Source organism: Streptomyces sp. NPDC059499, from assembly GCF_042749285.1.
Classification (GTDB): Bacteria; Actinomycetota; Actinomycetes; order Streptomycetales; family Streptomycetaceae; genus Streptomyces.
In genome coordinates, this window is sequence record NZ_JBHYTT010000015.1 from 57,672 (window position 1) to 114,698 (window position 57,027).

A 57,027-nucleotide genomic window follows, 5' to 3' on the forward strand; every position below is an offset into this window, starting at 1 on the left:
GCTGAGCATCCCCAAGGTGTGGATCAGTGTGGATCGAGGTCCCGAGAACGGCGGGCTCCAGAGTTCGAGGTTACGGCACCGGAGGAAGACCGGGCGCACCCCGTCCGGCAATACCGCCGAACGGTGAGTGGCCGGACACCACCTGTGTGCCCGGCCGCCACCTCCGGGACGTGGAAGGCGTCAGGTGATCTTGACGGGGTTCACGATGTCGGCGACCAGCACCAGCAGCGTGAAGCAGATGAAGACACCGGCGACGACATAGGCGACCGGCATCAGCTTCGCCACGTCGAAGGGGCCGGGGTCGGGCCGCTTGAAGACACGGGCCACGTTGCGGCGCAGGGATTCCCAGAGCGCGCCGGCGATGTGGCCGCCGTCGAGGGGCAGCAGGGGCAGCATGTTGAAGAGGAACAGGGAGAGGTTGAAGCCGGCCAGCAGGAACAGCATCATCGCGATCTGGTTCTGCGCCGGGACGTCGAGGTTCATCACCTCGCCGCCGATCCTGGCCGCACCGACCACGCCGACCGGCGAGTCGTCGGCGCGCTCTCCGTCGCTGAAGGCCGCGTTCCACAGATCGGGGACCTTGGAAGGCAGGGCGATGATCGAGTCGACGCCGTTCTCGATCATGTCGCCCATGCGGACGACCGAGTCACCGAAGGAGAGCGGCAGGATCTCCGTGTTGGCGGCGAAGCCGAGGTAGCCGGCCTCGACATAGGCCTTGGGGACGACCTGGCCGTCGGCGTCCTTCTTCGCGACGGTGTTCTTCTGCAGCACGGCGTGCAGGGTCTGCTCCCGGCCGTCGCGCTCCACGGTGATGGCGGCCGGCCCGATGGTCTTCCGGATCCGGTCCGAGAGCGTCGCCCAGTCGTCGATCTTCTCGCCATCGAAGGCGACGATCCTGTCGCCCTTCTGCAGCCCGGCGGCCTTGGCGGGCGAGACCGGGTCGGAGGCCTTGCAGGCGTCACGTTCCTCGCTCTGCTCGATCACGCACTGCTGGACGCCCGCGACCTCCGTGGTCTGGGTCTGGAAGCCGAAGGTCATGGCCACACCCATGAAGATCGCGACGGCCAGGACCAGGTTCATGAACGGCCCGGCGAACATCACGATCACGCGCTTCCAGGGCTTGCGCGTGTAGAAGAGCCGGGTCTCGTCGCCCGGCTCGAGCTCCTCGAACGCCGCGGATCTGGCGTCCTCGATCATGCCGCGCCAGGGCGAGGTGGATCGCGCCTCCAGCCGCCCGTCGGGTCCCGGCGGGAACATGCCGATCATCCGGATGTAGCCGCCGGCGGGAATGGCCTTAATGCCGTACTCGGTGTCGCCCTTCTTGCGCGACCAGATCGTCGGGCCGAAGCCGACCATGTACTGCGGCACCCGGATGCCGAAGAGCTTGGCGGTCGACAGGTGACCCAGCTCGTGCCAGGCGATCGAGAACAGCAGACCCACGGCGAAGATGGCGATCCCCAGGACCGTCATCAGGATCGTCGTCATACTCATGCGTGCGCCTCCGCTGTCGCTTTCGCCGAGAGCTCCCTGGCCCGGGAACGGGCCCAGGTCTCCGCCTCGAGGACGTCCGCGACGTCGAGTGAAGTTCCCGTGGCAGGGGTGCCGTGTTCGGCGACCACTGCGGTGACCGTATCCATGATGCCGTTGAAGGGCAGCCGTCCTGCCAGGAATGCGTCCACGCACTCCTCATTGGCTGCGTTGAACACCGCCGGGGCGGTGCCGCCCAGTGTGCCGACGTGGCGGGCGAGCCCGACGGACGGGAACGCGTCGGTGTCCAGCGGGAAGAACTCCCAGCTGGAGGCCCTCGTCCAGTCGAAGGCGGGGGCCGCGTCCGGGATCCGCTCGGGCCAGCCGAGCCCGATGGCGATCGGGCCCCGCATGTCGGGCGGGGTGGCCTGCGCGAGGGTGGAACCGTCGGTGAACTCCACCATCGAGTGAACGTACGACTGGGGGTGGACCACGACCTCGATCCGGTCGAACGGAATGTCGTAGAGGAGATGCGCCTCGATGACTTCCAGGCCCTTGTTGACCAGCGTCGCCGAGTTGACCGTGATGACCGGGCCCATGGCCCAGGTCGGGTGCGCGAGGGCCTGCTCGCGGGTGACACCGGCGAGCTCGCTCCTCGTGCGTCCGCGGAACGGTCCGCCGGAGGCGGTCACGACGAGCTTGCGCACGTCGGCGCGCTTTCCGGCGGCCAGGGCCTGGAACAGCGCGGCGTGCTCGGAGTCGACCGGGATGATCTGGCCGGGAGCCGCGAGGGCCTTCACGAGCGGGCCGCCGACGATCAGCGACTCCTTGTTGGCGAGGGCGAGCGTGCGGCCGGCCTTCAGCGCGGCAAGTGTGGGGGCCAGCCCGATGGAGCCGGTGATCCCGTTCAGCACGGTGTGGCAGTCGCTCGCGGCGAGCTCGGCCGCGGCCCCGGGCCCGGCCAGGATCTCGGGGAGCGGCTCACCCGCCCCGTACGCCGCGCGCAGCGCCTCGCGCAGCGCGGGCACCTTATCCTCGGCGGCGACCGCGACCGTACGCACCCGCAGCTCCCTCGCCTGTTCGGCGAGGAGCTCGACGCGGCCGCCCGCGGCGGACAGCGCCGTGACACGGAAGCGGTCGGGGTTGCGCAGCACCAGGTCGATGGCCTGCGTGCCGATGGACCCGGTCGAGCCGAGGATCACAAGATCCCGGCGGCCGTCCGCGGCGTCGAATACGAGATGCGGATCGGCGAGGGGTACGGGGCTGTCGCTCATGCCCCCCATTGTTGCCGCATCCTCTGTGCGCGCTGACAGGGCATCCCCGTCGGCGCGTGCCTCAGACCCGCCCGGCACGGAATTTCTTCCACTGGGCGGCCATGATGTCCTGCGGCACCCCGCCGATGTCCTTGGTGTCGAGGACCTCCCCCCGGAAGGCGAGGGTGGTGGAGCCGGCCCGTACGACGGTGAGGTACTCGTACAGCTTGGTCCTGTCCTTCACGTCGAGGATGGTGAAGCGGTACGCGCTCGCCTCGTCGGCCTCGTCCGCGAAGGCGGGCAGCCCGGTGGGCTCGACCTTCACGTACCTGGCCCGAGCGATGGCCCGCTCCTCCACCAGGCCCCCGGCACAGGCCCGGCCCGCCTTGCGGAGCGACTGCATGACCTTCGCGGCCTCGCCGTTCCCGTACGAGCGAAGGGTTACGTCGACCATGACGCCGAGCATCTGGTCGGGGACGTCGACCCTGCGCTGCACCTGGGCGGCCGGTTCGTGGTCGCCGACGTCACCGGCGAGGCTGACGAGCGGCTGGCAGACGGCCGGGGTGGCGGTGTACCCGTCGCTGAGGAGCCCGTCCAGGGCGTACTCGTTGGCGGTGTAGGCGCCCGCCTTCTCCCCGTCGGTGAAGGCGACCGCCTCGAGCTGCGCCTTGGTGAGCGCGGCCGGGGCGGAGGACGAGGGGGCGGGGCTCTTCCCGGCCTTGTCGTTGCCGCCGTCGCCGTCACCGCATCCGGTGACGCCGATGAGCGTCACCACCGCGCATCCCGTGGCTGCGGCACTCCGCCATCCGGCCCGCCGGTTCCCCGCCCCGAACATCCTTGCCCCACTCTCCCGTTGACGGTGACGATCAAGTCTCCGACCGCCGCCGAGGCTCGATTGTGCTGCATGCCGGTCGGATTCGCGTATCGATGCCGAACTTCCTCCGCAGCTGCTCCGCGGAGATGCGGCGCGCGGTGGTCGCGCCGATGGTGCCGGTGACGAAGCAGGATGCGGGGTGGCGAAGGAGACGGGCCGGATCGAGCGGGAGGTCGAGGTCCCGCAGGTGCGCGGGCCTTTTCGTCAGCCGGCGCCGCCTGCCGCGAACTCCGCGAACGCCTCGTGGAATTCGGGGAACGTCTTGCGTACGCACCCGGGGTCGTCGTAGCTCATCCCGGGCGCGCGCAGCCCCGCGACCGCGAACGACATCACGATCCGGTGGTCGCCGTGGGTGGCGATCTCCGTGGCTCGGGGGGTGCCGGGGTGGATCTCGATCCAGTCGTGTCCGGTGTGCACGGTGATCCCCATCCGCCGCAGGTTCGTGGCGCAGGCCTCCAGCCGGTCGCACTCCTTCACCCGGGTGTTGGCGACGTCCTCGATCCGCACGGGCGACGAGGCGAACGGCGCGATCGCGGCCAGGGTGGGCATCGTGTCGGAGATGTCGCGCATGTTGACGGTGAGACCGCGCAGGGCGCCGGTGGACCGGACCGTCGTCGCGTCGGCCGTGGTCCGCACCTCGGCGCCCATGCGGCGCAGGACGTCGGTGAAGCGCAGGTCGCCTTGGAGCGCGTCCGTGCCGAGGCCGGGAACGGTGACCTCACGGCCGGTGAGGGCCGCGGCGGCGAAGAAGTAGCTCGCGGTGGAGGCGTCGGGTTCGACGGCGTACGTGGTGGCGCGGTAGCCGCCCGGGGGAACGGTGAACGTGTTCCCCTCCCGGACGACCTCGACGCCGAAGCTGCGCATCATCGAGAGGGTGATCTCGATGTACGGCGCCGAGACGAGCTCCGTGACGTCGATCCGCAGCCCGTCGGCGGTGAGCGGTCCGAGCATGAGCAGGGCGGTGAGGTACTGGGACGACTCCCCCGCGTCCAGGGTCAGTTCACCGCCCTTGACGCCCGATGCCTCGATGCGGAGCGGGTGGTGGCCCTCCGCACCCTCGTGGCGCAGGTCGACGCCGAGGGCGCGCAGGGCCTCGGTGAGCGGGGCGAGGGGGCGCCGTCGCATCTGGGCGGAGGCGTCGAAGCGGTAGGTGCCTGTGGGCGCGGCGGAGACCAGCGTCGGCAGGAAGCGCGCGGTGGTGGCCCCGTCGCGGCAGTGGACCTCGGCCTCGGTGACGGCGGGACCGGAGGGGCGGCCCTCGATGTGCCAGCGGTCCGGCTCGCGCTTCACCCCGTATCCGAGGCGGGTCAGCCCCTCGGTGAAACCTTCGGTGTCGTCCGAGTGCAGGGGCCTCAGGAGCGTGGTGGTGCCGTTCGCGGCGGCGGCCAGGAACAGGGCGCGGGCGGTGACGGACTTGGAGCCGGGGATATTGGTTATGGTCACGGGCACCCATCTTGCCGTGCGGTGGGCGCACCCGCGGGGCGAATCCAGGCAGTGGACGCGCCCCGCGGGGATGATGCCGGTTCAGCGGATGGGGCGGTGGACGTTCTCCCCGGTGGCCGGGCCGGGGGTGGCGTCGGCGATCCAGGGACCGTCGCCGCTGGGATCGATGACGCCCTCCTCCAGCCACGTGTACGTACCGGACAGGACTCCGTCGACCACGCGCCGGTCGATGTCGTCGGTGTTGGACCAGAGCCGGGTGAAGAGTTCCTCCACCCGGATGCGGGACTGCCGGCAGAACACGTCGGCGAGCTGGTACGCCTCGCGGCCGTGGTCGCCGTTGACGCGCAGGTGTTCGGCACGGACGCAGGCGGCGCTCATGGCGAAGAGTTCGGCGCCGATGTCGACGATCCGGCCGAGGAAGCCCTGCTTGGTCTCCATGCGGCCCTGCCAGCGGGACATCGCGTAGAAGGTGGAGCGGGCCAGCTTGCGGGCGGAGCGCTCGACGTACCGGAGGTGGGCGGAGAGGTCCGGGTGCCCGGGAACCTTGAACTCGCTGTACGCGCTGGGGAGCTGCCCCGGCCCGCTGACCAGTTTCGGCAGCCACCGTGCGTAGAACCCCGCCGCGTTGGCGCCCGCCTTCGCCTTGGCCGAGAGGGGCTTGTCGGGGTCGATGATGTCGCCGGCGACCTTGAGGTGGGCGTCGACGGCCTCGCGGGCGATCAGCAGGTGCATGATCTCCGTGGAGCCCTCGAAGATCCGGTTGATCCTCATGTCGCGGAGCATCTGCTCGGCCGGTACGGCGCGTTCGCCGCGGGCCGCGAGCGAGTCGGCGGTCTCGAAGCCGCGCCCGCCGCGGATCTGGACGAGTTCGTCGGAGATCAGCCAGCCCATCTCGGAGCCGTACAGCTTGGCCAGGGCGGCTTCGATCCGGATGTCGTTGCGGTTCTCGTCGGCCATCTGCGAGGAGAGGTCGACGACGGCCTCCAGCGCGAACGTGGTGGCGGCGATGAAGGAGATCTTCGCGCCGACCGCTTCGTGCCGGGCGACCGGCCTGCCCCACTGCTCGCGCACGGCCGTCCATTCGCGGGCGATCTTCAGCGACCACTTCCCGACGCCCACGCACATGGCGGGCAGCGAGAGGCGTCCGGTGTTGAGCGTGGTCAGGGCGATCTTGAGCCCTGCGCCCTCGGGACCGATCCGGTTGGCCGCGGGCACGCGTACGCGGTGGAAGCGGGTCACCCCGTTCTCGATGCCGCGCAGGCCCATGAAGGCGTTGCGGTGCTCGACGGTGACGCCCTCGGAGTCCGCCTCGACGACGAAGGCCGTGATGCCGCCCTTGTGGCCCTCGGACTGCGGGACGCGGGCCATCACGACGAGCAGGTCGGCGACGACGCCGTTGGTCGTCCAGAGCTTCACGCCGTCCAGGACGTAGTCGTCCCCGTCGGGAACGGCCGTGGTCGCGAGCCTCGCCGGGTCGGATCCCACGTCGGGTTCGGTGAGGAGGAACGCCGAGATGTCCGTACTGGCGAGGCGGGGCAGGAAGGCGTCCTTCTGCTCCTGGGTGCCGAACATCTTCAGCGGCTGCGGTACGCCGATGGACTGGTGGGCGGAGAGCAGCGCGCCGAGCGAGGGGCTGGCGGAACCGACGAGGGCGAGCGCCTTGTTGTAGTAGACCTGGGTCAGTCCCAGGCCGCCGTACTTGGGCTCGATCTTCATACCGAGGGCGCCGAGTTCCTTGAGGCCGTTGACGACCTCGTCGGGGATCCTGGCCTCCCTCTCGATGAGTGCCCCGTCGATGCGGGTCTCGCAGAACTCGCGCAGCCGGGCGAGGAATGCCTCGCCGCGCCGTACGTCGTCTGCGGCGGGCATGGGGTGCGGATGGATCAGGTCCAGCCGGAAGCGTCCGAGGAAGAGTTCCTTCGCGAAGCTCGGCTTGCGCCAGTCCTGTTCGCGGGCGGCCTCGGCCACCTGCCGTGCTTCACGCTCGGTGACCTTGGGGGCCTGGGGGATGTCGGATGGGGCGGACATGAGGAGCTCACCTCGCCGCGAGTCGGGTCGATGGTCGGGACGTACACATACCGATCGGTACTACTCGTCCGTATGTACCCGATCCACGCCACCCCCACCACCCCTGGGACCGACTCCCGCAGGGGTACGGAACAGGCCGGAGCCCCCGCACAGCGGGCTCCGGCCTGTTCCTGATTCCCGCGCGGGCTACAGGGCCAGGCCAGTGAGGACCAGCACCCGCTCGTAGGTGTAGTCGTCCATCGCGTAGCGGACGCCCTCGCGGCCGACGCCGGACTGCTTGGCGCCTCCGTACGGCATCTGGTCGGCGCGGTAGGAGGGGACGTCGCCGATGACCACGCCGCCCACCTCCAGGGCGCGGTGGGCGCGGAACGCCGTCTGCAGGTCGTGCGTGAAGACACCTGCCTGCAGGCCGTACTTGGAGGCGTTCACGGCGGCGAAGGCCTCTGCCTCGCCGTCGGTCCGCTGCACGGACAGGACCGGGCCGAAGACCTCTTCGCAGGCAATCTTCGAGGTGCCGGGCAGTTCGGTGAGGACCGTCGGGGCGTAGGTGGCCCCGTCGCGCTTGCCGCCGGTGAGCAGCCGGGCGCCCGCCTCGACGGCCTCGTCGACCCAGGACTCGACGCGGCGGGCGGCGTTCTCGTCGACCAGCGGGCCGACGTCCGTGGCCGCGTCCGAGGGGTCGCCGGTCACGAGGGCCTCGACGGCCGCGACGATCTTCGGGACGAGGCGGTCGTACACCGAGGAGTCGGCGATGACGCGCTGCACCGAGATGCAGGACTGGCCGCCCTGGTAGTTGGAGAAGGTCGCGATACGGGTCGCGGCCCAGTCCAGGTCCTCCTCGGAGGCGTAGTCGGCGAGGACGACGGCCGCGCCGTTGCCGCCGAGTTCCAGGGTGCAGTGTTTGCGCGGCACCGACTCCATGATCGAGTAGCCGACGGGGCCGGAGCCGGTGAAGGAGATCACGGGCAGCCGCTCGTCCTTGACCAGGGCGGGCATCCTGTCGTTCGGCACGGTCAGGACGGACCAGGAACCGGCCGGGAGGTCGGTCTCCGCCAGCAGCTCGCCCAGGATCAGGGACGAGATGGGGGTGGCCGGGGCGGGCTTGAGGATGATCGGCGCGCCGACGGCGATGGCCGGGGCGACCTTGTGGGCGCTCAGGTTGAGCGGGAAGTTGAAGGGCGCGATGCCGAGGACGGGACCGCGCGGGAAGCGCCTGGTCAGTGCGAGGCGGCCGGTCCCGCCGGCGTCCGTGTCCAGCCGCTGGGCGTCGCCGCCGTTGAAGCGGCGGGCCTCCTCGGCGGCGAACCGGAAGACGGAGACGGCACGGCCGACCTCACCGCGGGCCCACTTGATGGGCTTGCCGTTCTCTCCGGAGATCAGCTGGGCGATCTCCTCGGTGCGCTCCGTCAGGCGCCGCACCACATGGTCGAGCGCCGCGGCCCGCACGTGCGCGGGGGTGGCGGCGAACTCGTCACGCACGGCGTGCGCGGCGGCGACGGCCTCCTCGACCTGCGCGTCGGTGGGCACGCTGACCGTGCCGACGAGACGGCCGTCCCAGGGGTTGGTGACGTCGAAGCTGTCCTCGCCGGTGGCCTGGCGGCCGGCCAGCCAGAAGGCGTGGGTGGAAGTCATGGCGGTTCCGGCCCTTCAGGGGTGTGAACGGGAGGTCGCGGGCACCGCGGAGGCACCCTCCTGACCCCACGGTAGGTCGGCCGGGCACGGATGACGTTTGTCCGGCGTGGAGCGGACCGGAGGGGCGATGCGCCGGTTTGTCGGAGCCGGGCGACCGTGGTCCTGCCCGCTACGGGGTCCCCGACGAGGCGGCCGTCGTCTTCAGGGCCAGCCACAGCTCCATCCGGACGTCCGGATCGTCCAGGGAGCGGCCCAGGATCTCCTCCACCCGGCGCATCCGGTACCGCAGCGTGTGGCGGTGGACGCCCAGGTCCGCGGCGGCGGCGTCCCACTGGCCGTGCCGGGAGAGCCATGCCTGCAGCGAGGCGACCAGGTCGCCGCGGCCCTTCGCGTCGTGTTCGTACAGGGGGCGCAGCATCCCGTCGGCGAAGGCCCGTACCGCGTCGTCGGCCAGGAGCGGCAGGACGGAGCCTGCGGCGAGCTCCTCGTGCTCGACCAGGGCCCTGCCTCTGCGACGGGCGACCGAGAGCGCCTGTTCGGCCTGCTTGTACGCGGCGGCGACGGCGATGGGGCCGCTGGGGGCGGACAGTCCGACGACGACGTCGCCCTCCTCCTTCCCCGGTTCGTGTGCCGGGCGCTCGTCCTGCGTGCCGGCGTGCGTGGCGCACGCGGCGACCGCGGCGCCGCCGTCCGCGGCCAGCACCACGATCCGTTCGCCCTCGGGGACCATCAGCAGTGCCTCGCCGGCCCGGGCGGCCGCGGCCTCCATCGTCTCGGCGAGCAGCTCGGTGGCGACGGGTGCGGAGGGGGCCGACGGAGTGAAGGCCTCCGCGATGAGCAGCCGGAAGGGGGCGTCGAGCAGGCCCCCGTACAGGTCGCCGGCGACCGCCCGGGCGTGGTCGGGCTGTCCGGCCAGCAGCATGCGCAGGACCGCAGCGCCGAGGCGCTGCTCCGCGCCCTGGAGCGAGCGGGAGCGGGCCGTGGTGAGCGTCAGCAGGGCGACCGCGGAGTGCACCGCGTAGCGCTCGGCCGTCCCGAGGGCCGCCCCGGTGCCGACGGCCAGCGCACCGCGGGTGCGGCGGCCGGTGCCCAGGGACTGGAGCTCGACCCGGTCGTCGGTGTCCCCGACGACGGCGCTGGCCGGGGCGGGACGGTCCCGGAGGCGCTCCACGTCGGGCGTGAGCCGTGCGGCGCGGCGGGCCGCCCACTCGGGAGCCGCGGCCACGACGGCGCCGGAGGTGTCGTACAGCGCGGCCCAGCCGTCGACGTACGCGGCGAGGCGGGTCAGGAGTTCTCCGGGGCCGTCCCCGGCGAGTGCGGCCCGGGTCAGCTCCCGCTGGGCCTCGAAGCCCGCGGTGACGGCCCTGTACTGGTCGGCGGCGATCGCCGCCGACACGGCCTTGCTGATGGCGATGAACGGGGTGCGGCGGGGTACTTCGAGGAGCGGCAGACCGCTTTCGTCGGCGGCGGCGACCAGGGCGTCGGGGATGTCCTCGTAGGTGACGCCGACGGCGAAGCCGATCCCGGCGACTCCGGCGCCGGCCAGGCGCTGGACGTACCTGCGCATCGCCTCGGGGTCCTCGGCGTCGAGGTTCGTGGCGGTGACGAGGAGGAGCTCGCCGCCGTCCATGTACGGCACGGGGTCGGCGAGCTCGCTGGCATGTGCCCAGCGCACCGGCGTGTCGAGCCGGTCCGCCCCTGCCCGGACCGTGAGCTTGAGCGCGGAGTGCTGGACGAGCGAGGCGAGAGTGGGGGGCATGGGATCGCCGGACCTCTGGGAGTCGATTGCGCCGTCCCGTACAGACGGCCGCAATCGATTCTGCCAGGGCGGCAGGTTCCCCGTAACCGCTTGCCCCGGCCCGCGCTCTCAGCGTCCGAGCTCGACCAGCAGCGGCGGCGCGTGTTCGCCGTCGACTGTCGTCAGGGACAGGACGGCGTGTCCGGCGGGCAGCGAGTAGGCCAGCTCGGACGCCGACCAGCGCTCCCGTTCGACGCGCCTCACCGTCACGGCGTCCCTGGTCACGGCCTTGCCGGTGACCAGTTTGCGCAAACCGTGCAGCGCGCGGGTGAACGGCTGGTCGGCGAAGACCGCGTGCTGGGCGACCTCGCGGGTCTCCACCCACTCCTTGCCCCAGACCTCCGCGAAGCGCTTGCCGTCCCATGTGGTGACCCCGGAGAAGACCATGCAGCAGCCGACCGCGCCGAGCAGCGCGGTGTGCAGTCCTTCGGGTACGTCGTCCACGGTGCGCAGGGTGAGGACGGCGCCCGCGTTGACCGACCGCAGCCGCCGGACGCCCCTGACCGTCTCGGTGGTGACGGTGTGCGTGGCGTCGTCCAGTACCAGGCAGACGAACAGCGAGTGGTCCGTGCGGGCGGCGGCGATCGCGTTGAACTGGGCGAGGACCAGCCGGGCGAGGAGCCGCGAGGCCTCGGCGTGCGCACGCTCCGGCAGATCGATCCTGACCCGCAGGGGGAGGTGCTCCAGGGAGCGCAGCGAGAAGGGGCGGGCGCCGTCGCCGGTGGCGAAGAACGGGGAGAACGCGGGCCGGTCGAGCAGCGCGATCCGGTCGGCGAGCACCGGCGCCGGGTCTCCGGCTCCGCCCTTCTGGCGCGCGCGGGTCTCGAGTTCGCGCAGCATCGAGTGATGGCCGCCGGCCGACAGGGCATCCCGCAGCGTGCCGAACGCCGACAGGTCTCCGTCGAGGAGTTCCCTGAGTGCGGGCACCCCGGGAAAGTGCCCGTGGACGGCCCGGTAGGGGCCGAGCAACTGGGCGAGCACCGTGGCGGCGCGCCTGCTGTCCAGGTTGGTGACATCGCCGACGAGCCCTTCCGCGAGCACTCCCGCGGCCTCGTCGGGGTCGGTCGTGCCGCCGTACAGGTCGAAGTCGTGGACCGAGGCGGGGTCACCGATCCGCACGACGACGTCGTACGCGTCGTCGGGGCCGAGCTGTCCCCCGGCCGGGCCGACCGCGAGTACGGCCGCCCGTCCGGCGAGTGCCTGGAGGGCGAGCGACTCCACGACCGGGCGCACCAGCCGGTCGGACTTCCCGGCCCCGGGCGGTCCGACCGCGAGGAGCGAGGTGCCGAGCAGCGCGGGTTCCAGGGCGACGCCCGAGCCGCGGCGCGCGTAGGGGTTGTGCGGGTCGTCGGCGTAGCTGCCGATACGGACCTGGCCGGTGAGCAGGTCGTGGCGGGCGGCGCGCCGCGGCAGGTCGCGGGCACCGGACGGATGGAGCGCCGCGGCTCCGCCGGTGCGCAGGACGGCTTCGGTCAGTGCGGCGGCCCGGTCGGCGTGTGCCCGGCCCACGGCCCAGGCGTGGCGCAGACGCGCGACGTCGACGTCGTTCATCCGGCCGGTGCGCACCTCGGCGGCGAGTGTCTCGGCTGCGTCGGTCTGCCCTGCCGCGCGCAGTTCCGGCCACTGGTCGGGGGTGGCGGCGTCCGGGGGTGCGGCGGGGGCCGCCGGGACGGGGTCCGGGGCGCCGGAGCGGCCCCTGAAGCACTCGGCGGCCGTCTCGCGCCAGTTCCCGAGGCGGGCGAACGGCCAGAGGACCCCGAGGGTGATCAGGGCGTAGATCACGTTCACCACAGCCTGGCTCTGGTAGATCTCGCCGCCCGCCACCGAGGCGACGAGGACGAGCACCGGCCTGACGACGGGTACGGCGTCCTTCCACACCAGAAGCTGCGCGACCGCCGCGGCGGCGGCCGTCACCAGGGCGAGGAAGGGCTGCCCGCGCCCGGCAACGTGACGGCGGAAGATCTCGGACCAGTTCCCCAGACGCCCGCACCCGTAGACGAGGAGTCCGAAGAGGACGGCCTCGTACACGGTGAGGGCGTCGGCGCCCTCGACCGTCCTGGGTCCGCCGAACGTTCCCGCGTACCACCAGTCGCCCGGGGTGAAGAGCTTCAGGGGGACCAGCCGGTAGGGGATGTAGCCGTTGCGCCACAGGGACCACAGGAGGAGCCCGCACAGCGCCGAGATCAGCACCCCGGCCACCAGCGAGCGGTCGGAGACGCCCTCCGGCTTCTCGGGCGGGCGCGGGGTGTGGCCGTAGCGCCAGACACCCGGTTCCCGTACGGGGCGGGGGGTGCGCAGCCATTCCTCCAGCGGAGGGCCTGCCGCGGGCGCGTGCGCGGGGGGCGGTGGAGCGGACGGCGGTGGTCCCGCCGGGCGGGGCACCCGGTCCGCGCTCGTGCCCCGTTTGCCGTACGTGCCTTCGGTGTCCATGAACCGCTGCCCCCTGACCAGCCACGTCCCGCCTCTGCACCGGTCAATCTAGTGCCAGGACACGGGGAGTTCAGCAACCCGGCCGGATGGCGCGGGCCGGGACGGCACAGCATGCCGGGTAGGCCATCTGTCCGCCGCGGACAAGGACACACCCCCAGTGCTCCCGATCGGAGCATGCCTGCCGCCCGTCCCCGCCCCTAGCCTGCAGAAAGAGAAGCGTCCGAAACACCCCCAGGAGCCCCGCATGTCCGACATCCCGCAGGAGCGCCGCGTCGTCACTGCCATTCCCGGCCCGAAGTCGGTCGAGCTGCAGGCTCGCCGCGTCGCGGCCGTCGCCGCGGGCGTGGGCTCCACGCTGCCGGTGTTCACCGCCAGGGCGGGCGGCGGGATCATCGAGGACGTGGACGGCAACCGGCTGATCGACTTCGGTTCCGGTATCGCCGTGACGTCCGTGGGCGCGTCGGCCGAGGCCGTCGTGCGCCGCGCCACCGCTCAGCTCGCCGACTTCACCCACACCTGTTTCATGGTCACGCCGTACGAGGGGTACGTCGAGGTCTGCGAGCAGCTCGCCGAGCTGACGCCGGGCGACCACGCGAAGAAGTCGGCGCTGTTCAACTCGGGCGCCGAGGCCGTCGAGAACGCCGTGAAGATCGCCCGCGCCTACACCAAGCGCACCGCGGTCGTCGTGTTCGACCACGGCTACCACGGCCGGACGAACCTCACGATGGCGCTGACGGCGAAGAACATGCCGTACAAGCAGGGCTTCGGTCCGTTCGCGCCCGAGGTCTACCGCGTCCCTGTGGCGTACGGCTACCGCTGGCCGACCGGCGCCGAGAACGCCGGTGCCGAGGCGTCCGCGCAGGCCATCGACGAGATCACCAAGCAGATCGGCGCGGACAACGTCGCGGCGATCATCATCGAGCCGGTCCTCGGCGAGGGCGGTTTCATCGAGCCGGCCAAGGGCTTCCTCCCGGCGATCGCGCAGTTCGCGAAGGACAACGGCATCGTCTTCGTCGCGGACGAGATCCAGTCCGGGTTCTGCCGCACCGGCCAGTGGTTCGCCTGTGAGGACGAGGGCATCGTCCCCGACCTGATCACCACGGCCAAGGGCATCGCGGGCGGCCTGCCGCTCTCGGCGGTGACCGGTCGCGCCGAGATCATGGACGCCGCGCACGCCGGCGGCCTCGGTGGCACGTACGGCGGCAACCCGGTGGCCTGCGCGGGTGCGCTCGGTGCCATCGAGACGATGCGCGAGCTGGACCTGAACGGGAAGGCCAAGCGCATCGAGGAGGTCATGAAGGGCCGTCTGGCCGAGCTGCAGTCCAAGCTCCCGAACGGCGACATCATCGGTGACATCCGCGGCCGTGGCGCGATGATCGCGATCGAGCTCGTGAAGTCCGGCACGAAGGACCCCGACGCGGCCGCCGCGGCGGCGCTGGCCAAGGCCTGCCACGCCGAGGGCCTGCTGGTGCTGACCTGTGGCACGTACGGCAACGTCCTGCGCTTCCTGCCGCCGCTCGTCATCGGTGAGGACCTGCTGAACGAGGGCCTGGACATCATCGAGCAGGCATTCGGCACGCTCTGATCCCGTGCGGGCCCGTCTGCCGCGGCGAGGCGATTTCGGCGGGGATGGCCTCGGCCCGCGTGTGGGCCTGTGAAGAAGGTGTGCGGGGGCGATGGCGGGATAACGTTGCCGCTATCGGTCCCCCCTTCCTCTGACGTACGGTTTCCGCAGATGAGAGAAACACCCCGCCCGCAGGGGACTGCGGGCGATGCCGGGCCGGGGCTCCCCCAGTGCCGACCCGGTCGTGCCCTGGCGCACACCACTGGAGCCTCTGGCTCCGGAACTCCTCACCGATCGGATGGCCGCTCGCCCCACACCCCCCGGGGCGCGCGGCAAACCGATCCGACCGGCCACCTCGGAACAATCCCCCCTGTTCCCCGGTGGCCGGTTCTTCTCGTTTCCCGGGTGTCGGCGCTGCTGGTGCTCTTCGCGCTGGTCACCTGGCAGGTCGTGGCCGACGGCCCCCTGCTGGGACCGGACGAACGGGCCGGTCTGGCTCTGGCCGGACGGGGTCCCGCCCGGCTCTCCGACTTCTTCGCCGATCTCGGCAACATGCAGGTGGCCGTGCCGGTACTGGCGTGCGCGGTCGTCTTCGCCTGGTTCCGCCGTGACCGTCGTGCCGCGCTGTGCGCCGTGGCTGTCATGGCGGCGGTGCCTGTGCTGGTCGTTCCCCTCAAGGTGTGGACCGACCGCCAGGGGCCGCTGACGGAGGCGACCGGCTACTACCCCTCGGGCCACACGGCCACGGCTGCGGTGGCGTACGGGGCCGCGGCCCTGCTGCTGGCGCCGTACGTGCGGCGTTCATGGATGATGCTCGTCGCCGCCGTCCTGATGACGGCGGCGACGAGCATCGGTCTGGTGCTGCGCGGCTACCACTGGCCGCTGGACGTGTTCGCCAGCTGGTGCCTGAGCGCGGTGCTGCTGCTGGTGCTGCGGGAGGTCAGCTGCCGAAGTAGGCGTCGAAGTTCTTCTGGAACTCCCAGTTGTTGAAGCGGTCCCAGTTGATGGACCACGTCATCAGTCCGCGCAGCCCGGACCAGGTCCCGTGGGTCTGGTACGAGCCGCAGTCCGTCTTCTTCGTCAGGCAGTTCAGCGCCTTGGTGACCTCGGCGGGCGAGGTGTGACCGTTGCCCGCCTGGGTGGACGCGGGGAGGCCGAAGGCGACCTGCTCGGGGCGCAGGGCCGGGAAGACCCTGGTCTGGTCGCCCGCGACCGGGAAGCCGGTGAGCAGCATGTCGGTCATGGCGATGTGGAAGTCGGCGCCGCCCATCGAGTGGTACTGGTTGTCCAGGCCCATGATGGAGCCCGAGTTGTAGTCCTGGACGTGCAGCAGGGTGAGGTCGTCGCGCAGGGCGTGGATGACCGGGAGGTAGGCGCCGGCGCGCGGGTCCTGGCCGCCCCACGGGCCTGAGCCGTAGTACTGGTAGCCGAGCTGCACGAAGAAGGTCTCGGGGGCCATGGTGAGGACGAAGTCCGCGCCGTACTTGGCCTTGAGGGACTTCACCGCGGAGATCAGGTTGACGATGACCGGGCTCGTCGGGCTGCGGAAGTCGGTGTCTCCGGTGTTCAGCGAGAGGGAGTGGCCCTCGAAGTCGATGTCCAGGCCGTCGAGCCCGTAGGTGTCGATGATCTTGGACACGGAGGAGACGAAGGTGTCACGGGCGGTGGTGGAGGCGAGCTGCACCTGGCCGTTCTGGCCTCCGATGGAGATCAGCACCTTCTTGCCGGCGGCCTGCTTGGCCTTGATCGCGGCCTTGAACTCCGCCTCGGACTCCACCCCGGGGCACTCGGCGGCCGGGCAGAGCGAGAAGCGGATGTCGCCGGAGGTGACGGACGTCGGCTCGCCGAAGGCGAGGTTGATGACGTCCCACGAGTCCGGCACATCGGCCATCCGCGTGTAGCCGGAGCCGTTGGCGAAGCTGGAGTGCAGATAGCCGACGAGGGCGTGGGCGGGGAGGTCCCCGTTCCCGCCTCCCCCGCCGCCGGCGGTGGTGGTGGCGCTCACGGCGGCGGACTTCGCGGACTCTCCCGCGGCGTTGACCGCGGTGACCTGGAAGCTGTACGCGGTCGACGCGGCCAGCCCCGTCACGGTCGCCGAGGTACCGGAGGCGCTGAGCACCTTCGTCCCGCCCCGGTAGACGTTGTAGCCGGTGGCTCCGGCGGAAGCGGTCCAGGACAGCGGAACGGCGGACGCGGTGGCCGTACCGGCCTTGAGTCCGGTGGGCGCGGCGGGCACGACGACGGGTTCGCCGCCGGGGCCGACGAGGGTGAGGTCGTCGGCGTAGTAGGCCGGGGTGCCGTACCAGCCGTGGGTGTAGACGCTGACCGAGGTGGTCGCGGCGCCGGTCCTGAACGTGGTGGTGAGCTTCGTGTACGCCCCGGCGGACGGGGTCCAGGTGGAGACGTCGGTGGTCCCGGTGCCGGAGGCGCCGAGGTACACGTAGCTGCCCTGCACCCACGCGCTCAGCGTGTACGTGGAGTCGGGCTTCACCGTGACGGTCTGGGAGCACTGGGCGTTGTCGCTGCCGGCCGGTGTCGCCTTCAGTGCGGAAGTGCCGCCGTGTACGGGCGTGCTGACGACAGCTCCGCTGCCGCCGGTACAGCTCCAGCCGTCCAGGCCCGCCTCGAAGCCGCCGTTGCGCGCCAGGTCCGCGTCGGCCGCACCGGCGGCCGGCGCCGTGGCGACGAGCCCTCCGGCGGCGAGCAGGGCGGCCGAGAAGGCAGCCAGAAGTCCGGAGAATCGGGCGGGTGGTCCGGTGCGTTCCACAACAGCCTCCGTGCAGGGGGGAATTGAGTGGGGCCGCGCACAACATGGTCCAGACCAATCAAGTTGTCAAGACCTCTGACGGTTCCTCGCCCCTCGTCGTCGACGCTGCCGGGCGCCGCGGCCGGCCCGTCCGGCCGAGCGGATGCCGCTGTTCAGGGGATCCGCGGGCCGCCCGCGCCCTCGTCCCGGGCGGAGCGGGTATCCCCTGACGAAACGAGAGAGGGACACGATGCCGCTCTACCTGTCGAGGTTCAGCTACACGCCGGAAACGTGGGCACGCCTGATCGGCAACCCCGAGGACCGCTCGAAGGCCGCCCGGTCGTACATCGAGTCCGTCGGAGGGAAACTCCACGGCTTCTGGTACGCCTTCGGCACGCACGACGGCCACTGCCTCTGGGAAGCCCCGGACAACGCGTCCATGGCCGCGGTCGCCCTGGCGATCACCGGAGGTGGTGCGCTCGATTCGTTCGAGACGACGGTCCTCCTGAGCGTCGAGGAGACGCTGGACGCCCTGCAGAAGGCCGGGCACGTCGGGTACCGGGCTCCCGGCGCGTAACCGTGCGGGCTCCGGCATGAGGAGCGGCCGCCCCCGCTCAGTCGCGGTCGCCTCCCCCGTAGGCGCTTCGGGCGGCTGCGGCCTCATGCATCGCGAGCTCCAGGACGGTCGCGTCGGTGAGGGTTCCGGACCCGTCCGGCTGGATGAGCCACCGCACCCCGCCGACCGTGCGGCCGGGGTAGGGGATGACGATCCAGGTGCCCTGCCCCGCCCCGCGGATACCGGTTCCGAGCCAGCGCGCGGCCGTTCCCGGCGGCACGAAGAACCCCATGCGGGCGTCGCCGAAATCGGCGAGGACCGGCCCCGGCCGGTCGATGAGCCGGGTGAGCACATCGAGGGTCGGATAGCCCAGCTCCCCCGGCAGAATCAGTACGTCCCAGCGCCTGCCGGCGGGAAGGAGCGCGATCCCCTGCGGATTGCGCTCCCATTCCCGCCGGCAGGCCGCCGGGTCCGGTGCCACCGATGCGAGCCATTCGACCGCTGCGCGTGCCCCCGTGCCGGTCATGAACTGCCTCCTCCGACGTGGGCACCGGCAGGTTTCCGCCGGTGCGTTCACGTAGGGGAGTGCCGTCCGCCCGGATCATGACGCGGGTTCGGCCACCCAACTGCAGTGAGCTGGGTCACTCACGGTCCTGTCGGCTGCCGGGGCCTCAGCTGTCGAAGCCGAGCCCCATCCGGTCCATGGCCCGCAGCCACAGATTCCGGTGCCCGCCGTTGCTGTCCGCGCGGGCGAGCGACCGTTTGGTGAGCTCGATCCCGGCCCAGGCGAACGGCTCCGGCGGGAACGGCAGCGGCTTGGAGCGGACCATTTCGAGAGCCGTGCGCTCCGTTTCCTCGCCGGACAGCAGATCCAGCATCACATCGGCCCCGAAACGCGTGGCCCCGACGCCCAGTCCGGTGTATCCGGCCGCATAGGCGACCCGGCCGCGATGGGCCGTTCCGAAGAATGCCGAGAAACGCGAACAGGTGTCGATCGCACCTCCCCAGGCGTGGCTGAAACGCACACCCGAGAGCTGCGGAAAACACTCGAAGAACTGGCCCGCGAGTTTGAGGAAAGTCTCCGGGCGCTGGTCGAGATCGGAATTCAGCCGACCCCCGTAGGGATAGATCGCGTCGTATCCGCCCCACAGGATTCGGTTGTCGGCCGAGAGCCGGAAATAGTGGAACTGATTCGCGCTGTCCCCCAGCCCCTGCCGGTTCTGCCAGCCGATCGAGGCGAGCTGGTCGGCGGTGAGCGGTTCGGTCATCAGCGCGTAGTCGTACACCGGGACGGTGAACGGGCGCATGCGCTTGACCAGCGACGGAAAGATGTTCGTGCCGAGCGCGACCTTGCGGGCGAAGACCCTGCCGTACGGGGTGCGCACCGCCATGCCGGCTCCCTGCGCGGCGAGGTCGAGGGCCCTGGTGTGCTCGTAGATCCGTACACCCAGGCTGAGGCAGGCCTGCCTCAGCCCCCAGACGAGCTTGGCCGGGTGCAGCATGGCGACCCCTCGCCGGTCCCACAGACCACCCAGGAATGTCGGTGAATCGACATGGGTCCGCACCTGCTCCCGGTCCAGGAACTCCACTCCGGTGAAGCCGAGCTCCTCGGTCCGGCCGTGCCATTGCCGCAGCTCTTCGAGCTGGTGGGGCTGGGTGGCGACATCGATCTCGCCGGTGCGCTCGAAGTCGCAGTCGATGGAGTAGCGGGCGACGGCGGCCTCGATGGCGTCGAGGTTCCGCCCGCCCAGCTCCTCCAGCTTCCCGATCTCGTCGGGCCAGCGCTCCAGTCCGTTGGCCAGGCCGTGCGTCAGCGAGGCCGCGCAGAATCCGCCGTTGCGGCCGGAGGCGGCCCAGCCCGACTCGTATCCCTCGATGAGGACGACATCGCGCCCGGGATCCCTCTCCTTGGCGAGCAGCGCGGTCCACAGTCCGCTGTAACCGCCGCCGACGACGAGGAGATCGCAGTGCTCGTCCGCGGTGAGCGCGGGGAGCGCTTCGGGCTTTCCCGGGTCGTCGAGCCAGTAGGAGAGGGGGGTCGCGTCGGAGAGCGAATGTGCAGCAGTACGCATGGCGTCCGGGGCCATGGTTTCCAACTCCTTCAGGTGTTACTTTCCCGCGTTGCTCTTCCGCCGGTTCGCAATGAGCTGTCCGACGAGTACCACCGCCACGGCGATCACGAACATGGCCGTACCGATGACGTTGATCTGCACAGGTGTACCGCGCTGAGCCGATCCCCAGACGAACATGGGGAAGGTCACCGTGGAGCCCGCGTTGAAATTGGTGATGATGAAATCGTCGAAGGAGAGCGCGAAGGCGAGCAGCGCGCCCGCCGCGATCCCGGGAGCGGCGATCGGGAGGGTCACCCGGACGAACGTCTGCACGGGGCCCGCGTAGAGATCGCGTGCGGCTTCCTCGAGCCTCGGGTCCATCGACATCACACGCGCCTTGACCGCCGTCACCACGAAGCTGAGACAGAACATGATGTGCGCGATCAGCACGGTCCAGAAGCCGAGCTCGGCTCCCATGTTGAGGAAGAGCGTGAGCAGCGAGGCGGCCATGACGACCTCGGGCATCGCCATCGGCAGGAAGATCAGCGAGTTGATCGCGCCGCGCGCCCGGAAGCGGTAGCGGACCAGCGCGAAGGCGATCATCGTGCCGAGCACGGTCGCGCCGACGGTCGCCCAGACGGCGATCCTGAGCGAGAGCCCGAGCGATCCGCACAGGTCGGCGACGCCGCAGGGGTCCTTCCAGGCGTCCAGCGAGAACCGCTGCCAGGCGTAGTTGAAGCGGCCGTTCGGCTTGTTGAAGGAGAACACCATCACGACGATGTTCGGCAGGATCATGTACGCGAGGGTCAGTAGACCCGCGATCACGATCAGGTTCCGGCGAATCCAGCGGAGTACGGGCATCAGACCAGGTCCTCCGTCCCGGACCGGCGGATGTAGAAGGTGACCATGAGCAGGACCACCGCCATGAGGATGAAGGAGAGGGCGGCAGCCGTCGGGTAGTCCAGGACTCTCAGGAACTGGGTCTGGATGACGCTGCCGACCATCTTGGTGTCCGTGGAGCCGAGCAGCTCCGCGTTGACGTAGTCGCCGCTGGCCGGGATGAAGGTCAGCAGGGTTCCGGAGACCACCCCCGGCATGGACAGCGGGAACGTCACCTTGCGGAAGGTGGTGGCGGGGGTGGCGTACAGGTCGCCGGCCGCCTCGTGCAGCCGGCCGTCGATCCGCTCCAGCGAGGTGTAGAGCGGAAGGATCATGAACGGCAGGAAGTTGTACGTCAGACCGCAGACGACGGCCATCGGCGTGGCCAGGACGCGGTTGTTCTCCGTCCAGCCGAGCCAGCTGGTGACGTCCAGGACGTGCAGGCTGTCCATGACGTCGACGACCGCGCCGCCGTCCGCGAGGATCGTCTTCCAGGCCAGCGTCCGGATCAGGAAGCTGGTGAAGAACGGCGCGATGACCAGCACGAGCACCAGGTTGCGCCAGCGTCCCGCCTTGAAGGCGATCAGGTAGGCGAGCGGGTAGCCCAGCAGCAGGCACAGGAACGTGGCGGTGCTGGCGTAGAGCAGGGACCGGATGAACTGCGGGTAGTAGTCGGCGAAGGCGTCCCAGTACGTCCGGAAGTGCCAGGTGACCTGGAAGCCCTTCTCCAGGGATCCGGTCTGTACGGAGGTCGACGCCTGGTAGACCATCGGCAGCGCGAAGAAGACGATCAGCCACAGGATGCCGGGGAGCAGCAGCCAGTACGGGATGAGCCTCTTGCGCGTGGAGGGCTTGCGGATCTTCGGTTCGGTGGGTGGCGCCGGCGGCGCGTCGGTGACGCTCACGCCGCGTCCTCCACGCTCTCCACGCCCGCGTCCATGTCCTGCGCGGCGTCCAGGCCGAAGGTGTGTGCGGGGTTCCAGTGCAGGACGACCTCGGCGCCCGGGACCAGGCCCGCGCGGTGGTCGACGTTCTGCTCGTACACGTGCAGTGCCTTGCCGGCCGGGCTCTCGACGACGTACTGCGTGGAGACACCGATGAAGCTCGAGTCGGCGATCCGTCCGGTGACCCGGTTGCGGCCGTCGGCTATCTCGTCCGCCTCGTCGGCGCGCACCAGGGAGATCTTTTCGGGGCGGATGCCGACGAGCAGCCTGCCGCCGCTCACGGCGGGGGCGGAACACCGTCCGCCGGGCAGCCGGAGCTTCCCGCCGCCGGCCGAGACGACGATGTCCGTGCCCGCGGAGACGATCTCGGCCTCGATGAGGTTGGAGGTCCCGAGGAAGTTCGCCACGAAGGTGGTCTGCGGGTTCTCGTACAGCTCGGCGGGGGTGCCGAGCTGCTCGACCCGGCCGCCGTTCATCACCGCGACGGTGTCGGCCATGGTCATGGCCTCCTCCTGGTCGTGGGTGACGTGGATGAACGTGATGCCGACCTCGGTCTGGATCCGTTTGAGTTCGAGCTGCATCTGGCGGCGCAGTTTGAGGTCGAGCGCGCCCAGCGGCTCGTCGAGCAGCAGCACCTGGGGGTGGTTGATGAGTGCGCGGGCCACGGCCACGCGCTGCTGCTGGCCGCCGGAGAGCTGGTGCGGTTTGCGCCGGGCGAAGTCTCCGAGCTGGACGAGATCCAGCATCTCCCCCACCTGCTTCTTCACGGACTTGATGCCGCGGCGGCGCAGTCCGAAGGCGACGTTCTCGGAGACGTCGAGGTGCGGGAACAGCGCGTAGCTCTGGAAGACGGTGTTGACGGGCCGTTTGTACGGGGGCAGGCCCGTGATGTCCTTGCCGCCGAGCGAGACCGTGCCGGTGGTGGCTTCCTCCAGGCCCGCGATCATCCGCAGGGTGGTGGTCTTGCCGCAGCCGGACGCGCCGAGCAGGGCGAAGAAGGAGCCCTGGGGGACGGTCAGATCGAGTGGCTGTACGGCGGTGAAGGAGCCGAACGTCTTGCTGATCCCGGTGAGACGGACGTCGCCGCCCGCTGTCTGCTGCTGTGTCATGGGTCGCAGTCCCAGTGGTGTCGAGGGAGGTCGGGAGGGGGAACGGGCCGGTCAGGCGCCGATGAGCTTGGCGAACTTCTCCTCGTACGCCGTCTCTTCCTCGGAGCTGAGCGAACGGAAGGAACGCGACTTCGCGGCCATCTCCCTGTCCGGGAGGATCAGCGTGTTCGAGGCCATCGCCGGGTCGATCTTCGCGAGCTCCGCGGCGACCCCGTCGACCGGGCAGACGTAGTTGATGTACGCGGCGAGCTGGGCGGCGACCGGGGGCTCGTAGTAGTAGTCGATGAGCTTCTCGGCGTTGGTCTTGTGCCGGGCCCTGGCCGGGACCAGCAGGTTGTCGCTGGAGGTGATGTATCCGGCGGCGGGTATCGCGAACTTGATGTCGGGGTTGTCGGCCTGCAGCTGGATGATGTCGCCGGCCCAGGCGACACAGGCCGCAAGGTCGCCCTTGCTGAGGTCCGCGGTGTAGTCGTTGCCGGTGAAGCGGCGTATCTGCTTCTTGTCGACGCCCTTCTGGAGCCGGCCTGTCGCGGCGTCGAAGTCGGCGTCGGTGAACGCCCCGGGGTCCTTGCCCATGTCGAGCAGGGTCATGCCGACGGAGTCGCGCATCTCGGAGAGGAAGGCGACCTTGCCCTTGAGCTTCGGGTCGTCGAGAAGCTGGGTGACGGAGTCGACCTTGCGGCCTCCGGTCGCCTTCACGTTGTACGCGATGACGGTGGGGATGCCGGTCCAGGGATAGGAGTAGGCGCGTCCCGGGTCCCAGTCGGGGCTGCGGAACTGGGCGGAGAGGTTGGCGAACGCGTGCGGCAGGTTCGCCGGGTCGAGCTTCTGGGCCCAGCCGAGCCGGATGATGCGCGCGGCCAGCCAGTCGGTGACGACGACGAGGTCGCGCCCGGTGTCCTGGCCCGCGGCCAGCTGCGGCTTGATCTTCCCGAAGAACTCGACGTTGTCGTTGATGTCCTCGGTGTACTTGACTTTGATCCCGGTGCGCTTCGTGAACGCCTGCAGCGTCGGGCGGCTCTTCTCGTCCTCGCTGACGTCCATGTACTCGGTCCAGTTGGAGAAGTTGATCTGCTTCTCACGGGCCGAGTGGTCGTCCGAGGCCGCCGCCGCGTCCCCTTCCCGCTTCGCGGGCGGTATTCCGCACGCGCCGAGCGTCGCCATGCCGCCGAGCGCGAGGGCGCCGGCGCCGGAGGCGCGCAGCAGTGAACGGCGGGTGAGGGCGCCCCTGCCTGTGGTCAGGCTGCGCCTCATTGCGGCCAACTGGGCCGCGGAGAGGCGCTCGGGCTCGTACTGCTCCATACGCGTTGCCCTTCCGGGTGGGTGGGCCGCCGGGCGGCGGCCGTTGCTATCGGTCCCCGAAGACGGTGCGGTGCCAGTCCTTCCTGGCCACCGCGGAGTTGTCGTACATGACGTGTTTGACCTGCGTGTACTCGTCGAAGGAGTACGACGACATGTCCTTGCCGAAGCCGCTGGCCTTGTAGCCGCCGTGCGGCATCTCGCTGATGATCGGGATGTGGTCGTTGATCCACACGCAGCCCGCCCCGATCTCACGGGTGGCGCGGTTCGCCCGGTACAGGTCGCGGGTCCATGCGGAGGCGGCGAGTCCGTACGGGGTGTCGTTGGCGAGGCGGATTCCCTCGTCGTCGGTGTCGAAGGGCAGCACGACCAGGACCGGACCGAAGATCTCCGAGTTCACGATCTCGCTGTCCTGGGCGGCGTCCTTGATCAGTGTCGGCCGGTAGTAGGCGCCGGCCGCGAGGTCTCCCCCGGGGGCCTCGCCGCCGGTGACGACGGTGGCGTACGCCCGGGCGCGCTCCACGAAGGCGGCGACGCGGTCACGCTGTGCGTGGCTGATCAGCGGGCCGAGGTCGGTCGACGGGTCGAAGGGGTCGCCGAGCCGCACGCTCTCCATCAGTTCGGCGACTCCCGCCACGAAGGCGTCGTACAGCGGGCGCTGGACGTACGCGCGGGTGGCGGCGGTGCAGTCCTGGCCGGTGTTGATGAGAGAGCCGGCGACCGCTCCGTTGACCGCGGCGTCGAGGTCGGCGTCGTCGAACACCAGGAAGGGCGCCTTGCCGCCGAGCTCCAGGTGGAGGCGTGTGACGGTGGAGGCCGCGATCTCGGCGACGCGCTTGCCGACGGCCGTGGAGCCGGTGAACGAGGTCATGACGACGTCGGGATGGCCGACGAGGTGCTCACCCGCGACCTTTCCGGCGCCGCAGACGATGTTGATCACTCCGTCCGGGATGCCTGCCTCGGTGGCCGCCTGGGCGAACATCAAGGAGGTCAGCGGGGTGATCTCGGCGGGCTTCAGCACGATGGTGTTGCCCGCCGCGACGGCCGGGAGGATCTTCCAGGCGGCCATCTGGAGCGGGTAGTTCCAGGGAGCGATGGAGCCGACGACCCCGATCGCCTCGCGTCGTACGTAGGAGGTGTGGTCCCCGCTGTACTCGCCGGCCGACTTTCCCTCCAGATTGCGGGCGGCGCCCGCGAAGAAGGAGGTGTTGTCGACAGTGCCGGGCACGTCGAACTCGGTGGAGAGCTTGACGGGCTTGCCGCACTGCAGGGATTCGGCGTACGCGAAGTCGGCGGCCTGCGCGTCGAGTACGGCGGCGAAGCGGTGCAGCAGTCCGGACCGCTCGGCCGGGGTGGTCCCGGACCACGCGGGGAACGCCGCGCGGGCGGCGGCGACGGCCGCGTCGACATCGTCGGTACCGGCGAGCTCGTAGCGGTAGACCGTCCTGCCCGTCGCGGGGTCGACCACCTCCTGGTGGTGGCCCGATGTGCCGGGCAGCAGCGTCCCGCCGATGTACTGCGCACCCTTCGCGAAGCGGTCCTGCACCTGGAAGCCGTTAGCCATGACGTTCTCCTCCGCTGTCCCCGTGATCCGGGGGCGGCGTAGCTTCTTCCCGAATTGAGTGCCGATCCTGACAGAGCAGACCTCTACCAACAAGGGATTCCGTTGTTTCCTTTTGGTTACGCGACGGAATCTGTCGACCATGTGTCGTGTGGGTACGGAAATCCCCATACGGACTGTCAGTGGCGGATGCCAGACTCGGCTGCCATGGGACAGGAACACATGGACGGCCTGCTGGCGCGCGCGGCACGCGGGGAGCGCATGAAGTACCTGCCGTTCTGGGGACACCGGCCCCGCGCGGACGGCCGTCTCGGCGAGAGCTGCCTCAGCCAGTGGTGGCCCGCGCCGTTCACGGTGGATTCGGTGACCTACGCGTCGGCGGAGCACTGGATGATGGCCGGCAAGGCACGGCTCTTCGGCGACGAGGAGGCGGAGCGCCGGGCCGTGGCGGCGAGCAGCCCGGCGGCGGCGAAGAAGGTGGGCCGGCTGGTACGGGGCTTCGACGACGGCGTCTGGGTGCGCGAGCGGTTCGCGCTGGTGGTGGAGGGAAGCGTCCACAAGTTCGGCCAGGACCCGGCACTGCGCGCGTTCCTGCTGGGGACGGGGGACCGTGTGCTGGTCGAGGCGAGCCCCATGGACCGGATCTGGGGCATCGGACTGGCCAAGGACGATGCGAGGACCGCGGACCCGGCGGCGTGGCGGGGGCTGAATCTCCTGGGCTTCGCCCTCATGGAGGCGCGTACGCGGCTGCGCACGACATGAAACGGCCCGTGGCGGGGCCGGGGAGGAGATCCCCGGTCCCGCCACGGGCGGTTCCTGCGGTCAGCGCGCGGCGCCGACGACCAGTGAGGTCGCGTACGGGTCGTCGTAGTCGTAGTCGCTGCTGCCGGACTCCTCGTTGGCGATGGCCCAGATCAGGAATCCGAGGAACACCGCGCTGATGAGAATGGAGATCGAGCCCAGGATGATCCCGGCGAGCGCCATGCCGCCGTTGGTCGCCTCGCCCCGCTTGGCGCGGCCCCGGCCGATGATGCCGAAGATCAGCGCGAGGATCCCGAGGATGATGCCGAGTCCCCACATGCAGAAGCCGACCACCGCGATGATGCCGAGCACCATCGCCGCGATGCCGAGCCCGTTCGCGGGTGCCGGGCCCCAGGCCGGCTGGCCGCCGTAGCCGGGGTATCCCGGGTAGCCGCCGTACGGAGCGGTGGGCGCCGCGGGCGCCGCCGGGTAGCCGTACTGTCCGGCGGGCGGCGGGGCGGGCTGTCCCGGTCCGTTCGGTGCGATCGGCGGCGGCGGTACGTCGGCCGTCGGCGGTCCGAAGCCTCCGCCCGCCCCCGGTATCTGCCCGGTCCCCGGATCGACGCCCGGCATGGACGTGACGGTCTGCTGGTCGTGCACCCCAGGCGGACGGGCGTCGGCCGCCTTGCCCAGCTCCACCCTGCTCTCCGGCGGTGCCCACGGATCGCGCGGCCCGCCCCCGGGCTGCTGTGTGTTGTCTGACATGGGCCTCCCCCATCGTGGTCCCGCCATGCTACGGCCCGCCCCACGGCAGCCGGGCCCCGCCTACGATGATCGACGCAGCCGGTGATTGCCCGGCCGATACACGAGATCCGGGAGAATCCGATGAACGATCTGCACCCCTTCATCGCGGGGCTGCCCAAGGCCGAGCTCCACGTGCACCACGTCGGTTCCGCCTCGCCCCGCATCGTGGCCGAGCTGGCTGCCCACCACCCCGACTCCAAGGTCCCCACGGACCCGGAGGCGCTGTCGGACTTCTTCACCTTCACCGACTTCGGTCACTTCATCGACGTCTACCTCTCCGTGGTGGACCTGATCCGCACCCCCGAGGACGTCCGGCTGCTGACGTTCGAGGTCGCCCGGGACATGGCGCGGCAGAACATCCGGTACGCGGAACTGACCGTGACCCCCTTCAGCTCGACCCGCCGGGGCATCCCGGAGCAGGGCTTCATGGAGGCGATCGAGGACGCGCGGAAGTGCGCCGAGGCCGAGCTCGGGGTCGTCCTCCGCTGGTGCTTCGACATCCCGGGCGAGGCCGGACTCGAGGCCGCCGAGGAGACCACCCGGCTCGCCGTGGACCTGCGGCCCGAGGGGCTCGTCTCCTTCGGTCTCGGTGGGCCCGAGGTCGGGGTGGACCGCCCCCAGTTCAAGCCCTACTTCGACCGCGCGATCGCCGAGGGCCTGCACTCCGTTCCGCACGCCGGGGAGACCACGGGGCCGCAGACCGTCTGGGACGCGCTCACCGCGCTGCGCGCCGAGCGCATCGGCCACGGCACCAGCTCCGTCCAGGACCCGAAGCTGCTGGCCCACCTCGCCGAGCACCGCATCGCCCTGGAGGTCTGCCCGACGTCGAACATCGCGACCCGCGCCGTCGCCGACATCGAACAGCACCCGGTGAAGGAGATGGTCCGGGCAGGGGTTCTCGTCACGATCAACAGCGACGACCCGCCGATGTTCGGTACCGACCTCAACAACGAGTACGCGGTGGCGGCCCGGCTGTTGGATCTGGACGAGCGCGGTGTGGCCGGTCTGGCCAAGAACGCGGTGGAGGCCTCGTACCTGGACCCGGCGGGCAAGCGCACACTGGCCGCCGAGATCGACACGTACACGACGAACTGGCTGGAGGCGCCCGGCCGGTGACCTCCGAGGTCACAATGGACGCATGGCCACCACTGTCACCGCCGTGGGACATCGCGGCGATCCGTACCGTGCCCGCGAGAACACGCTCCCGTCGATCCGCTCGGCCCTCGAACGGGGGGCCGACGCGGTGGAGATCGATGTCCGCGTCACCCGTGACGGGGTGCCCGTCCTCCTCCACGACGCCACGCTGGAGCGTCTGTGGGGTCACGACATCCACCTGGACCGGATCGAACACCGGGAGCTCGTGGAGGTGACCGGCGGCGGGGTCCCCACCCTGCGCGAGGCACTGTCCGCCGTCGGCGCCCACCGGGTCATGGTGGATCTGCCCGGTTCCACGGACGCCTCGGTACGCGCCGTCGTCGGCGTGGTCCGCGAGTGCGGGGCGGGCGAGCGTGTCTACTACTGCGCGGGCCCGGCGGCCATGCTGCGGGTACGCGCCGCGGACCCGTCCGCGGAGATCGCGCTGACCTGGACGTCGCTCGCCCCGCCCCGCCCCGTACTGCTCGACACCGTGAAACCGCACTGGCTGAACTACCGGTTCGGTCTGCTGAGCCCCGAACTGACGGACCGTGTCCACCGGGACGGGCTGCTCGTCTCCGCCTGGACGGCCGACACCAGGCGCACCATGCGCCGACTGGTCGCGTACGGCGTCGACTCGGTCACCACCAACCGGATCGACGTCCTGCGCGCCCAGCTGGCCAACTCCCCGTCCGGGGACGCCTCTTGATCGGTCCGGCATCATGGGTGCCGCGTCATTCGTGATGTCCCCCACCGGCGCCCGAGGAGCAGAAGTGACCGACCCCCGCACGGCATCCGCCCGTGTCCGTTCCGACATCGCCCACAACTCCCGGGTGTGGAACTACTGGCTGGGCGGCCAGGACAACTACCCCGTGGACCGTGTGGTCGGCGACCGGGTGACCGCCATGTATCCGAGCATCGGCGAAGTGGCCCGCGCAGACCGCGCGTTCCTCGGCCGGGTGGTCCACCATCTGGCCGGGGACGTCGGCATCGGCCAGTTCCTGGACATAGGCACCGGCCTGCCGACGGTGAACAACACCCATGAGGTGGCCCAGCACACGGCGCCCGACGCCCGCATCGTCTATGTCGACAACGACCCGACGGTGCTCGCGCACGCACGCTCCCTGCTCACCAGCTCGCCCGAAGGGGCCACCGAGTACCTCGACGCGGACGCCCGCGACACGGAGCGCATCCTGCGCGCCGCGGAACGGACCCTGGATCTGCGGCGCCCGGTCGCGGTGATGATGCTCGGCATCCTCAACTTCGTCCTGGACACGGACGAGGCGCGTTCCGCCGTGACCGGGCTGATGGACGCGCTGCCGTCCGGCAGCCACCTGGTGCTCACCCACCCCACGCTGGAGCTGGGCGGCGAGGGCAACGAGGCCGCGATGAGCTTCTGGAACAAGAACGCCACCCCACCGATCACCGCCCGCAGCCGCTTCGAGTTCGCCTCTTTCCTGGACGGCCTGGACATCCTGGACCCGGGCATCGTGTCGTGCTCGCGCTGGCACGCCGACGCCCGCACCGGGGGACCCGAGGTCGCCCAGTTCGGGGCTGTGGGCCGGAAGCCCTGATGCGGATACCGGGCAGCCGGTGGCTTCAGCGGCGGGCGTGGGCCGTCGACGTCGGCGTCGCCCTTCTGGTGCAGGCCGCCGTCACCATGCCGTTCGTGGTGCCCCGCTCGGCGGACCTGCCGGAGGCCACCTGGCTCTCGTACGGTCTGACGACGCTGACCGTTCTGCCGCTGGTGGCCCGCCGGCGCGCCCCGGTCTCCGTGCTGCTCCTGGTGCTCGCGGCCGGCGCCCTGTACAAGCTCTCCGTCGACGGCCCCGGACAGCCCCTGCCGTACACCGGGCTGGTGGCCTTCTACACCGTGGCCGAGCTGTCCTCGCCGCGGCGGCGGGCGGCGGTGGCGGCGCTGGTCCTGGCAGCGGTGTTCCCGTCGGTGGCGAACAACACCGGGGAGGCCAGGGAGCTGCTGTTCTCGCTGTTCGTGTTCGCGGCGGCGTACGCCTTCGGGCGGTTCACCCACACCCGCAAGGCGTACATCCGGGCGATGGAGGACCGGGCGCGGCAACGGGAGGAGACCCACCGGATCGAGGCGGAGCAGGCCACCGCGCGGGAACGGGCCCGTATCGCCCGGGAGATGCACGACATCCTCTCCCACGCCGTGAGCCTGATGATCGTGCAGGCTGAGGCCGGCCCGGTCGCGGTGCGTACGGCGCCGGAGCGGGCGGAGGCCGCGTTCGACGCCATCTCGGAAACCGGCCGGGACGCGATGATGCAGCTGCGCCGGATGCTGGGCGTGCTGCGGGAGGAAGGTCCCGGACAGCCGCCCCCGCCGCGTTCTCCGCAGCCCGTGCTGGCCGAGCTGCCGGGTCTGCTGGAGCGGGTACGGTCCGGGGGCCCGGCGGTGACCTGCACGACGACGGGGCAGCCGCGGCCGCTTCCCGCGGACACGGAGGCCACTGTCTACCGGATCGTGCAGGAGGCCCTGACGAACGTCGTCAAACACGCCGGGGCACACCACGCGCGGGTCGAACTCGGCTACGCCACGACCGGGCTGACCATCACCGTCACGGACGACGGGCGGGGCCCGGGGACCACGACCGGGCTCGGGCTGGCCGGCATCCGTGAGCGGGCGGCCGCGCACGGCGGCACGGCCCTGGCCGGGGCGGGCCCCGGGGGCGAGGGCTTCCAGGTCCTCGTCACCCTGCCCCTTGTAACCTCCGTCGAGGGGGTGGGGAGTTGACGATCCGTGTGGTGGTGGCCGACGACCAGGAACTGGTGCGCAGCGGCTTCGCGATGATCCTGGACGCGCAGCCCGACATCGAGGTCCTCGCCGAGGCGGGGGACGGCGCACAGGCGTTGGACGCGGTGCGCAGGCTACGGCCGGACGTGGCGCTGCTGGACATCCGTATGCCCGTCATGGACGGTATCGAGTCCTGCCGGGCCATCAGTGCGCAGACCGCCTGCCGCACGGTCATGCTGACGACGTTCGACTCGGACGAGTACGTCTACGAGGCGCTGCACGCGGGCGCGAGCGGGTTTCTGCTCAAGGATGTCCGGCGCGACGACCTGGTGCACGCGGTCAGGGTGGTGGCCGCAGGGGACTCGCTGCTCGCCCCGTCCGTGGCCCGTCGGCTGATCGCCGAGTACACCTCGCGCCCGGCGGTCCGGTCCGCGCCGGAGCCGGAACGGCTGGCGGCGCTCACCGCCCGCGAGCGGGAGACGCTGCTGCATCTGGCGCGAGGCCTGTCCAACGCGGAGATCGCGGCCGCGCTCGTGGTCAGCGAGCACACGGTCAAGACCCACGTGGGCAACGTGCTGTCCAAACTGGGGCTGCGGGACCGCATCCAGGCGGTCATCTGCGCGTACGAGACAGGGCTCGTCGCTCCCTCGCCGGAGGGAGGGGCCGCTCCGTCCTCCCCCGCCCGGGGGAGGAGACCTCCCCCGCAGGACCCCTCGGTCGGGTGATCCGCCGAGGGCCGGGGACGAACAGGATGGATCCGTCGAGCAGTTACGGATTCCACCCCCCGGAGGCACCGATGAACACCCGCACCCGCACGCTTCTCGCCGGAGCCCTCGTCCTGGCCGTCGTGGCGGGCCCGGCCGCGCCCGCCCTGGCGAACGGCCCTGCGCCTGCCCCACCGGCCGGTGCGAGCTCCCCTGAGATCCCCGGGGCGGCGGCACTGCGCGCCGCGATCTCCGGCCTCCCCGCCGAGGACGCCACCGCCGCGCTCGTACGGGTGGGCGGCAGGGACGGCACCTGGCGCGGCAGCTCGGGTGTGCACGATCTGGACTCGAACCGTCCGGCCGATCCGCGGGCACGGTTCCGGGCCGGATCGGTGACCAAGATCTTCACCGCGGCCACGGCCCTGCAGCTGGCGGGCGAGGGGAAGCTGGACCTCGACCGGACGGCCAGGCACTACCTCCCGGACCTGATCCCCGCCGCGTACGGGCAGGTCACCGTCCGGCAGCTGCTCAACCACACCAGCGGGATACCGGCCGCGGGCATGCCCGGAGGGACCATCGAGGAGTGGTACGCGCACCGCTTCGACCTGTACACACCGCGCGGCATGGTCGCCTCGGCCACGGCCGAGGAGCCGGAGTTCGTCCCCGGCCGGAGCCAGCACTACCTCAACATCAACTACACGGTGCTGGGACTCCTGATCGAGCGGGTGACCGGCGACTCCTACGCCCACCAGGTGAGTGAGCGCGTCCTGCGCCCGCTGGGTCTGCACTCCACGTCGTTCCCCGGCACCGACCCGCGTATCCGTGGCCCGCACAACCACGGCTACCAGGTGTTCGCCGCACCCGGCGGTGGGACGGAGCTGCGGGACGTGTCGGTGTGGGGCCCCACCGACGGCTGGGCGGCGGGGGACATCATCTCGACCACCGTGGACCTGGAGCGCTTCATCACCGCACTGTTCCGGGGGCAGGTGGTGCGCGGTCCGCTGCTGGAGGAGATGTTCACGCTTCCCGACCCCTCGGTGCGTACGTACGGAACCGGCAAGCCCGCCCAGTTCGGCGCGGGCCTGAGTGTGATGACGCTGGGCGGGCGTGAGGTGTGGGGGAAGACGGGAGGCCGCCACGGGTACAACTCGCTGGTGGCGGCGACCCGTGATCTGTCCCGCACGCTGGTGTACAGCGTCAACTCGACGGACGCGAAGGGCCAGGACATGAATGCCACGGCGATGGACATAGTCGTGGCCGCCTTCGGCGCCCCGTCCGACGGATGAGCCGAAGGCGGTTGACCGCCGGGCCCGGTCGGCCCTCGGCCGGCCGGGTCAGGCCGGCACCGGGACGGGCACCGGCGCCGCCTGCACCGCTTCCAGTCGCTTGATCATGCGGTGGACGACATACAGCGGGATGACGCCGAAGATCCCGAAGGACATGTCGATGACGGTCCACCAGAAGGGGATGTCCCGGATCGGTCCGCAGATCAGGGCCAGCGGGATGATCCCGGCACAGGCGATCATGCCGAACTCGATGACCCAGATGTTGCGGACCGGATCACGGTAGGGACCGTAGAAGGCGACCGCGATGACCAGGTGGGCGAAGGCCAGCCAGTCGGTGCCGTAGAGCACGAAGGGGTACGTCGCGTCGGCCTCGTCGAGGCCGGTGCGGACCCGGGTGATCCATTCCATCAGGGCCGGGAAGTGCTCGGGGACGGGAGAGGCCGAGGACCTCAGCAGGTCCTCCACCCAGTTCAGTTCGTGCACCAGCGGGAAGGCGGTCAGACCGCTCAGCACCAGGCAGACGATGAAGAGGACCAACCACACGCGTATGCGCCGCAAGAGGGCTCGCTCGCTCATGCCCGCAGCGTACGCCCATCATGAACACGTTCAAAAATGGGGGTGGGGCTCGAAGGCGCGAGGCACCGGTGAACCCTTCGGCGCACCTCGGGCGGCACCTCGCTGCGGCTCGCCGAAGGCTCAGAGGCCGACGATGGAGTTCCACGTCTTCGCGAAGCCGGTGCGCTCCTCGGAGGTGATGTCGCGGGCGATGGCGAGCCGTTCGCGCATCGCGTCGTCGGGGAAGATCAGAGGGTCCTCGGCGAGCGCCGCGGTCTCCTCGTCCTTCGAGGAGGCCAGGATCTCGCGGGCGGCGGGTACCGGGCATACGTAGTTGACCCAGGTGGCCAGTTCGGCGGCGACCTCCGGCTCGTAGTAGTAGTCGACGAGCCTCTCCGCATTGCGCTTGTGGGCGGCCAGGTTGGGGATCATGAGCGACTCCGCCCAGAGCTCGGCACCCTCCTCGGGCACCACGAACGCGATGCCGGGGTTGTCGGCCTGGAGCTGGATGACGTCCCCGGAGTACGCCTGGCAGGCGAGCACGTCGCCGTTGGCCAGGTCCTTGATGTAGTCGTTGCCGGTGAAACGGCGGATGTGCCGGCTCCTCACGCGCTTCTCCACCTGCTCGCACATCCGGTGGAAATCATCGGCGGTCCACCGGGTGATGTCGGCCCCGTCGCCCTGCATGAGCAGGGCGAACGCCTCGTCGAGCCCGGAGAGCAGCGTCACCCTGCCGCGCAGGTCGTCCGCCCAGAGCTCGCTCGTGTGCCGGATCTCCCGCCCGAGCTTCTCGCGGTTGTACGCGATGCCGGTGATCCCGGACTGCCAGGGCACACTCTGCAGGCGCCCCTCGTCGAAGGCGGGTGAACGCAGCTGCGGGTCCAGGTACTTGGCGACATTGGGCTGCTTGGAGCGGTCCATCTCCTGCACCCAGCCGAGCCGTACGAACCGGGCGGCCATCCAGTCGCTGACGACGACGAGGTCCCGGCCCGTCGACTGGTGGTTCATCAGCGCCGGGCTGATCTTCCCGAAGAACTCGTCGTTGTCGTTGATCTCCTCGGTGTACGAGACGGAGATCCCGGTCCGCCGGGAGAACGCGTCGAGCGTGGGCCGCTTCGACTCGTCCTCGTCGTCGGTGTCGATGTAGAGCGGCCAGTTGGCGAAGTGGAGCGAGTGGTCGCGGTCCGAGCTGTCGTGTCCGGAGCGGTCACCGGGCTCCACATAGGCGGCGGGCACTCCGCAGCCGGCCAGGGCGGTACCGGCCGCTCCCGCGCCGAGGGCGCGCAGCAGGGAACGACGGGACATGAGGTGTTCCGGAATCGAGCGCACCCGCGCAGGATGCCCGTCCCCCGCGAGGGCGGGCAATGGACCAACCGTCCAGCGGAGGCGGCCCCTTCCGCACACCATGTCCATGCCGTGCGACGCGGAACCTCCCGCACGATCCGCCGGAAGCGCCCAAAACGGCGAACGGCCCCGGGACGGCGAACGGCCCCGGACCGCAGCCCGGGGCCGTTCGCGCGCGACGTCCGTCAGCCGTCAGCCGGCGCCGGTCAGTCGCCGATCGACGTCATGACGTGCTTGATCCGGGTGTAGTCCTCGAAGCCGTACGCCGAAAGGTCCTTGCCGTAGCCGGACTTCTTGAATCCGCCGTGCGGCATCTCGGCGACGAGGGGGATGTGGGTGTTGATCCACACGCAGCCGAAGTCGAGGTTCTTCGACATCCGCATCGCGCGGGCGTGGTCCTTGGTCCACACCGAGGAGGCCAGCGCGTACTCGACGCCGTTGGCGTACTCGAGCGCCTGGGCCTCGTCCGTGAACGACTGGACGGTGATGACGGGGCCGAAGACCTCGTGCTGGATGATCTCGTCGTCCTGCTTGAGGCCGGAGACGACGGTCGGGGCGTAGAAGTAGCCCTTGTCGCCGACCCGGTGGCCGCCCGCCTCGACCTTGGCGTGTGCGGGGAGGCGCTCGATGAAGCCGCTGACCTGCGCCAGCTGGTTGGCGTTGTTGAGCGGGCCGTACAGCACGTCCTCGTCGTCCGGCAGACCGGTCTTCGTGTCGGCCGCCGCCTTGGCGAGCGCGGTGACGAACTCGTCGTGGATGGACTCGTGGACCATGACGCGGGTCGCGGCCGTACAGTCCTGGCCGGCGTTGAAGTAGCCCGCGACGGAGATGCCCTCGACGGCCTTGGCGATGTCGGTGTCCTCGAAGACCACGACCGGGGCCTTGCCACCGAGCTCCAGGTGGACGCGCTTGACGTCCTTGGCCGCGGACTCGGCCACCTGCATACCGGCGCGTACCGAGCCGGTGATGGACGCCATCGCCGGGGTCCGGTGCTCGACCATCGCGCGGCCGGTCTCACGGTCGCCGCAGATGACGTTGAAGACGCCCTTGGGGAGGATCTGCCCGATGATCTCGGCGATCAGCACGGTCGACGCCGGGGTGGTGTCCGACGGCTTGATGACGACGGTGTTGCCCGCGGCGAGGGCCGGGGCGAACTTCCAGACGGCCATCATCATCGGGTAGTTCCACGGGGCGACCTGCGCGCAGACGCCCACGGGCTCGCGGCGCACGATCGAGGTCAGGCCCTCCATGTACTCTCCGGCCGAACGGCCCTCGAGCAGCCGGGCGGCACCCGCGAAGAAGCGGATCTGGTCCACCATGGGCGGGATCTCTTCGGTACGGGTGAGCTCCAGCGGCTTGCCCGTGTTCTCCGACTCCGCCGCGATGAGGTCCTCGGCCCTCTCCTCGAACGCGTCCGCGATCTTCAGCAGCGCCTTCTGGCGCTCGGCGGGGGTCACGTCGCGCCATGCGGGGAACGCGGCGGCAGCGGCGTCCATGGCGGCATCGACGTCGGCCTGTCCGGAGAGCGGGGAGGTCGCGTAGACCTCCTCCGTCACCGGGTTGACCACGTCGATGGTCCGGCGGTCCGCGGCGTCCCGGAACTCTCCGTTGATGTAGTTGCGCAGACGGCGCACCTCGGTGGTCACAACCACCACTCCTGTCGGCTGTCCGATGGGTGAGACTTCCACCCTAAACGCTGCGGTGACGCTTTCGACATACCCACCCGCCGGGAACTTCGGATTCGGTGATATTCAGGCACCCAGACAACGAATTTCATCGATTCGGGCTTGCCAGACAGACGAGTCGGGGTGCAGAGTGGATGCGTGGCCAGTCGCAGCGCAGACTCCAGGACCGGGAACGGATCGTCACCCGCGGTCGATGCCGTATCCCTCGCAATCATCGAACAGCTCCAGGAGGACGGACGTCGGCCGTACGCCGCGATAGGCAAGGCCGTCGGCCTCTCCGAAGCGGCAGTGCGCCAGCGCGTCCAGAAGCTGCTCGACCAGGGCGTGATGCAGATCGTCGCCGTCACGGACCCGCTGACCGTGGGGTTCCGGCGCCAGGCCATGGTCGGCGTCAACGTCGAGGGTGATGTCGACCCCGTGGCCGAGGCGCTGTCGGCGATGACCGAATGCGAGTACGTGGTGATGACCGCGGGCTCCTTCGACCTGATGGTGGAGATCGTCTGCGAGGACGACGACCACTTGCTGGAGACGATCAACAGACGCATCCGGGCCGTTCCCGGAGTGCGCTCCACCGAGAGCTTCGTCTACCTCAAGCTGAAGAAGCAGACCTACATGTGGGGAACCCGATAGCCGTGAGCAAGGACCTCAGCCGAACCGCGTACGACCACCTGTGGATGCACTTCACCCGCATGTCGGACTACGAGAACGCGCCCGTTCCCACCATCGTGCGTGGCGAGGGCACCCACATCTACGACGACAAGGGCAAGCGCTACCTCGACGGCCTGTCCGGCCTCTTCGTGGTGAACGCCGGACACGGCCGCCACGAGCTCGCCGAGGCCGCGTACAAGCAGGCGCAGGAGCTGGCCTTCTTCCCGGTGTGGTCCTACGCCCATCCGAAGGCCGTCGAGCTCGCCGAGCGCCTCGCCACCCACGCGCCGGGCGACCTCAACAAGGTCTTCTTCACCACAGGCGGCGGCGAGGCGGTCGAGACCGCCTGGAAGCTGGCCAAGCAGTACTTCAAGCTCACGGGCAAGCCGACCAAGTACAAGGTCATCTCGCGTGCGGTCGCCTATCACGGCACTCCGCAGGGCGCCCTGTCCATCACCGGTCTGCCGGCCCTCAAGGCCCCCTTCGAGCCGCTGGTCCCCGGCGCGCACAAGGTCCCGAACACCAACATCTACCGCGCCCCGCTCTTCGGCGACGACCCGGAGGCCTTCGGCCGCTGGGCCGCCGACCAGATCGAGCAGGAGATCCTCTTCGAGGGTGCGGACACCGTCGCGGCCGTCTTCCTGGAGCCCGTACAGAACGCCGGCGGCTGCTTCCCGCCCCCGCCCGGCTACTTCCAGCGGGTCCGCGAGATCTGCGACCGGCACGACGTGCTGCTCGTCTCCGACGAGGTCATCTGCGCCTTCGGCCGGCTCGGCACGATGTTCGCCTGCGACAAGTTCGACTACGTACCGGACATGATCACCTGCGCCAAGGGCATGACGTCGGGCTACTCCCCCATCGGCGCCTGCATCATCTCCGACCGGCTGGCCGAGCCGTTCTACCAGGGTGGCAACACCTTCCTGCACGGCTACACCTTCGGTGGCCACCCGGTCTCCGCAGCGGTCGGTCTCGCCAACCTCGACATCTTCGAGCGCGAGGGTCTCAACCAGCACGTCCTGGACAACGAGAACGCCTTCCTCACCACGCTGCAGAAGCTGCACGACCTGCCGATCGTCGGCGACGTCCGAGGCAACGGCTTCTTCTACGGCATCGAGCTGGTGAAGGACAAGGCCACCAAGGAGACCTTCACCGACGAGGAGACCGAGCGCGTCCTGTACGGCTTCCTCTCCAAGGCGCTGTACGAGAACGGCCTGTACTGCCGGGCCGACGACCGCGGGGACCCGGTCGTCCAGCTCGCTCCGCCGCTGATCTCCGACCAGTCGACGTTCGACGAGATCGAGGGCATCCTGCGGGGCGTCCTGACGGAGGCCTGGACGAAGCTCTGACCGATGCCCCGGCCGCCGGGCGCACCGCTTCCGGCAGTCATTTCATACGGTCCACACGGCCCGGATGCACCCGTTCGAGTGAGAAGGGGTGCATCCGGGCCGTGTGCTGTCCCGACACCCCGCTCCGACTACCTAGCGTGCCGAGTGACCGATCGGCCCTGTCTTCGTTCCCCCGTACGGGGGAACGGGAAATCTGATCTGAACCGAGGTGTACGCCATGGTGGCCCCGCCGGACAACGACGTGATCTGGGCACGTTCCCTGCAGCACTCCCACAACGGATCACCGGGGCTCGGCGGTGTCTCCCTCGGCGTCCGTGACGGTGAGGTCCTCGCCGTCACGGGCCCCCGGGGCAGCGGCAAGACGACGCTGCTGCACTGCCTCTCCGGCCAGTTGGTGCCCCAGCAGGGCGAAGTCTGGTTCAACAGCGTCCCCATCCACACCATGGGCCCGCGGCTGCGCGAGCAGCTCCGCCGCGACCGCTTCGGCTGGATCGCCGCCGAGCCCCAGCTCGTGCCGGAGCTGACCACCTGGGAGAACGCCGCTCTTCCGCTGCTGCTGCGGGGTGTCTCGCACCGGGCGGCGAAGAAGGCCGCGACGGAGTGGCTCGAGCGCCTCGACATCGGGATGCTCGCCAAGAAGCGCCCGCACTCCCTGCTCCAGGCGCAGCGTCAGCGGATCTCCGTGGCCCGTGCCCTGACCGCGTCACCGTCCGTGATCTTCGCGGACGAGCCGACCGCGACCCTCCACCGTCCGGAGCGCGCGCAGCTGCTGCGCACCCTGACCACGGCGGCGCGGTCCCACGGCATCACCGTCGTGATCGCCACCCATGATGCCGAGGTCGCCGCCCTCGCCGACCGCGCGGTCTCCCTGCTGGACGGCCGTCGTGTCACCACCGTCGCCCTGCCCGCCGTATCGGATACGGAAGGCCGCTCGGCGTGCTCGCTCTCCGTCTGACCCGTGGTTCCCATCCCCTGGTCCTGACGCGGCGGCTGCTCGTCGCGGCCGCGTCGGCCGGTGTCGGCTTCCTGCTCCTGTGCACCCTCGGGTACGCCTCCGCGCACCCGGCGCACGCCTCGACCTCCGTGCTGAGGCTGCTGTGGTGTGCTGTTCCGCTGGCCGCGACGGTGCAGTTCGCTGTCGCGGTGGCGCGTACCGATCCGAGTACACGCCCACGCCCGGGGCTCTTCGCCGTGGGGTTCGGGCCGGTCCGGCTGAGCGTGCTCGCCGCCGTGTCCACCGCGGTGTCCACCACGCTGGGTTCGATGGTCGCCCTGCTCTTCTTCCTCCATCTGCGGGGCGATCTGACCGGGCTGCCGTTCGACGGCGGTGCCGCCGAACTCCTCGGCGCCGAGGCCCCGTTGCCGCTGGCGGCCGCGCTGATGCTGCTGACCCTCGTGCCGCTGGCCTCGGCGGCGGCGAGCGGGCTCGCGCTGCGGTCCCGGCCCGTCGCACCGTCCGAGGCCCAGGAGGCGGAGGAGCTTCTCACCCCCGTACCGGCGCCGACGGGGCTCCCGTGGGGAGTCGCGCTGACGGCGGCCGGCCTCGCTGTCGAGGCGTACGCGAACCGCGGTTCGGCGGGCAGTCCCTTCCCGCTGCCGGGGAAGCTGGACTCCACTCCGGCGAGCGTGCTGGTGGGCTGGACCCTCACGGCGATCGGCCTGGCCATGGCCGGTCCCGGTCTGACCCATCTCTGCGGGCGGCTGCTCCAGGCGGTGCGCCCCGGGGCCGTACGCCTGCTGGCGGGAAGGGTCCTGATGGACGAGGCGCGCCGGATCGGCCGTCCGCTCGGGATCGTCTGCGCGGTGCTGTCCGGGGTGATCGCGGGCTCGGTGCTGTACGACGGCGGACCGCGGCCCTTCGGCCCGCTCACCGCGCTCGGCGCGCTACTCGTCCTGGGCTGTACGACGGCGACGCTGCTGACCTCCGCGCTGGAGGCCAAACAGTCCCGGACCCGTACGGCCGAGACCCTGCTGCGGCTCGGTGCCCCGGCTTCCTCTCTCCGCGCCGCCGCCGCGCTGCGGGCACTGGTGCTGCTGGCTGTCTTCGCCCCTCTGACCTGGGTGATCGCGGAGCTGGCGGCCCTTCCTCTGACGGGGTGAGACCCGGCGCCGGGGCTGTCCGTAGCATGGCGGCGTGGAGAATCCGGACGAGAACACGTACGCACCCGGCGTCGAGATCGAGACGCTCACCGCATTCGACGTGGCGGTCGCCGCCGGAACCCTGGCCGGCCATCGTGTCCAGTCCGTCGACCTGACCGGCCGGGGCGAGGCGCTCCTCGCGACCGAGACCCGGGGCGCGGTCTTCCTCGGCTGCCGCATGGATCCCCGTGCCGAGGCGAAGATACGGGCGGACGGGGCGTTCGTCTTCCCGCCAGTGCCCGGACTGCCCTTCGACCCGTACCGCGGACTGCTCTACACCCCCGACGCCCTCTACGAGGGCTTGGCGGAGGGCGGTTACGGCTCGACGCCTGACGCGCGGGCGTACGACTGGTTCCAGCTGACCAAGTCGAACGGCGATGTCTTCGCCTCGATGCTGCGGGCGCTCCACGACGACGCGGTCTCCGACGCTCTGGACGAACACCTGGTCGGGGCCCGGGTGGTGGGCGTGATGGGCGGCCACGCGATGGCCCGCGGTTCCGAGGCGTACCGTGGCGCCGCCACTCTCGGCAGGGAGCTGGCCCGCAGCGGTCTGACCGTGGCGACGGGCGGCGGTCCGGGTGCCATGGAGGCGGCCAACCTCGGCGCGTACGCCGCCCCGCACTCCGACGCGATGCTGCTCAAGGCCTGCGAACTCCTCGCCTCTTCGCCGTCGTTCAGCGCGTCGGTCACCGAATGGGCGACGGCGGCCTTCGCCGTGCGGAGCCGATGGCCCGACGGTGGATCCTCGGTCGCGATCCCGACCTGGTTCTACGGCCACGAGCCGCCGAACGCCTTCGCCGACCACGTCGCCAAGTACTTCGCGAACGCCGTGCGCGAGGACGGGCTGCTGGCCCGCTCGAACGCCGGTGTGATCTTTCTGCCCGGCGCCGCCGGGACCGTGCAGGAGATCTTCGACAACGCGACGCCGAACTACTACGAGTCGCGTTCCGCGCCCACGCCGATGGTGCTGGTGAACCGCGCGCACTGGACGGAGAAGCTGCCCGCCTGGCCGCTGCTGAGCGCACTGGCGGCGGACCGGGCGATGGAGTCCCGTATCGCGCTCGTCGACACGGTGGAGGAGGCAGCCGGGGCCCTCGCCCGGCTGACGGGCTGACCGGCCGGCGCCCGGGGTTCCGTTGTCTCAGCGGGCGGCGAGGTGGGCGTCCAGGGTGTCGAAGAAGGCGTCCCAGCCGTCCTCGGCCGCCGCGTACTGCTCGGGCGTGAGGTTGCCGCCGCGCTGCTGGAAGACCATCTCGGTGGACTTCCTGCTCAGCTCGGTGAAGGTGACCGTGACCCTCTCACCCTCGACGTCCGCGGGCGCGCTCCTGTCCTTCAGCGTGAAGGCGAGCCGCTCGGGGGCGGACACCTCACGGTAGACGCCGTGGAACGGCATCTCCGCGCCGGGCACGATGATGACGAGGCTCCACTCACCGCCCGGCGTGACGTCCATCGACAACCGGTCCAGCGGTACGTCCGCGTCGCCCCCGTACCAGGCGGCGAAGTCCTCGGGGACCGTCCAGGCGGCGAAGACCCGGTCCCGCGGTGCCTCGACGACGCGGGTGATGTCGATGCCCTCGCGCGCTGATCCAGTCATGATCCCTGCCCTTCCCGACGGTTCCGTGTCCAGGGGACCAGGCTCCGGGGGGCTCCGCCAGCCGGACGGGTCAGACCTCGTGGGCCGGGGACAGGACCACCGTCTCCGCCGCGTCGAACGTCACGCCCACCCTGGCCCCCTCCTCGGGGGTGTCCCGCAGCCCGCACTCGGCCTCCAGGACGGGCCCGTCGGCGGGGTGCAGGGTCACGGCGACATGGTGACCCCGGAACGTGCGCGCGCCCACCGTGCAGGTCAGCCCCTCCTGCGCACCGCCGATCCGTACCCCGGCCGGCCGGACCAGCAGCTCACGCGCTCCCTGGGGAGAGTCACCGGGCACCGGCACCCTGCCCCAGGGCGTGTCGGCGGCCGTGCCGGTCACCGTCGCGTCCACCACGTTGTCGAAGCCGAGGAACCGGGCGACGAACGCGGACGCCGGGCGCTGCCAGACCTCCAGAGGGGTCCCCTCCTGGGCGATCCGGCCGTCCCGCATGACCACCACCCGGTCCGCGAGGGCGAAGGCTTCGCCCTGGTCGTGGGTGACGGCGAGGACCGTCGTACCGAGCCGTCCGAAGAGGGTGCGGAGCTCCACGACGAGCCGTTCGCGCAGACTCCGGTCCAGCTGCCCGAGCGGCTCGTCCAGCATCAGCAGTTTCGGGCGGGGTGCCAGCGCGCGGGCGAGGGCGACACGCTGCTGCTCGCCGCCCGACAGGGCGGCGACGGCCCGCCGTCCGGCGCCGGGCAGGCCTACGAGGTCGAGGAGCTTCTCGGCCCTGCGGTCCCGCTCGGCCCGGGAGACCCCGTGCATCCGCAGCCCGAACGCCACGTTCGCGCCGACGTCCCGGTGCGGGAACAGCTGGTGGTCCTGGAACATCAGCCCGAGCCCGCGCCGGTGCACCGGCACGGCGGCCTGGTCGGCGCCGTCCAGGAGCACCCGTCCGCCGTCCAGTTGCTGCAGCCCCGCGACGACCCGCAGGAGCGTCGACTTCCCGCTGCCGCTGGGCCCGAGGACACAGACGATCTCGTGCTCGGCGACCTCCAGGTCCACGGCGTCCAGCGCGGTCCGCTTCCCGAAGCGGACCGTGGCCGAATCCAGTGCCAACATCTCTAGAACTCCCCCGATCGGTCGGTGCGGATACGTTCGAGCAGGAGCAGCGACACCGCGCAGACGAGCATCAGGATCGTGCTGAGTGCCATCGCCTGCCCGTAGTTGAGCTCCCCGGACCGCCCCAGCAGCCGGGCCACCGCCACCGGCAGGGTGGGGTTGTCGGGGCGTGCGATGAACACGGTCGCGCCGAACTCGCCGAGCGATACGGCGAACGCGAAGCCCGCCGCCACCAGCACCGCCCGCCGCACCAGCGGCAGATCGACCTCGCGCCAGGCCCGCGGCGGCGAGGCCCCGAGCACCGCCGCGGCCTCCCGCAGCCGGTCGTCGACCGCGCGCAGGACGGGCAGCATGGTCCGTACGACGAAGGGGACGCCCACCAGCGCCTGGGCGAGCGGTACGAGGATCCAGGACGTACGCAGGTCCAGGGGCGGCTCGTCGAGCGTGATCAGGAAGCCGAAGCCGACGGTGACGGCGGACACCCCGAGAGGCAGCATCAGCAGCGCGTCGAAGCCGCGCACCAGTGGCCCTGCCCGCCTCGTCAGCGCCGCCGCGGCGAGACCGCCGATCACGAGGGCGATGAGGGTCGCGACCAGCGCGTACTGCAGCGAGTTCCAGATGGCCTCCAGCGGCGGGACCAGGAACGTGGAGCCGCTCGCCTCGGCGGACTGCAACGCGCGGTAGAAGCCGAAGCCGTAGCCGCCGGACGTGTCCAGGGAGCGTTCCACCAGCACACCGAGGGGCACGACGATGAGCAGGGCGACGGTCAGCAGTACGCCGCCGAACAGGGCCCACTGCCCGGCCCCGCGCGGCCGGCGGGAGGTCTGTGCCGGGTCGACGAGCTTCAGTGCGGTCTCCCTGCGCCGTACGGTCCACGCGTGTACGGCGAGGATCCCGCCGACCGCGGCGAACTGCACCAGGGTCAGCACGGCGGCCGTCGGCAGATCGAGCAGCTGGGCGGTCTGCCGGTAGATCTCCACCTCCAGGGTGGAGTAGGCGGGACCGCCGAGGATCTGGACGACTCCGAAGGAGGTGAACGTGAAGAGGAAGACCATCAGGGCGGCGGCGGCCACGGCAGGAGCCAGCGCGGGCAGGGTCACCCGCCGCCAGGCCGCGAGGCGTCCGGCGCCGAGCACCCGCGCGGCCTCCTCCTGACGGGGGTCGAGCTGCGACCACAGGCCGCCGACGGTCCGTACGACGACCGCGTAGTTGAAGAAGATATGGGCGAGGAGAATCGCCCACACCGTGGTGTCGAGCCGGACGCCCCACAGCTCGTCGAGGAATCCGCCGCGTCCCAGCAGCGCCAGGAACGCCGTACCGACGACGACGGTCGGCAGGACGAACGGCACGGTCACGACGGCTCGCAGCAGTTGCTTGCCGGGGAAGTCGAACCGGGCGAAGACATAGGCACCCGGCAGCGCGATCACCAGGGTGAGCGCGGTCGACGCGAGGGCCTGCCAGGTGGTGAACCACAGGACGTCGAGGATGTCCGGACGGCTCAGCACCTCGCCGATCCGGCCGAACTGCCAGTCGCCGTCCGTCTTGAGCCCCCGGCCGACGATCGCGACGACGGGGTAGGCGAAGAACAGCGCGAAGAACGCGACGGGCAGGGCCATCAGGCCGAGCCGCGCCGCGTTCCCCCTCGCCGAGGGACGCTTGACTACTTCACGACGAGCGAGGACCACGACTGGACCCACTGCTCACGGTTCTTGGCGATCTTCTCCGGGTCCACCGTCGCCGGCTTGTCGACGGTCGCACCGAACTTCGTGAAGAGCTCCGGCAGCTCCGCGTCCTTCGCGACCGGGTTCACGAACATGTTGAGCGGCATGTCCTCCTGGAACTGCTTGCTGATCAGGAAGTCCAGCAGTGCCTTGCCGCCCGCCTCGTTCTTCGCACCGTCCAGCAGGCCGGCGAACTCGATCTGGCGGAAGCAGGTTGCGGTGGCGACCCCGGTCGGTGCCTCGGTGGGCTGCGGCTCCGCGTAGAGCACCTCGACGGGCGGGCTGGAGGCGTACGAGACGACGAGCGGCCGGTCCGCCTTGGTCTTCTTGCCGCCGGCCGAGCCGGAGAACTCCTCGTTGTACGCCTGCTCCCAGCCGTCGACGACCTTGACGCCGTTGCTCTTCAGCTTCTTCCAGTAGTCCTGGTAGCCGTCCTCGCCGTACGTGGCGACGGTGCCGAGGAGGAAGCCGAGGCCGGGCGAGGAGGTCGCGGCGTTCTCGGTGACGAGGAGGTTCTTGTACGCGGGCTTCAGCAGGTCGTCGAACGACTGCGGCGGCGCGAGCTTCTTGTCGGCGAAGTACTTCTTGTCGTAGTTGACGCAGATGTCGCCGGTGTCGACGGGCGTGACCCGGTGCTTGTCCGCGTCGAGCTGGGTGTCGGCCGCGACGCGGTCGAGCCCCTTCGCCTCGTACGGGGTGAACAGTCCGTTGTCCAGGGCGCGTGAGAGCAGCGTGTTGTCGACGCCGAAGAACACATCGCCGCGGGGGGATCCCTTGGTCAGGATCTCCTGGTTGAGCGCGGCACCGGCGTCACCGCTCTTCAGTACCTTGACCGTGTAGCCGGTCTCCTTCGTGAACGCCTTGAGGACCGCGTCCGAGGCGTTGAAGGAGTCGTGGCTGACGAGGGTCACGGTCTTGGAGGCCTTCGCGTTCCCGGCACCCGAGGCGTCGTCGTCGGATCCGCCGCAGCCCGCGAGCACGGTCACGCCGAGCGCGGCGGCCATCGCCGTCGCGGCGTACTTCGTGGTGGTGTTCATTGATTCCTCCTGGAAGTGACCAGGAAGAGACGCGGCCCCACCCGCTCGGCGAGCGGGCAGGGCGCAACAGCTTGAGTAAGGTCCGAACTTCCTACCCGGAATGACCCGGGCGAGGTTCAGAGGGTCTGCGGCTCGGTGCCGCACTCTCAGCGCTGTGGCGCTCCCCTGTCGGAATATGAAGTTGATTTCCGGGTCAGGCTACACCGGCCGGATCAGGCCGTTCCGGCCGGATGGCGCCCTACCCGGAACCACGTCAGCGCTCGGAGGCCGCCAGCTGTCCGCAGGCCCCGTCGATCTCCTGACCACGGGTGTCACGGACCGTGACGGGCACACCATGAGCGGCGATCGCGTCGACGAACGCCTTCTCGTCCTCGGGCCGCGAGGCGGTCCACTTGGAACCGGGCGTCGGGTTCAGCGGGATGAGGTTGACGTGCACGCGCTTGCCCTTGAGCAGCCGGCCGAGCCGGTCGCCCCGCCATGCCTGGTCGTTGATGTCGCGGATCAGCGCGTACTCGATGGAGATGCGGCGGCCGGACTTCTCGGCGTACTCCCACGCCGCGTCCAGCACCTCCCGGACGTTCCAGCGCGTGTTCACGGGAACGAGGGTGTCGCGCAGCTCGTCGTCCGGGGCGTGGAGCGAGACGGCGAGACGGCATTTGAAGCCCTCGTCGGCGAAGCGCAGCATGGCCGGCACCAGGCCCACCGTGGACACGGTGATCCCACGCTGCGAGAGCCCGAGACCGTCCGGCTCGGGGTCGGTCAGCCGCCGGATCGCCCCGACGACGCGCTTGTAGTTGGCCAGGGGCTCGCCCATACCCATGAAAACGATGTTGGAGAGCCGGGCGGGCCCGCCCGGAACCTCACCGTCACGCAGCGCCCGCATCCCGTCCACGATCTGGTGCACGATCTCGGCCGTGGAGAGATTGCGGTCGAGGCCTGCCTGCCCGGTCGCGCAGAACGGGCAGTTCATCCCGCACCCGGCCTGCGAGGAGATGCACATCGTCACCCGCTCCGGATACCGCATGAGGACGGACTCGACGAGCGTCCCGTCGTGCAGCTTCCAGAGCGTCTTGCGGGTGGTGTCGTCGTCGCAGCTGATGTGGCGCACCACGGACATCAGGTCGGGGAACAGCGCCTCGGCGAGCTTCTCCCGCGAACCGGCCGGGATGTTGTTCCACTGGACCGGGTCGTGCGCGTACCGCGCGAAGTAGTGCTGCGACAGCTGCTTGGCGCGGAAGGGCTTCTCGCCGGTCGCGGCGACTGCTTCCTTGCGCTCGTCGGGGGTGAGGTCGGCGAGGTGCCGCGGCGGCTGCTTGGCTCCGCGGGGCGCGACAAACTGGAGTTCTCCGGGCTTAGGCATGGTTCTTCCAGTGTCGCAGACACGCCGTGGTACCCGAGGTCGTCGTGGGCCCGGGTGGGTGGGGTGCGACGGCGTCCGGTCGCTGTCGGCCGACGTCGGCGCCCGTGTGACGGCCCACGGACCGCCCCGGCCTCGCGCACGACCGTGACCGATCGCACCCGGGAACGGCTGTACGCAGTCGGACCTCACCCCGCATATCGAACGTATGCGCGAATTCTTCCCGCCCGTTCCGACTGGAGGGATGCCGGCCCCGAACCCCCGGCCGGATCGTTGAGGCGGAAGTGGATCTCACTCGCCCGTGGCGCGGGTCTCAGCGGTAGTCTGCCGCCAGCCATCCGTCCTGACCGGGGGGTTCCTTGTCCGCACCGACTATCTGTGCCGGGGGTTGAGATGCTCGAGGGACTCGGGATCGGACCCGTCGAGGAGCAGGTGTACGTGGCGCTCGTCGCCCGGGCCGCGACCGACGCCGGGGAACTGGCCGATCGCTCAGGCATGCCGGAACCGGAGGTCGAGCACGCCCTCGCCGAGTTGGAGCTCATGGGCCTGGTGACGACCCACCCGGGCCAGCGGCGTGGCCTGCGGGCCGCACCGCCGGACATCAGCCTGAATCTGATGGCGCTGCAGCGCATGGACGGCGTACGCAAGGCACAGCTCGCCATCGCCCAGCTGACCCAGAGCTACCGGGGCGACGCCCCGTCCGCCGACACCACCGAGACGATCGAGGTCATCGAGGGCGGAGCCGCCATCGCGGAGCGCTACGCCCAGGTCCAGCGGGCAGCCCGCAAGGAGATCCGGAGCATGACCGCGGGGCCCGTGGTGGCCGTCCCCCCGGCCGCCAACACCGGCCAGCAGGACGCCCTGCGGGCGGGCGTGCGGTACCGGGTCGTCTACGAGAGGTCCTCACTGGACCTGGAGAACCCGGACACTCCGCTGCTCCTCGATGAATGGGCCGAGCTGGGCGAGGAAATGCGGGTGTCGGTCGACATCCCGCTCAAGTTGGTCATCGTCGACGACGGACTCGCTCTCGTCATACCCCGGGAAGCCCCGTCGAGCGACCCCACGGCCCTGGTCGTACGCACCCGTACCGTGCTGGACGGTCTCAGTTGGATCTTCACCAGGGTCTGGGAGTCCGCCCTCCCCGTACCCGCCGCGCTGGCTGCGGGCAGCGAAGGACCGTTGACCACCGACGACAGGCATCTGCTCTCCCTGCTGCTGGCCGGGTACACCGACCAGGCGATCGCCTCCCAGCAGGACGTGAGCCTGCGCACCGTCCAGCGGCGGGTCCGGCGACTGCTGGCCCTCGCCGGGGCGCAGAGCCGGCTTCAGCTCGGCTGGCAGGCCGCGCGCCGCAACTGGATCTGACACACCGTCGAAACCGGCACGAAAACTCCCCGGCCCGTGGGGGCGGGGATCGCTGCGGCATGCTCGTGGCGCGTTTGTGCCAAGACATCAAACCGCCATGTCCAGGGGCTGATAGGCGAGTTCATCGGGTGGCACGGTGTCGCTGTCCGACACGTTCCCGAGCCCGAAGGACGCTGATGTTCCGCCCCAGAACCCGCACTCCGCACATGCCCGTGCGAACCGCAGCCGCGATAGCCGCCGTCCTGGCCACCGGCTGCATGTCCCTGGCCTCCGTACCGGCCAGCGCGGACTCCGCGCTCCCGCAGTCCACCGCCGCCGCCGTCGACAAGCTCGGCAGCCACGACCGGGCGCTGATCGCGAAGTACACCAAGCAGTCCCGGGCCCGCAGCATCCCCGCCGGGGCCGACCGGGCCGTCCCCGGCTTCGTCACTCTGATGCTTGCCGTCAAGGACGGCCGGACCGCGGAAGCCGAGCAGGCACTGACCGGCCTCGGCGCCGAAGTCACCAGGACCGATCCCGAGATCGGCTACATCAAGGCCAACGTGCCGTTCGCCGAGGTCGAGAAGGTCGCCGCACTCGAGGACGTCCTGCGGGTGGATGCCGACGAGCTCCTCGAACTGGAGGACACCCGGGTCGATTCCGGCAGAAGCGGTGCGGCCGCCCACTCGGCCCGCCTCCCGGCAGCCCCGTCCGCGAAGACCCGGGACGACAACCCCTACATGCCGACCGCCGAGACCGGCTCGGTGGACTTCAAGGACGACCACCGCACCTATGACGGCCGGGGCGTAACCATCGGCATCATGGACACCGGCATCGACCCGACCCACCCTGCGCTGGCCAGGACGACGACCGGTGAGCGCAAGCTGGTCGACACGGTCGTCGGCAGCAACCCCACCAACTTCATCGACCTGCTCTTCGACCGCACCTGGTCGCTGCTCACCACGAGCAACGCGGTCACCGGGCCGACCGTCGTCAAACAGAACATCACCTGGACGCTCCCGGCCGGCGAGGGCCTGTCCCTGTCCACCCGGCTGCTCAACGCGACCAGCTTCGCCGACCCCACCCTCGCCGGCAGTTACCTGGGCACGGTGTACCGCGCCACGGACGGTGCCCTCTTCGTGGACACCGACCTGGACCACGTCTTCTCCGAGGACGAGCTGATCCGGCCCTACAAGGCCGACCACCAGATCGGCTACCTCGGCACCGACAACCCTGACACCGCGCGCAACGAACGGCAGCCGTTCACCGTCGACTTCAAGAAGTTCTCCGCGGCGTTGTCCGGCATCAACATCAACGCGCTCGACGTGGCGCACGGTACCCACGTCGCCGGTATCACCGCCGCGAACGGGATGTTCGGCGGCGCCATGGACGGCCAGGCCCCCGGCGCCAAGCTGGTCTCCATGCGGGCGTGCACCTCGGCCGGCTGCTCCAGCGCCGCCCTCACCGACGGCATGATCGACCTCGCCACCGACCACGGCGTCGACGTCATCAACATGTCCATCGGTTCCAGCCCGGCCCTCAACGACGGTCAGAGCGCCATGTCCCTGCTCTACAACCGCCTGATCGACGAGACCGGCGTCCAGATGTTCATATCCGCCGGCAACTCCGGCGCCGGCACCAACACCCTCGGCGACCCGACCGCCGCCGACAAGGTGGTCAGCGTCGGCGCCTCGGTCTCCGGTGAGACGTGGTGGGCCAACTACGGCTCCAAGGCGGCCTTCAAGGACGGCATCTTCCCGTTCTCCTCGCGCGGCCCGCGTGAGGACGGCGGCATGAAGCCCGACATCACCGCACCGGGCGCGGCCGTCTCCCCCACCCCGGACTGGATCGCCAGCGCCTCAGTCGCCGAGACGGGCTACACCCTGCCGCCCGGCTACTCCATGATGAACGGCACCTCGATGGCCTCCCCGCAGGCCGCAGGCGCCGCGGCGCTGCTGCTGTCCGCCGCCGAGCAGAGACGCGTCAGCGCGACCCCTGCCGAGCTGCGCAGGGCCATCTATTCCTCGGCCGACTACGACCGCAGCGTGGATGCCATCGCCCAGGGCAACGGCCGGTTCGACGTCGAGAAGGCGTGGAGCCTGCTGTCCAAGGGCGTCTCCACCAGCGAGGACATCAGCGTCTCCGCGCCGGTCTGCACCGTGCTCTCCGACAAGCTGATCACCCCCCACGCGGGCACCGGCCTGTTCAACAGCTGCGCCCCCGGCAGCGGCGGCCAGGGAGTCGGCGAGGCCCGTACCTACGACGTCACCCTGACCCGCACCGGCGGCAAGGACAGCGCCCAGTCCTACGACCTCGACCTCACGGGCAATGACGGCACCTTCTCCGCGCCCAAGCGCGTCACTCTCGAGAAGGACGTCCCGACGGTGGTCAAGGTGACCGCAGAGCCCGAGCGCCAGGGCACCCACAGCGCCGTCCTGACCATCGACAACCACCGCACGCGCGGCGTCGAGCAGTCCATGCTCCTGACCGTCGAGGCAGCCACCCCGCTGACCGCGGACACCACGTGGGCGGCCGACGGCACCGCGAACCGCAACGAGACCGTCCACTACACCGTGGCCGTTCCGGCCGGCACCAAGAGCCTGACGGTGAACCTCTCGGGCCTCACCGACGGCAGCCAGACCCGGTGGTGGGCCTTCACCCCCGAGGGCGTCAGCGGCGAGAAGTCCGGCGGCGGCTCGATCTACTGCTACGCCAACTACCTCGACGGCAACGGCTGCGACCCGACCACCCGCACCTACACCAACCCGAAGCCGGGTGTGTGGGAGTTCGTGGTCGAGGCTCGCCGCACAACCCCCCGGCTGAGCAACCCCTTCCACCTGGAGTCGTCCATCACCCAGTGACCGCGTGACATCCACCGGACCGGCCGAGGGCCCCCGCCCTCGGCCGGTCCTTTGCGCTCGGACCGACGAATGAGGGCCCGCCGCCCAGTGGGCAACGGACCCTCACTCATGGAACCGCAGGTCGCCGGTACGCGAGCGCGATGACTCAGCCGGATCCTACGAACAGCACCAGCAGCAGCCAGACCACCGGCGCGGTGGGCAGCAGCGAGTCGAGCCGGTCCATGATGCCGCCGTGGCCCGGAAGCAGCGTGCCCATGTCCTTGATCCCGAGGTCCCGCTTGATCATGGACTCGCCCAGGTCGCCGAGGGTGGCGCTGGCGGCGACCGCCAGGCCCAGCAGCAGTCCCTGCCACCACCTGCCGTCGTCGATCAGGAACTCCATGCACAGCGCACCCGCGACCATCGCGAAACCGATCGCGCCGAACAGGCCCTCGCGGGTCTTCCCGGGACTGATGCGCGGTGCGAGCTTGTGCGTGCCGAAGCGCCAGCCGACGGCGTACGCACCGGTGTCGGCGACCACGGTGAGCAGCAGGAAGGTCAGCACACGCCACGGACCGTCGTCCGCGGTGAGCATCATCGCGACGAACGTCGCCAGGAACGGCACGTAGAAGACGGCGAAGACACCGGCCGTGACGTCCTTGAGGTATCCCTCCGGCGACTCGGTCATCCGCCAGACGAGCACCGCGAGCGCGGTGAGCGCCATGGCGACCCAGGCGCCCTCCGCGTCCCGCACGTAGCCGGCGACGACCATGGCTGCGCCGCCGACGGCGAGCGGCACGAGGGGGGCGTTGATCCCCTTGCGCTCCTTGAGGCGCGAGGTGAGCTCCCAGAGCCCGACCACCACCGCCAGCACGACCACACCGACGAAGACGGCCTTCACGATGAAGAGCGAACCGGCGACGACCACGCCGAGACCGAGGCCGACCCCTATCGCGGCGCGCAGATCACGACCTGCACGCTTCTTCTGCGGTGGGGGCGACGGCAACGCGGTGGACATGGGCTCCTGCTGCTTCTCGTCACGGAACAGGGGACCGCTGACCTGCGCGGCTTCCCTGTCCCGGTTGTCGCGGTCGTCTGCGTCTCTACCTGCGTCGGGAACGTCCGGCACGATGGGCATGGGCCGAGTCTGCTGGGCGCCGTGCACATCGTGGGCAGGACCCGCCGGAGCGGCCCCCATCTCGGGCGCACCCCAGTAGCCGGCTCCCTGCGGGGCGCCCCAGGAAGAGTCGTTCATCAGACTTCGAGCAGCTCGGCTTCCTTGTGCTTGAGCAGCTCGTCCACCTGTGCGACGTACTTCGCGGTGGTGTCGTCGAGCTCCTTCTCCGCGCGGCGGACCTCGTCCTCGCCGGACTCCTTGTCCTTGACGAGCTTGTCGAGCGACTCCTTGGCCTTGCGGCGGATGGAGCGGATCGAGATCTTGGAGTCCTCGGCCTTGGTCTTGGCGACCTTGATGTACTCCTTGCGACGGTCCTGCGTGAGCTCGGGGAACGTCACGCGGATGATGTTGCCGTCGTTGCTCGGGTTGACGCCGAGGTCGGAGTCACGGATCGCCTGCTCGATGTTGCGCAGCGCGGTCTTGTCGAACGGAGTCACCACGGCCATGCGCGGCTCGGGGACCGAGAACGAGGCCAGCTGGTTGATCGGGGTCAGCGCGCCGTAGTAGTCGGCGACGATCTTGTTGAACATCGCCGGGTGCGCACGGCCGGTACGGATCGCGGCAAAGTCTTCTTTGGCGACCACGACGGCCTTCTCCATCTTCTCCTCGGCCTCGAGGAGGATTTCTTCGATCACCACGTGCTCCTGCGTGTCTTGAGTGGGCCCGGCATCGTCGGGCCCTGCGGATCCTGCGTCGCGTCCTCACCTGCACGGTGTCCGACCGGCAGGCCGTTGTCCATCCTTTGGGCCGTCAGGCCCGGGTGCTCTCGTCACTCACGAGCGTGCCGATCTTCTCACCCTTGACCGCGCGGGCGATATTGCCCTCCGCGGTCAGCTCGAAGACGAGGATCGGGAGCTGATTGTCACGGCAGAGCGTGATGGCGGTGGCGTCGGCGACCTTGAGGTCACGGGCGAGCACCTCGCTGTATTCCAGCGCGTCGAACTTCACCGCACCGGGGTTGTTCTTGGGGTCGGAGTCGTAGACCCCGTCCACCCCGTTCTTCCCCATCAGCAGCGCCTCCGCCTCGATCTCGAGGGCGCGCTGGGCGGCGGTGGTGTCGGTGGAGAAGTACGGCATGCCCATGCCCGCGCCGAAGATGACGACGCGCCCCTTCTCCAGGTGCCGTACGGCACGGAGCGGGATGTACGGCTCCGCGACCTGACCCATGGTGATGGCGGTCTGGACGCGTGAGTCGATGCCTTCCTTCTCCAGGAAGTCCTGCAGTGCCAGGCAGTTCATGACCGTGCCGAGCATGCCCATGTAGTCGGACCGTGCCCGGTCCATGCCGCGCTGCTGGAGCTCGGCGCCACGGAAGAAGTTGCCACCGCCGATGACGACCGCGATCTCCGCGCCGTCCCGTACGACCGCGGCGATCTCGCGGGCGATGGTGTGCACGACATCGGGGTCGACGCCGAGACCCCCGCCACCGGCGAACGCCTCGCCGGACAGCTTCAGCATGAAGCGACCGGAAATCTTGCCGTCGTCGCCCTTGTGGTCACCCTGGGAGGCGTCTGCGCCCTTGTTCATGGAGATTCTCCTCGTGCACATACGAAGAAGGCCATTGCCGGTGGGTCTGGTGTCCCTCAGCGGCAATGGCCTCCTCGTCAGTTCTGCGGTCGTCCGGCATGAGTGCGGCCAGCGACTGCACCAGACCCTATCGGGGTCCGCCGTTGTTCGCGGACGGACTCAGATGCCGACCTTGATGCGCGCGAAGCGCTTCAGGCTGACACCGGCCTCGTCCAGGACCTTCTGGACGGACTTCTTGGCGTCCTTGGCGAACGCCTGCTCCAGGACGACGACGTCCTTGAAGAAGCCGTTGACGCGACCCTCGACGATCTTCGGGAGGGCGGCCTCGGGCTTGCCCTCCTCACGCGAGGTGGCCTCGGCGACACGGCGCTCGTTCTCGACCGTCTCGGCGGGGACCTCGTCGCGGTTGAGGTACTTCGGGGCGAAGGCAGTGATGTGCTGCGCGACGTCCTTGGCCACCTCGGCGTTGGGCTTGTCCAGCTCGACGAGCACGCCGACCTGCGGCGGGAGGTCGGGCATCGTGCGGTGCATGTACGCAGCCACGTAACCGCCGGTGAACTGCGCGAAGCGGTCCAGGACGATCTTCTCGCCGAGGTTGGCGTTGGCCTCGTCCACGTACGCCTGGACCGTCTTGCCGGGCTCGATCTCCGAGGCGAGGAGCGCCTGGATGTCGGCCGGGGAGGTCGCGGCGACGTGCGCGGCGAGCGTGTTGGCGACGGCCTGGAACTTCTCGCCCTTGGCGACGAAGTCCGTCTCGCACTTCAGCTCGAGCAGGACGCCGGACGTCTTGTCCTCGGAGATGAGGGAGACGACGGCGCCGTTCTCGGCAGAACGGCCCTCGCGCTTGGCGACGCCCTTCTGGCCCTTGATGCGGAGCGCCTCGACGGCGCCGTCGACGTTGCCGTCGGCCTCGTCGAGCGCCTTCTTGCAGTCCATCATGCCGGCGCCGGTGAGCTCGCGGAGCTTCTTGACGTCAGCGGCGGTGTAGTTCGCCATGAGTCTGTTTCTCTCTCGAAGTCTGAAAGATCTACGGGTGAACGGCGGGGGCGGTGCCAGTGGCACCGGCCCCCGCCGTCATTCAGCCGTGACTGACGGGTGTCAGGCCTGCTCGTCCGTGGCCGGAGCCTCGGCGGCGGGGGCGTCCGCGGCCGGAGCCTCGGCAGCCGGGGTCTCGGCCTCCTCGGCAGCGGCGACGGCCGGCTCGGCGTCGGCGGCCTTCTCGGTCTCGGCGGAGGACTGAACCTCGGCGTCGTCCTTCTTCTCGCCCTCGAGCAGGTCTCGCTCCCACTCGGCGAGCGGCTCGCCGGCGGCCTTCTCGCCCGGCTTCGAGTCACCGGTCGCGGCACCGGAACGGGCGATGAGGCCCTCGGCGACGGCGTCGGCGATCACGCGGGTGAGCAGGGTGACGGAGCGGATCGCGTCGTCGTTGCCCGGAATCTTGTAGTCGACCTCGTCGGGGTCGCAGTTGGTGTCGAGGATCGCGACGACCGGGATGTGGAGCTTGCGCGCCTCACCGACGGCGATGTGCTCCTTCTTGGTGTCGACGATCCAGACGGCGCTCGGCACCTTCTGCATCTCGCGGATACCACCGAGGGTCTTCTCCAGCTTGGCCTTCTCGCGGGAGAGGACCAGGAGCTCCTTCTTGGTGAGGCCGGAGGCGGCCACGTCCTCGAAGTCGATGAGCTCGAGCTCCTTCAGACGCTGAAGGCGCTTGTAGACGGTGGAGAAGTTGGTGAGCATGCCACCGAGCCAACGCTGGTTGACGTACGGCATGCCGACGCGCGTCGCCTGCTCGGCGATGGCCTCCTGCGCCTGCTTCTTCGTACCCACGAACATGATGGAGCCGCCGTGGGCGACGGTCTCCTTGACGAACTCGTAGGCGCGGTCGATGTACGACAGCGACTGGAGCAGGTCGATGATGTAGATGCCGTTGCGCTCGGTGAAGATGAAGCGCTTCATCTTCGGGTTCCAGCGACGGGTCTGGTGACCGAAGTGGACGCCGCTTTCCAGCAGCTCCCGCATCGTGACGACGGCCATGGCCGTACTCCTTGAGGTGCTCGGTTATCGCGACCGCAGGTTTGCTGTCGCGCCTGACGCCCCGACGCGCCGTGCCACGAGGGACCGAGGAGCGCGGACACCTCCGAAGAAAGGGAGGTGGCGGGGCGTGCGAAGTCGACCCGGTGACCCGGATCGCCAAAAGAAGTGTACGGGACCCGTCGAGTGCCGGGTGACGGCGATGTCCACAACCGGTCGGCTGTCCACAGATCCGCTCCATGATCCCCGCGGAACCGCCCGCCGGGAGATCGTTCCGTCATGTACCGCACTTCCGAAACAAGCGTACGGCGGTTCCGCGCCGCGCTGCTGGTGGCCGTGCTGAGCGCTCTGCTCACCGTGCTGCCGGCACGGTCCGGCGCCCGGGCGGCACCGGGGCCCGCGCCGGAGGGCGACCGTGCCTGGCCGCTCGCGGGCAGACCGCTGGTGGTACGCGGATGGGAGCCGCCCGCCGGTCCGTACGCCCGGGGCCACCGGGGCGTCGACCTCGCCGCGCCGCCGGGC

At 70.3% G+C, this 57,027-nt stretch carries 47 protein-coding genes and 1 riboswitch; of the genes, 17 read left to right on the top strand and 30 right to left on the bottom strand.

Going from position 1 to position 57,027, the window contains the following annotated elements:
• Positions 1-180: 180 nt before the first annotated feature.
• The 8 genes from ACFW9O_RS28530 to ACFW9O_RS28565 all read right to left on the bottom strand — a co-directional run bounded on the left by ACFW9O_RS28530 (position 181) and on the right by ACFW9O_RS28565 (position 12,925).
• Positions 181-1,491, bottom strand: a complete 1,311-nt coding sequence (locus ACFW9O_RS28530) for a site-2 protease family protein (RefSeq protein WP_351179346.1) — start codon at positions 1,489-1,491, stop codon at positions 181-183.
• Positions 1,488-2,750 carry a 1-deoxy-D-xylulose-5-phosphate reductoisomerase gene (gene dxr / locus ACFW9O_RS28535; protein WP_384613315.1) on the bottom strand — a complete coding sequence of 421 codons (1,263 nt, stop codon included), beginning with the start codon at positions 2,748-2,750 and terminating at the stop codon, positions 1,488-1,490. Before dxr ends, ACFW9O_RS28530 begins: the two co-directional genes overlap by 4 nt.
• Before the next feature lie 52 nt (positions 2,751-2,802).
• Entirely contained in the window at positions 2,803-3,495 is a 693-nt protein-coding gene (locus ACFW9O_RS28540) for a hypothetical protein (RefSeq protein ID WP_384613317.1), read from the bottom strand.
• Between the two features lie 303 nt (positions 3,496-3,798).
• Complete coding sequence (gene aroA, locus ACFW9O_RS28545) at positions 3,799-5,037, bottom strand: 3-phosphoshikimate 1-carboxyvinyltransferase (RefSeq protein ID WP_384613319.1); 1,239 nt, start codon at positions 5,035-5,037, stop codon at positions 3,799-3,801.
• An 81-nt stretch (positions 5,038-5,118) separates the two neighbouring features.
• The gene (locus ACFW9O_RS28550) at positions 5,119-7,065 is read right to left on the bottom strand and encodes an acyl-CoA dehydrogenase family protein (RefSeq protein WP_384613320.1); all 1,947 of its coding nucleotides are present in this window, start codon (positions 7,063-7,065) and stop codon (positions 5,119-5,121) included.
• A gap of 186 nt (positions 7,066-7,251) precedes the next feature.
• Complete coding sequence (locus ACFW9O_RS28555) at positions 7,252-8,697, bottom strand: aldehyde dehydrogenase family protein (RefSeq protein WP_384613322.1); 1,446 nt, start codon at positions 8,695-8,697, stop codon at positions 7,252-7,254.
• Positions 8,698-8,866: 169 nt separating this feature from the next.
• A complete protein-coding gene (locus ACFW9O_RS28560) occupies positions 8,867-10,456 on the bottom strand; it encodes a PucR family transcriptional regulator (protein WP_384613323.1) in 1,590 nt (529 codons plus the stop codon).
• A 108-nt stretch (positions 10,457-10,564) separates the two neighbouring features.
• Positions 10,565-12,925, bottom strand: a complete 2,361-nt coding sequence (locus ACFW9O_RS28565) for an ATP/GTP-binding protein (RefSeq protein WP_384613325.1) — start codon at positions 12,923-12,925, stop codon at positions 10,565-10,567.
• 244 nt (positions 12,926-13,169) lie between these two features.
• On the opposite strand from ACFW9O_RS28565, the gene gabT reads away from it, so the two are divergent.
• Together gabT and ACFW9O_RS28575 are read left to right on the top strand one after the other, a co-directional pair.
• Positions 13,170-14,510 carry a 4-aminobutyrate--2-oxoglutarate transaminase gene (gabT, locus tag ACFW9O_RS28570; RefSeq protein ID WP_351179370.1) on the top strand — a complete coding sequence of 447 codons (1,341 nt, stop codon included), beginning with the start codon at positions 13,170-13,172 and terminating at the stop codon, positions 14,508-14,510.
• Positions 14,511-14,660: 150 nt separating this feature from the next.
• The gene (locus ACFW9O_RS28575; protein WP_384613327.1) at positions 14,661-15,479 is read left to right on the top strand and encodes a phosphatase PAP2 family protein; all 819 of its coding nucleotides are present in this window, start codon (positions 14,661-14,663) and stop codon (positions 15,477-15,479) included.
• Here the strand turns inward: ACFW9O_RS28575 and ACFW9O_RS28580 are convergent.
• A complete protein-coding gene (locus ACFW9O_RS28580) occupies positions 15,430-17,256 on the bottom strand; it encodes a chitinase (RefSeq protein WP_384613328.1) in 1,827 nt (608 codons plus the stop codon). The genes ACFW9O_RS28575 and ACFW9O_RS28580 overlap by 50 nt on opposite strands.
• Before the next feature lie 229 nt (positions 17,257-17,485).
• Between ACFW9O_RS28580 and ACFW9O_RS28585 the strand changes: the two genes are divergently transcribed.
• Positions 17,486-17,812 (top strand): GYD domain-containing protein, encoded by a 327-nt coding sequence (locus ACFW9O_RS28585; RefSeq protein WP_384613329.1) that lies wholly within the window; start codon positions 17,486-17,488, stop codon positions 17,810-17,812.
• A 37-nt stretch (positions 17,813-17,849) separates the two neighbouring features.
• Here ACFW9O_RS28585 and ACFW9O_RS28590 read toward each other — a convergent pair whose 3' ends face one another.
• The 7 genes from ACFW9O_RS28590 to ACFW9O_RS28620 form a co-directional block, all read right to left on the bottom strand.
• Complete coding sequence (locus ACFW9O_RS28590) at positions 17,850-18,317, bottom strand: hypothetical protein (protein ID WP_384613330.1); 468 nt, start codon at positions 18,315-18,317, stop codon at positions 17,850-17,852.
• A gap of 145 nt (positions 18,318-18,462) precedes the next feature.
• Entirely contained in the window at positions 18,463-19,878 is a 1,416-nt protein-coding gene (locus ACFW9O_RS28595) for an NAD(P)/FAD-dependent oxidoreductase (RefSeq protein WP_384613332.1), read from the bottom strand.
• A gap of 21 nt (positions 19,879-19,899) precedes the next feature.
• Positions 19,900-20,703, bottom strand: a complete 804-nt coding sequence (locus ACFW9O_RS28600) for an ABC transporter permease (RefSeq protein WP_351180629.1) — start codon at positions 20,701-20,703, stop codon at positions 19,900-19,902.
• Positions 20,703-21,626 (bottom strand): ABC transporter permease, encoded by a 924-nt coding sequence (locus ACFW9O_RS28605; RefSeq protein WP_384613334.1) that lies wholly within the window; start codon positions 21,624-21,626, stop codon positions 20,703-20,705. Before ACFW9O_RS28605 ends, ACFW9O_RS28600 begins: the two co-directional genes overlap by 1 nt.
• On the bottom strand, positions 21,623-22,774 hold the full coding sequence (locus ACFW9O_RS28610) for an ABC transporter ATP-binding protein (protein ID WP_384613336.1): 1,152 nt from the start codon (positions 22,772-22,774) through the stop codon (positions 21,623-21,625). Before ACFW9O_RS28610 ends, ACFW9O_RS28605 begins: the two co-directional genes overlap by 4 nt.
• A gap of 51 nt (positions 22,775-22,825) precedes the next feature.
• Entirely contained in the window at positions 22,826-24,076 is a 1,251-nt protein-coding gene (locus ACFW9O_RS28615; RefSeq protein WP_384613338.1) for a spermidine/putrescine ABC transporter substrate-binding protein, read from the bottom strand.
• A gap of 46 nt (positions 24,077-24,122) precedes the next feature.
• Positions 24,123-25,637, bottom strand: coding sequence for a gamma-aminobutyraldehyde dehydrogenase (locus ACFW9O_RS28620; RefSeq protein ID WP_384613340.1), 1,515 nt, complete (start codon positions 25,635-25,637; stop codon positions 24,123-24,125).
• Between the two features lie 219 nt (positions 25,638-25,856).
• Here ACFW9O_RS28620 and ACFW9O_RS28625 point away from each other — a divergent pair, with 219 nt between their 5' ends.
• Positions 25,857-26,396, top strand: a complete 540-nt coding sequence (locus tag ACFW9O_RS28625; RefSeq protein ID WP_384613428.1) for an NADAR family protein — start codon at positions 25,857-25,859, stop codon at positions 26,394-26,396.
• Between the two features lie 60 nt (positions 26,397-26,456).
• Here ACFW9O_RS28625 and ACFW9O_RS28630 read toward each other — a convergent pair whose 3' ends face one another.
• Entirely contained in the window at positions 26,457-27,140 is a 684-nt protein-coding gene (locus ACFW9O_RS28630) for a DUF4190 domain-containing protein (protein ID WP_384613341.1), read from the bottom strand.
• Between the two features lie 120 nt (positions 27,141-27,260).
• Here ACFW9O_RS28630 and ACFW9O_RS28635 point away from each other — a divergent pair, with 120 nt between their 5' ends.
• The 6 genes from ACFW9O_RS28635 (at position 27,261) to ACFW9O_RS28660 (ending at position 33,055) form a co-directional block, all read left to right on the top strand.
• Positions 27,261-28,295, top strand: coding sequence for an adenosine deaminase (locus ACFW9O_RS28635; RefSeq protein ID WP_384613342.1), 1,035 nt, complete (start codon positions 27,261-27,263; stop codon positions 28,293-28,295).
• 22 nt (positions 28,296-28,317) lie between these two features.
• The gene (locus ACFW9O_RS28640; protein ID WP_384613344.1) at positions 28,318-29,022 is read left to right on the top strand and encodes a glycerophosphodiester phosphodiesterase; all 705 of its coding nucleotides are present in this window, start codon (positions 28,318-28,320) and stop codon (positions 29,020-29,022) included.
• A 34-nt stretch (positions 29,023-29,056) separates the two neighbouring features.
• On the top strand, positions 29,057-29,887 hold the full coding sequence (locus ACFW9O_RS28645) for an SAM-dependent methyltransferase (RefSeq protein WP_351176202.1): 831 nt from the start codon (positions 29,057-29,059) through the stop codon (positions 29,885-29,887).
• The gene (locus tag ACFW9O_RS28650; RefSeq protein WP_384613346.1) at positions 29,887-31,065 is read left to right on the top strand and encodes a sensor histidine kinase; all 1,179 of its coding nucleotides are present in this window, start codon (positions 29,887-29,889) and stop codon (positions 31,063-31,065) included. Before ACFW9O_RS28645 ends, ACFW9O_RS28650 begins: the two co-directional genes overlap by 1 nt.
• Positions 31,062-31,790, top strand: a complete 729-nt coding sequence (locus ACFW9O_RS28655; RefSeq protein WP_384613348.1) for a response regulator — start codon at positions 31,062-31,064, stop codon at positions 31,788-31,790. Before ACFW9O_RS28650 ends, ACFW9O_RS28655 begins: the two co-directional genes overlap by 4 nt.
• A 71-nt stretch (positions 31,791-31,861) precedes the next feature.
• The gene (locus ACFW9O_RS28660; RefSeq protein ID WP_384613350.1) at positions 31,862-33,055 is read left to right on the top strand and encodes a serine hydrolase domain-containing protein; all 1,194 of its coding nucleotides are present in this window, start codon (positions 31,862-31,864) and stop codon (positions 33,053-33,055) included.
• A 48-nt stretch (positions 33,056-33,103) separates the two neighbouring features.
• Here ACFW9O_RS28660 and ACFW9O_RS28665 read toward each other — a convergent pair whose 3' ends face one another.
• The 3 genes from ACFW9O_RS28665 to ACFW9O_RS28675 all read right to left on the bottom strand — a co-directional run bounded on the left by ACFW9O_RS28665 (position 33,104) and on the right by ACFW9O_RS28675 (position 36,600).
• The gene (locus tag ACFW9O_RS28665) at positions 33,104-33,631 is read right to left on the bottom strand and encodes a hypothetical protein (protein ID WP_384613352.1); all 528 of its coding nucleotides are present in this window, start codon (positions 33,629-33,631) and stop codon (positions 33,104-33,106) included.
• A 120-nt stretch (positions 33,632-33,751) separates the two neighbouring features.
• Positions 33,752-34,915, bottom strand: coding sequence for a spermidine/putrescine ABC transporter substrate-binding protein (locus tag ACFW9O_RS28670; protein WP_384613353.1), 1,164 nt, complete (start codon positions 34,913-34,915; stop codon positions 33,752-33,754).
• A 245-nt stretch (positions 34,916-35,160) separates the two neighbouring features.
• Complete coding sequence (locus tag ACFW9O_RS28675) at positions 35,161-36,600, bottom strand: gamma-aminobutyraldehyde dehydrogenase (protein WP_384613354.1); 1,440 nt, start codon at positions 36,598-36,600, stop codon at positions 35,161-35,163.
• A 177-nt stretch (positions 36,601-36,777) separates the two neighbouring features.
• On the opposite strand from ACFW9O_RS28675, the gene ACFW9O_RS28680 reads away from it, so the two are divergent.
• The 5 genes from ACFW9O_RS28680 to ACFW9O_RS28700 all read left to right on the top strand — a co-directional run bounded on the left by ACFW9O_RS28680 (position 36,778) and on the right by ACFW9O_RS28700 (position 41,886).
• Positions 36,778-37,269, top strand: a complete 492-nt coding sequence (locus ACFW9O_RS28680) for an Lrp/AsnC family transcriptional regulator (RefSeq protein WP_383177361.1) — start codon at positions 36,778-36,780, stop codon at positions 37,267-37,269.
• The gene (locus ACFW9O_RS28685) at positions 37,254-38,633 is read left to right on the top strand and encodes an aspartate aminotransferase family protein (protein ID WP_384613356.1); all 1,380 of its coding nucleotides are present in this window, start codon (positions 37,254-37,256) and stop codon (positions 38,631-38,633) included. The genes ACFW9O_RS28680 and ACFW9O_RS28685 overlap by 16 nt, the downstream gene beginning before the upstream one ends.
• A gap of 217 nt (positions 38,634-38,850) precedes the next feature.
• Positions 38,851-39,588: an ABC transporter ATP-binding protein gene (locus ACFW9O_RS28690; protein WP_384613358.1), complete on the top strand. Its 738-nt coding sequence runs from the start codon at positions 38,851-38,853 to the stop codon at positions 39,586-39,588.
• On the top strand, positions 39,570-40,733 hold the full coding sequence (locus ACFW9O_RS28695) for a hypothetical protein (protein WP_384613360.1): 1,164 nt from the start codon (positions 39,570-39,572) through the stop codon (positions 40,731-40,733). The genes ACFW9O_RS28690 and ACFW9O_RS28695 overlap by 19 nt, the downstream gene beginning before the upstream one ends.
• 34 nt (positions 40,734-40,767) lie before the next feature.
• On the top strand, positions 40,768-41,886 hold the full coding sequence (locus tag ACFW9O_RS28700) for an LOG family protein (protein WP_384613362.1): 1,119 nt from the start codon (positions 40,768-40,770) through the stop codon (positions 41,884-41,886).
• Between the two features lie 27 nt (positions 41,887-41,913).
• Here ACFW9O_RS28700 and ACFW9O_RS28705 read toward each other — a convergent pair whose 3' ends face one another.
• The 5 genes from ACFW9O_RS28705 to rlmN form a co-directional block, all read right to left on the bottom strand.
• Positions 41,914-42,366, bottom strand: a complete 453-nt coding sequence (locus tag ACFW9O_RS28705) for an SRPBCC domain-containing protein (protein ID WP_384613364.1) — start codon at positions 42,364-42,366, stop codon at positions 41,914-41,916.
• Positions 42,367-42,436: 70 nt separating this feature from the next.
• Positions 42,437-43,468 (bottom strand): ABC transporter ATP-binding protein, encoded by a 1,032-nt coding sequence (locus tag ACFW9O_RS28710; protein ID WP_384613366.1) that lies wholly within the window; start codon positions 43,466-43,468, stop codon positions 42,437-42,439.
• A 2-nt stretch (positions 43,469-43,470) separates the two neighbouring features.
• The gene (locus tag ACFW9O_RS28715) at positions 43,471-45,084 is read right to left on the bottom strand and encodes an ABC transporter permease (RefSeq protein ID WP_384613368.1); all 1,614 of its coding nucleotides are present in this window, start codon (positions 45,082-45,084) and stop codon (positions 43,471-43,473) included.
• A 44-nt stretch (positions 45,085-45,128) separates the two neighbouring features.
• The gene (locus ACFW9O_RS28720; protein WP_384613370.1) at positions 45,129-46,226 is read right to left on the bottom strand and encodes a thiamine ABC transporter substrate binding subunit; all 1,098 of its coding nucleotides are present in this window, start codon (positions 46,224-46,226) and stop codon (positions 45,129-45,131) included.
• 70 nt (positions 46,227-46,296) lie between these two features.
• Positions 46,297-46,403, bottom strand: a riboswitch (TPP riboswitch).
• A gap of 76 nt (positions 46,404-46,479) precedes the next feature.
• Positions 46,480-47,586 carry a 23S rRNA (adenine(2503)-C(2))-methyltransferase RlmN gene (gene rlmN / locus ACFW9O_RS28725; protein ID WP_384613372.1) on the bottom strand — a complete coding sequence of 369 codons (1,107 nt, stop codon included), beginning with the start codon at positions 47,584-47,586 and terminating at the stop codon, positions 46,480-46,482.
• Between the two features lie 390 nt (positions 47,587-47,976).
• On the opposite strand from rlmN, the gene ACFW9O_RS28730 reads away from it, so the two are divergent.
• Together ACFW9O_RS28730 and ACFW9O_RS28735 are read left to right on the top strand one after the other, a co-directional pair.
• Positions 47,977-48,948: a helix-turn-helix domain-containing protein gene (locus ACFW9O_RS28730; protein WP_384613374.1), complete on the top strand. Its 972-nt coding sequence runs from the start codon at positions 47,977-47,979 to the stop codon at positions 48,946-48,948.
• A gap of 206 nt (positions 48,949-49,154) precedes the next feature.
• On the top strand, positions 49,155-51,788 hold the full coding sequence (locus tag ACFW9O_RS28735) for a S8 family serine peptidase (RefSeq protein ID WP_384613376.1): 2,634 nt from the start codon (positions 49,155-49,157) through the stop codon (positions 51,786-51,788).
• Between the two features lie 145 nt (positions 51,789-51,933).
• On the opposite strand, the gene ACFW9O_RS28740 is transcribed toward ACFW9O_RS28735, so the two are convergent.
• The 5 genes from ACFW9O_RS28740 to rpsB all read right to left on the bottom strand — a co-directional run bounded on the left by ACFW9O_RS28740 (position 51,934) and on the right by rpsB (position 56,508).
• Positions 51,934-53,022 (bottom strand): phosphatidate cytidylyltransferase, encoded by a 1,089-nt coding sequence (locus tag ACFW9O_RS28740; RefSeq protein ID WP_384613378.1) that lies wholly within the window; start codon positions 53,020-53,022, stop codon positions 51,934-51,936.
• Positions 53,022-53,579, bottom strand: a complete 558-nt coding sequence (frr, locus tag ACFW9O_RS28745) for a ribosome recycling factor (protein ID WP_031100531.1) — start codon at positions 53,577-53,579, stop codon at positions 53,022-53,024. Before frr ends, ACFW9O_RS28740 begins: the two co-directional genes overlap by 1 nt.
• Before the next feature lie 115 nt (positions 53,580-53,694).
• On the bottom strand, positions 53,695-54,471 hold the full coding sequence (pyrH, locus tag ACFW9O_RS28750; RefSeq protein ID WP_351182181.1) for a UMP kinase: 777 nt from the start codon (positions 54,469-54,471) through the stop codon (positions 53,695-53,697).
• Positions 54,472-54,630: 159 nt separating this feature from the next.
• Entirely contained in the window at positions 54,631-55,467 is an 837-nt protein-coding gene (tsf, locus tag ACFW9O_RS28755) for a translation elongation factor Ts (protein ID WP_351182178.1), read from the bottom strand.
• 102 nt (positions 55,468-55,569) lie between these two features.
• Entirely contained in the window at positions 55,570-56,508 is a 939-nt protein-coding gene (gene rpsB / locus ACFW9O_RS28760; RefSeq protein ID WP_329206935.1) for a 30S ribosomal protein S2, read from the bottom strand.
• Between the last annotated feature and the right edge of the window lie 519 nt (positions 56,509-57,027).

Coding starts and splice junctions, on each gene's coding strand:
- ACFW9O_RS28530 (WP_351179346.1), bottom strand. CDS start 1,491: ATGAGTATGACGACGATCCTGATGACGGTCCTGGGGATCGCCATCTTC.
- dxr (WP_384613315.1), bottom strand. CDS start 2,750: ATGGGGGGCATGAGCGACAGCCCCGTACCCCTCGCCGATCCGCATCTC.
- ACFW9O_RS28550 (WP_384613320.1), bottom strand. CDS start 7,065: ATGTCCGCCCCATCCGACATCCCCCAGGCCCCCAAGGTCACCGAGCGT.
- ACFW9O_RS28555 (WP_384613322.1), bottom strand. CDS start 8,697: ATGACTTCCACCCACGCCTTCTGGCTGGCCGGCCGCCAGGCCACCGGC.
- ACFW9O_RS28560 (WP_384613323.1), bottom strand. CDS start 10,456: ATGCCCCCCACTCTCGCCTCGCTCGTCCAGCACTCCGCGCTCAAGCTC.
- ACFW9O_RS28565 (WP_384613325.1), bottom strand. CDS start 12,925: ATGGACACCGAAGGCACGTACGGCAAACGGGGCACGAGCGCGGACCGG.
- gabT (WP_351179370.1), top strand. CDS start 13,170: ATGTCCGACATCCCGCAGGAGCGCCGCGTCGTCACTGCCATTCCCGGC.
- ACFW9O_RS28575 (WP_384613327.1), top strand. CDS start 14,661: ATGAGAGAAACACCCCGCCCGCAGGGGACTGCGGGCGATGCCGGGCCG.
- ACFW9O_RS28585 (WP_384613329.1), top strand. CDS start 17,486: ATGCCGCTCTACCTGTCGAGGTTCAGCTACACGCCGGAAACGTGGGCA.
- ACFW9O_RS28590 (WP_384613330.1), bottom strand. CDS start 18,317: ATGACCGGCACGGGGGCACGCGCAGCGGTCGAATGGCTCGCATCGGTG.
- ACFW9O_RS28595 (WP_384613332.1), bottom strand. CDS start 19,878: ATGGCCCCGGACGCCATGCGTACTGCTGCACATTCGCTCTCCGACGCG.
- ACFW9O_RS28600 (WP_351180629.1), bottom strand. CDS start 20,703: ATGCCCGTACTCCGCTGGATTCGCCGGAACCTGATCGTGATCGCGGGT.
- ACFW9O_RS28610 (WP_384613336.1), bottom strand. CDS start 22,774: ATGACACAGCAGCAGACAGCGGGCGGCGACGTCCGTCTCACCGGGATC.
- ACFW9O_RS28615 (WP_384613338.1), bottom strand. CDS start 24,076: ATGGAGCAGTACGAGCCCGAGCGCCTCTCCGCGGCCCAGTTGGCCGCA.
- ACFW9O_RS28620 (WP_384613340.1), bottom strand. CDS start 25,637: ATGGCTAACGGCTTCCAGGTGCAGGACCGCTTCGCGAAGGGTGCGCAG.
- ACFW9O_RS28625 (WP_384613428.1), top strand. CDS start 25,857: ATGGACGGCCTGCTGGCGCGCGCGGCACGCGGGGAGCGCATGAAGTAC.
- ACFW9O_RS28630 (WP_384613341.1), bottom strand. CDS start 27,140: ATGTCAGACAACACACAGCAGCCCGGGGGCGGGCCGCGCGATCCGTGG.
- ACFW9O_RS28635 (WP_384613342.1), top strand. CDS start 27,261: ATGAACGATCTGCACCCCTTCATCGCGGGGCTGCCCAAGGCCGAGCTC.
- ACFW9O_RS28640 (WP_384613344.1), top strand. CDS start 28,318: ATGGCCACCACTGTCACCGCCGTGGGACATCGCGGCGATCCGTACCGT.
- ACFW9O_RS28645 (WP_351176202.1), top strand. CDS start 29,057: ATGTCCCCCACCGGCGCCCGAGGAGCAGAAGTGACCGACCCCCGCACG.
- ACFW9O_RS28650 (WP_384613346.1), top strand. CDS start 29,887: ATGCGGATACCGGGCAGCCGGTGGCTTCAGCGGCGGGCGTGGGCCGTC.
- ACFW9O_RS28660 (WP_384613350.1), top strand. CDS start 31,862: ATGAACACCCGCACCCGCACGCTTCTCGCCGGAGCCCTCGTCCTGGCC.
- ACFW9O_RS28665 (WP_384613352.1), bottom strand. CDS start 33,631: ATGAGCGAGCGAGCCCTCTTGCGGCGCATACGCGTGTGGTTGGTCCTC.
- ACFW9O_RS28670 (WP_384613353.1), bottom strand. CDS start 34,915: ATGTCCCGTCGTTCCCTGCTGCGCGCCCTCGGCGCGGGAGCGGCCGGT.
- ACFW9O_RS28690 (WP_384613358.1), top strand. CDS start 38,851: ATGGTGGCCCCGCCGGACAACGACGTGATCTGGGCACGTTCCCTGCAG.
- ACFW9O_RS28705 (WP_384613364.1), bottom strand. CDS start 42,366: ATGACTGGATCAGCGCGCGAGGGCATCGACATCACCCGCGTCGTCGAG.
- ACFW9O_RS28710 (WP_384613366.1), bottom strand. CDS start 43,468: ATGTTGGCACTGGATTCGGCCACGGTCCGCTTCGGGAAGCGGACCGCG.
- ACFW9O_RS28715 (WP_384613368.1), bottom strand. CDS start 45,084: ATGGCCCTGCCCGTCGCGTTCTTCGCGCTGTTCTTCGCCTACCCCGTC.
- ACFW9O_RS28720 (WP_384613370.1), bottom strand. CDS start 46,226: ATGAACACCACCACGAAGTACGCCGCGACGGCGATGGCCGCCGCGCTC.
- rlmN (WP_384613372.1), bottom strand. CDS start 47,586: ATGCCTAAGCCCGGAGAACTCCAGTTTGTCGCGCCCCGCGGAGCCAAG.
- ACFW9O_RS28730 (WP_384613374.1), top strand. CDS start 47,977: ATGCTCGAGGGACTCGGGATCGGACCCGTCGAGGAGCAGGTGTACGTG.
- ACFW9O_RS28735 (WP_384613376.1), top strand. CDS start 49,155: ATGCCCGTGCGAACCGCAGCCGCGATAGCCGCCGTCCTGGCCACCGGC.
- ACFW9O_RS28740 (WP_384613378.1), bottom strand. CDS start 53,022: ATGAACGACTCTTCCTGGGGCGCCCCGCAGGGAGCCGGCTACTGGGGT.
- pyrH (WP_351182181.1), bottom strand. CDS start 54,471: ATGAACAAGGGCGCAGACGCCTCCCAGGGTGACCACAAGGGCGACGAC.
- tsf (WP_351182178.1), bottom strand. CDS start 55,467: ATGGCGAACTACACCGCCGCTGACGTCAAGAAGCTCCGCGAGCTCACC.
- rpsB (WP_329206935.1), bottom strand. CDS start 56,508: ATGGCCGTCGTCACGATGCGGGAGCTGCTGGAAAGCGGCGTCCACTTC.